This is a genomic window from Nocardioides ganghwensis (assembly GCF_014779655.1).
Lineage (GTDB): Bacteria > Actinomycetota > Actinomycetes > Propionibacteriales > Nocardioidaceae > Nocardioides > Nocardioides ganghwensis.
The window spans coordinates 1-51457 of the sequence record NZ_JACXYX010000024.1 but is presented as its reverse complement, the minus strand read 5'-3'; the positions used below and the strand labels follow the sequence as shown (position 1 = coordinate 51457).

Below are 51457 nucleotides of genomic sequence, written 5' to 3'. Positions count from 1 at the left end.
GAAACGCGACAGCACCGGGGAGGTGAGGGTCAAACGATCCAGCGCGCCGCAACGGCGTCCTAGAGTGACAGCGAGTGTCACCGATCAACCGACATAGATCTGTCACCCATCACCCGAAGGTCTTCAGGCCTACGGCACATCGACCCTCGACACCCTGGAGGCCTTGTGGCGACCGTCCTTCCCTTCGGTGAGCACGCTCCCGTCCTCGCGCCGACCAGCTGGCTGGCCCCCACCGCGACCGTGATCGGTGATGCGGTCGTCGAGGACGACGTCAGCATCTGGTTCGGGGCCGTCGTCCGGGCCGACGGCGCCCGCATCACCGTCGGCGCCCGCAGCAACGTCCAGGACAACTGCGTCTTCCACGCCGACCCGGGCTTCCCCCTCACCCTCGTCTCCGACGTGGCGGTGGGGCACGGCGCGGTGCTGCACGGCTGCACGATCGAGCCCGGCGTGCTGGTCGGCATGGGTGCGGTGGTGATGAACGGCGCGCACATCGGCTCCGGATCGGTCATCGCCGCCGGCGCGGTCGTGCTGGAGGGCATGCAGGTGCCCGAGCGCTCGCTCGTCGCGGGCGTCCCGGCCAAGGTTCGCCGCGAGACGACCGACGAGGAGGTCGCGGCCATCGCCCGCAACGTCGCGGGCTACCGCGAGCGGGCGCAGGCGTACGCCCGACAGGACTGACACACCCGCCGATGCCTCAGGCGTCGGCGACGTCCACCAGCACCTTGCCGACGGCACCGGCCTCGACCGCCGCGTGCGCGTCTGCCGTCTGCTCGAGCGGATAGTGGTGCAGGGGCAGCCCGTGGTCCTCGCCGACCCCGTACGCCCCGGCCGCGACGGCTGCCGTGACGTCCTCGGCCGCTGCCCGCAGCGCCTCGTGGCCGACGGTGTAGAGCAGCACCCACTGGAAGCGCGCGTTGGTGGAGAACGTCTCGCGGACGCTCAGGGTGACCTCGTCGCCACCGTTGTTGGCGTAGATCGCGATCGTCCCGCGGGGCCTGATCAGCGCGACGTCCTTGCGCAGGTTCTGCGCGGGCGACACCTCCACGACGAGGTCGACCCCGTCCGGCGCCAGCTCGCGGACCTCCTCGACGAGGTCGGCCTGCCGGTAGTCGACGACGTGGTGCGCGCCGGCCGCGGTCGCGAGCGCGCCCTTCTCGTCGCTGCTCACCGAGCTGATGACCGTGGCACCGGCCCAGCGGGCGAGCTGGATGGCCGCGTTGCCGACGGCTCCGGCACCACCGGCGACGAGCACGGTGCGCCCGGCGAGGGCGCCGGGAGCGAGCCGCGTCGGACCGCCCTCGGACGTGGTCAGGGCACGATGGGCGGTCACCGCCGGGACGCCGAGCGAGGCACCGAGGTCGTACGACGCGGCGTCGGGCAGCACCGCCACGTTGCCGACCGGCAGGACGACCTGCTCCTGGGCCGTGCCACCGGGACGGGTGTGCTGGGCCAGCATCGTCCAGACCCGGTCGCCCACGGCGAGATCCGTGACGTCGGGTCCGACGGCGTCGACCACGCCCGCGCCGTCCTGGCCCGGCACGATCTCCGGGAAGGCGAGCTCCCCCATGCCTCCGGCGCGGAACTTCCAGTCGGTCGGGTTGACCCCGGCCCGCACGATCCGCACCCGCACCTCCCCGGGCCCGGGCTCCGCGGGCTCCCGCTCGACCAGCTCGAGAACCGATGTGTCACCGCTCTCGGTGTAGACCACAGCTCGCATCACGCCATCCTTCCTCGGGGCCCTGACGTGGACACAGGGGATCCCAGTTTGGTCCGGGCAGACAAACTTCTCTCACTGCCCTCGACCGCGCCACCGGAGCTCCATGTCCACGCCCTCCCCGCTCGACCTCGACGCGTCGGCAGGGAGGCTGTCCGGCGCGGCTCCCACGACGACCCGTCACCCCTACGCGTTCCTCGTGGCCAACGTCGCCCTGATGGGCGCGGTCACCTTCGTCGCCAGCGTGGCCCTCGACCGCCCGGTGGCCGACCCCGAGGGCAGCTTCCTCGGTCCCTCGTGGGTGCGCCTGCCGGTGCTGTGCGCCGCCGCCATCGTCCTCGACCTCCTGCCGCGCGCGCTGTGGCAGGGACGCCTGCACCCGGGCCGTACGGCTGCCGCCGTGCGCGAGCGCGTCCGCACGCACTGGACCCGCGCCCGGCTCCAGCTCGTCCTGATCGGCATCTCGGGCTTCTACGTGGTCTACGTCGCCTACCGCAACCTCAAGTCGCTCCTGCCGCTCGTGCGCGACGACAAGTACGACGCCGAGCTGCGGCTGCTCGACCGGACGCTGCTGCTGGGCAACGACCCGGCGACCCTCCTGCAGGACCTGCTCGGCACCGGAGCGGCGGCGCACGTGCTGTCCGCGGTCTACCTCGCCTACATCCCGCTCGTCGCGATCCTCGTCACCGTCTGGCTCGTGTGGTCGAGGAACATCGGCTACGGCTGGTGGTTCGTGACCGCTCAGGGGATCGCCTGGACGCTCGGCACCGTCTCCTACTACCTGCTGCCCACGCTCGGCCCGGGACTCATGTACCCGTGGCTGACCAGCGACCTGACGCCCACCGGCACCTCCGAGCTGATGGACTCGCTGGTCTACTCACGGCAGGGCTTCCTCTGGGGCGAGGGCGACTACCAGGGCGTGGCCGGCTTCGCGAGCCTGCACACCGCGATCGCGCTGCTGTGGGCGTTGATGGCCCAGCACACCGTGCGCAGCGTGCTCGTGCGGCGGATCTTCTGGCTCAACTTCGCGCTCACCGTCGTGGCCACGCTCTACTTCGGGTGGCACCACATCGCCGACGACGTGGCCGGCGCCGCGATCGCATGGGTGGCGTTCTGGCTGGGTGCCCGGGTGACGGGCCACCGGCTGGGGCGCGCCGTACCACCCGTCGCCCGGTCCGGGACATAACCTCTGCGCGTGACCGCCTCCGACCCCGCGACGCCCTTCAGCGTCGCCTGGGTGAGCATGTCGCTCTACCGCGACGCGACCGGTCCTGATCCCCTGGTCGCGGGCCTGGGCGACCTGGGCGACCTGGGCGACCTGGGCGACCTGGGCGACGTCACGGCCCTGCTGGACGAGCTGGGTGGCACCCGGGTCGAGGTGGACGGCTGGGACGAGGCGCTCGACCTCGCCTGGCAGGAGATCGTCGCCTCACCCGCGGTGCGACCGTGGGTGTCCGACTACGTCGCGGCGCGAGGCGACGAAGGCCTCACGGTGACCTTCAGGGACACCGCGCGCGTGGTCGGTCGACGCGGCTACGGCGACTTCGGCGTCAGCTACCCCGCCGACCTGCTGCTCGCCGGCGCCGACGACAAGGTCGCTGCCATGCGTACGGCCGTCCTGACCGTCCTCGACCGGCACGTGGACCGTCGCTCGCTCGGCGTCCCGCTGCTCAGCGAGGTGTACGCCGGCGCGTGACCGGCCCGCGGCGAGCGGCGCCCGGAGCCACGCCCGGAGGCGACGTCAGCGCTCGGCCGGCACGCCCCGTACGCCGGAGTCGGTGAGCTCCGCCTCGCGCTCGGCGGCGGCCTCGAGCTCCTGACGGCGCGTCTCCTCCATCATGGCGCGCGTCGCGTCGTAGATGCCGGGGTCCGACACGAGGTCGGCGGCACCACGTCGCAGCCGGGCGAGCGCGGCGCGGGCGAAGATCTGCTGCTCGGTCGTGGTGCGCTCGGAACGGGTGTTGCTGATGAAGGTGATCGCCCACCGCATCAGCGCCGAGACCTGGTTCTTGAAGCCGGTGAGGTAGACGAGGTGGACGCCGAGCCACATCAGCCAGGCGACGATGCCGGTGAGGCGGAGCTTGCCGACCATCGCGACGGCCCGGAAGCGGCTGATGATGGCCATCGAGCCCTTGTCGAAGTACTTGAAGGGCTGCTGCGGCGCCTTGCCCTCGAGCCGGTTGGTGATCTCCTTGGCGGCGTACTTCGCGCCCTGGATGGCGACCTGAGCGACGCCGGGCAGGTTGTCGAGGGCGATCATGTCGCCGACCACGAAGACCTCGGGGTGCCCGGGCAGGGTGAGGTCGGGGTTGACCGCGATGCGGCCGGCCCGGTCGAGGGGGGCGCCGGTCTGCTCGGACAGCGTCTTGCCGAGGGGGTTGGCCTGCACGCCGGCGGCCCAGATCTTGGCGACGGAGTTGATCCGCTCGACACGGCCGTCCTTGAACTTCACCTCGAGGCCGCGCTCGTCGACCTCGGTGACCATGCCGCCGAGCATGACCTCGACGCCGAGCTTCTCGAGCTCGCGCTGGGCCTTCTCGCCGAGCTTCGCCCCGAAGGGCGGCAGCACCTGGGGCGCGGCGTCGACGAGCACGACGCGAGCGTGACGCGTGTTGATCGCCCGGAAGTCCTTGCGCAGGGTGTGGTGCGCGAGCTCGGCGATCTGACCGGCCATCTCCACGCCGGTGGGCCCGGCGCCCACGACGACGAAGGTGAGCAGGTGGTCCACGTCGTCGCCACGGGTCGCCCCGAGCTCGGCCATCTCGAAGGCGCCGAAGATGCGACCGCGCAGCTCGAGCGCGTCGTCGATGCTCTTCATGCCGGGGGCGAACTCGGCGAAGTGGTCGTTGCCGAAGTAGGACTGGCTGGCCCCGGCGGCCACGAGGAGGGAGTCGTACGACGTCACGGTCTCGCGGCCGAGCACGCGCGAGGTGACCGTCTTGGCCGTCAGGTCGATCCCGATGACCTCGCCCAGGATCACGCGGGCGTTGTCCTGGCCGCTGAGGACCTCACGGGTCGGCGGAGCGATCTCGCCCTCGGACAGGATGCCGGTCGCGACCTGGTAGAGCAGCGGCTGGAAGAGGTGGTGGGTGGTCTTGGCGATCACCGTGACGTCCACGTCGGCGCGGCGCAGCGCCTTGGTGCCGAACAGGCCGCCGAAGCCGGACCCGATCACGACGACCTTGTGACGGGCTGCCTGCGTCGACGTCATGGATGCTCCTGAGGGTCGTAGGTGCGTCGTGCTCCGCTCAGGCCATTGTCCTCCGGCCCGGAGCGCGGCGCGAAACGCCGGTGGCGTCTGCTTGCTCACACCACTACCCAGACTCCCGAGAAACTATGGTGGTTGTCGAGGTTTGAACCACCTGTGCATGGGCAATGATCGCCCCACTGGACTGTCCACCCCCCTCGAAAAGAGTCCCAGTGCCGCTGAGCTCCGAGTTGACGCTTGCGTCGTCGCCGCGCGCTGCGGCCGACGCGCGGCGTTGGGTCGGCGAGATCTGCCGGCGGCTGGAACGCCCTGACCTCATCGAGTGCGCCGAGCTGGGGGTCTCCGAGCTGGTCGCCAACGCGCTCCTCCACGCCTCCGCCCCCTACAAGGTCCGGGTCCGCGGCACCGCGTCGCACCCGCGCATCGAGGTCGTCGACGGGTCGACCCGGCCGCCGGAGCCGCCCAACCACGTCGACACCGACGAGCTCGACGTGCTGCTCACCTTCGGTCGCGGGCTGTCGATGGTCGCCCAGTGCGCCCAGGCGTGGGGAGCCACGATCGAGTCCGACGGCAAGATCGTCTGGTTCGAGCCGGCGCCCGAGATGAGCGACGCCGGCTCGGTCGAGTGGGTGATCGACCGTCTCGACCCCGCCGCGCCGCCCCCGTCGTCGCCGACCAGCGACGGGACCGTCGAGGTCCACCTGGCAGGGATCGACGTCCCCCTCTTTGTCTCGCTCGACCGCCAGTACAACGAGCTGCGCCGCGAGCTGCGCCTGCTGTCGCTCTCGCACCAGTCCGACTACCCCCTCGCCGGCGACCTCACGGCGATGTTCGCCAACTTCGAGCGTCAGTTCCCCGAGTCGTTCCGCGACCAGATCAACGACGCGGAGGCACGGGGCCTGCCCCGCGTCGACGTCACCGTCCCGATGTCGCGCGAGGCGGGCCCGATCTTCGTGACGATGACGGAGATGTTCGACGTCGCCGACGCGTTCTGCAAGGCCGAGCGGCTGCTGTCGCTCGCCCGTACGCCGCGGCAGCGCGCGCTCCACAACTGGCTGCTCGGCGAGCTCGTCCACCAGCTCGACGGCTCGGGCTCCCGGCCGTGGACCGGCAGCCCGCGGTCGGCGGCGCCGTCCAGGAGCCAGTGGGCCGAGCAGGCCGGCCGCGCGGGGACCGGCGGCTAGCCCCAGCCCAGCTCGTGCAGCCGGCGGTCGTCGAGGCCGAAGTGGTGGGCCACCTCGTGCACGACGGTGATCCGCACCTCGTCCTCGAGGTCCTCGACCGTGTCGGCCATGTCGAGGAGCGGCCCCCGGAAGAGCAGGATGCGGTCGGGCAGCATGCCTGCGTGGTTCGCCGGGCGCTCGGTCAGCGCCAGCCCGTCGTAGAGGCCGAGCAGGTCCGGGTCGTCCTCGGGGGCCTCGGCCTCGACCAGCACGACGACGTTGTCCACCAGCCTGGCCAGCTCGTCCGGCAGCCCGTCGAGCGCGCGCCCGACCATCGCGTCGAACTCGGCGGGGTCCAGGTCGATCGGCATGGCGCCAGCCTAGGAGCGACCGCGAAGCCCCTGGTTCTCCAGCCGAAATGACAGCAGGGCGAGCCTGGTGGCTCGCCCTGCTGTTGTCATGACTCTGCGACCCCGACGGGACTCGAACCCGCGGCCTCCGCCGTGACAGGGCGGCGCGCTAACCAACTGCGCTACGGGGCCAGATGTGTGGTGCTGGGTGTTGCTGGTGAAGCGGGTGGAACTCTAACCCATGGCCTCTGGTGACACCCAATCGGCGTCGACCCCGGGCTGGATCGCACCCCCAACCGGATTCGAACCGGCGCTACCGCCGTGAAAGGGCGGGGTCCTGGGCCGCTAGACGATGGGGGCCAGCTCGTCCCGGGCAGGCCCGGAGGAGCAGCGCCCAGCATAGGGCCAGCGAGCGCCCGCCTCCCAACCCGACGGCGGCGCGCCACGCCCGGGACGTACGCAACGGGAGCCCCGCTGGAATGCGAAACACGCTCACCGGCAGGGCAATTCTGCAAGACCGCAGCGAGTTGCCACCCTCTTTGACTAACCTTGCCTACGTGAGCAGCGAAGGGCGTCACCTGCGCTTCCTCGTCGTCGACGACAACGAGGACATCCGTGATGTCTTCTGCCGTCTCATCGAGCGGGCCGGCCACGACGCCGAGACCGCCGTGGACGGGCAGGAGGCGGTCGAGACGCTGCAGGGCGAGAAGTACGACGTGATGCTCCTCGACCTGACGATGCCGCGCATGACGGGCGTGGACGTGGTGCGGTGGCTGCGCGCGCACCCCGACGTCGCCCCGGAGCTGCGGATCGTGGTCATCTCCGCCTGGGCCGGCGAGCACCGCGCGGTCCTCCAAGAGCTCGGCATCACGACGGTCATGCAGAAGCCGCTGCGTATCCAGCAACTGACCGATCTCATAGCCGAGACACTCCGCGACATGGAGTCCTGAGCCCTTCCCTGAACGCAACACCGGGTGCAGAACTCCGCGGCGTGTCCCTTGTGCGTCTACCTGGCGCACGAACCAACCCACCCTGGAGAACACCATGATGAACCGCATCTTCACCGCCATCGAGCGCAAGCGCGCCGTCAACCACATGCCGTACTCCTGGCGTCCGGCGCCGCCGCGTCGCTGACGCATCGGACGGACCACGACACGTGACCACTCCCCTGTGAGTCACATGGACAGCGTCGAGTCGGCCGGCGGCCAGCTCGGCGCTGTCCTCTCGGCACCGCGGGACGGCGCGGCTGCACTGGGACCCGGGGGGCCGTGGCTGGCCACCAGCCAGGCGCAGGCGCGCCAGGTCCTCACCGACCCGGCGACGTTCGACTTCCCCGGCAACGTCAACCGGACCGGCGACCTGTCGGGCAGCCGCGGCGAGACCCGTTCGGGCCACACCGTCTTCGACCCGGTCCCCCCGGACCAGGTCGCCCGGGGTGTGGCGGTCTTCGACGCCGAGTGGGCCGCCGCCCTCCGAGAGCACGCCCGGAGCGCGCGCGACGAGCCGTACGACGCCATGTCGCTGCTGCGCCGGCCGGTGGCGCGCTCGACCACCGCTGCCGTCCTCCCCGCGCTCGACGACGCGCGCCGGGACATGGTCGCCGACCACGTGCTCGCGTGGATCGACGCCCTCGGTCCCGTCATCGCCGCCCACCGTCGCCCCCGGCGCTGGAGCCGGGTCCGACGGGCGGAGCACGACACCCGCGTCGCGCTGGAGGGCGTCCTCGACGACGCGCTCGCGTGCCTCCCGGGTGAGGACCGCACCTCCCAGCAGGTCGCCACCATGCTGGCCGCCGGCATCCAGGTCCCGATCGCGGCCGGCTCCTTCCTCCTGGCCTGGCTGGCCCAGCACCCGGCACCGGCGACGGACCCGCTCCACGTCGTGTGGGAGACGCTGCGCCTGACCCCGCCCACCTGGCTCACCGCCCGGGTGACGACGAAACCGGTCGAGCTCGGCGGGGCCAGCATCCCCGCCGGCCGGGTGGTGTTCGTCAGCCCCCTGCTCCTCGGGCGGCTGGCCGAGCTGGTGCCGGGCGCCCCCGACACGCTCGCCGACTTCGATCCCGAGCGATGGGAGGACGGGACCCGGCGCCCGGGGGCCTGGCTGCCGTTCGGCGCCGGTCCGCACGCCTGCCCGGGGCGTAGTCTCGGCCTGGCGGTGCTGGTGCGCCTCGCCTCCTGGGGCGCGGACCACGAAATGACGTTGAGCGAGGACGTTCGGATCGACCAGAGTCGGGGCATATACCCCGTGCCGTGCCGGTTCACCGCCACCGCCAGATCGGAGACCTCGCCGTGATCGACCATCCCGCGCTGCAGGACGCGTCGGCCACGGGCCCCACGTCGCCCGCCGCAACCGGGTTGGCGATCTCCCTCCTGGCCGGTGCCATCGGTGTCGACGAAGCCGTCGACCTCGTGGCCCGGCACCTGCTGACCTACGAGCGGGTCGACGTGGTCACTTCGGTGCTCACCAGGTTCCAGCCGGAGGACACCCGCGAGTGGAAGGGCTTGGGCGGTCGCGCCTGGATCCGCGAGTGGGCGGCGCCCGGCGCCGAGGTGAGCGTCGTCCCGCCGCCCGAGGCCGGCCCGGAGGCGGCGCTGACCATGCCGTGGCTCTCGCGCCTCGCGCGCACCGGCCAAGTCGTGGTCATGGTGGACCGCGAGCTCCTGCCCGACGACGCCGCACAGGACCGCACCGAGCTCGCCCGCATCGACATCCGCAGCTTTCTCACCGCGTCCCTCCTCACCCGCGGTGACATGTACGGCAGCCTGTCTGCTGCCAGCAGCGAGGCCGGCCCCTGGCCGGACGCCCTCGTACAGGACTTCAAGCTGCTCAGCGCGGCGATCATCTCCCGCCTCGCCCTGGAGCAGTCCCGCCGCTCGCTCGCCGAGGCGATCGAGGCGGGCACCGAGGCCCAGGTGGCCTACCAGCACTTCTTCGGCTCCGTCGGCCACGAGCTGCGTACGCCGCTGTCGGCGATCCTGGGCTACACCGAGGTGCTCGTCGACGAGGCCGGCCAGACCCCCGAGGACCCCGTCTCCTCCGGGGTGCTCCGCGACGGGCCCGTCATGATGCGCGCCTGCGAGCGGGTGCTCGACGTGGTCGACAGCCTGCTCGGAGCCGGGCGGACCCTCTCGAGCGACGACGAGCGGCAGGACGTCCTGGTCGGGGACGCCGTCGCCGACGTCGCGCACTGGCACCGCACCCCCGCGCAGACGGCGGCCGTCGAGCTGTACATCGACGTCGATCCCGCCGCCACGGTGCGCGCCCACCCGTCGGGCGTACGCCAGGTGCTGACGAGCCTCGTCGGCAACGCCATCGCCCACCACCACCCGCACGGCGGCACCGTGGACCTCTCGACCCAGCGCCTGCTCGGCGAGAGCGGCCAGGAGATGGTGCGGATCATCGTCCGGGACAACGGCCCGGGCCTCACGCCCGAGCAGCTCGAGCACGTCTTCGAGCCGTTCGTCCGTTACGCCGGTCCCGAGGTCCCGGGCAGCGGCCTGGGCCTGTCGATGGCGCGCACGATCGCCGAGCGCGACGGCGGGGCGGTCCGCGGCGAGTCCACGCCCGGAGCGGGCTCGTCGTTCTGGGTGGAGCTCCCCGTGCGCGACCCGTCCTGAGCCGATTCCACCCCTGCCGCCGGGCTCATGTATTCTCGACCCCGCTTGGGCAGGTAGCTCAGTTGGTACGAGCGATCGCCTGAAAAGTGATAGGTCGGCGGTTCGACCCCGCCCCTGCCCACAAGCACAGAAGGGCCCCGATCACGTCCCGATCGGGGCCCTTCTGCTGGTCCACCGCCGACGGCGCCCCCGGCGACCGGGAGGATGGTGCGGTGCTCCCCCGCCTCGAGATCGTCCGCCGGCTGCATCCGGTCGACCTCGTCGCGCCCGGGTCGGTCCACGTCGAGGGGACCACGGGCGGCGTCATCGCGATGCCCGCCGCCGCGCCGTACGTCGCCGCCACCACCGATGCACGCGAACCGACCGGGCTCGCGCTGCACCTGGCCGGCCACCGCATCGGCGCGACCCTCGACGACGGCTCGGTCTTCCTGACGCTCGACGACGGTCAGACGACGACCGAGCTGCGGAGCCGGCGCTTCCACCGCGCCGTCGCTCCGAGCGGGCTCGGGCTGACCCTCACCGGGACCCACGTGACCGCGTGGAGCCACGAAGCGGACGGCTGGGTGGCGCGCGCCCGGCACGACCTGCGCGACGTGGTCGACACCCGGGACGAGCAGGCGCTCGCCGACCTCCGCGTCGAGGTGCCGTCCGGGGGCGGGGTCGGCGGTGGCTTCGGGCAGCTCGGCCTGCGCGACGTACGGTTCGTCACCGCCGAGGACGGTACCCCGCTGCGCACGGACGGCGTGCTGTGGCTGACGGCCACGTCGGCCGGGCCCGGGTTCTTCGACACCGCACACACGAGCGTGTGGCGCCTCGACCCGGCCGCCCTCGAGGTCGAGCACACCGGCGACCTGTTCTTCCGGCGACCCGACCGTCCTGGCGTCTTCGGCGACCACGCCACCCACCTGGTCCGCACCGACGACGGCTGGCTCGTCGCGACGAGCACGTGGGGCGACTTCGAGCAGCCGACCACCCGCGCGGGGCGGCGGGAGCCGGCGGGGCTGCGGGTGACGCTCGCCGAGCAACCGGCCACCGCCGACCTGCTGCGCGGCACCCACGTCCTCGACACGAGGGAGCTCCCGCTGCCGACCGACGGCCTCGCCTCCATCGCCACGTGGGACCCCCACCTGGTGCGCCGCGACGGGCAGTGGCTCGTCGGCTTCGTCAGCGCGCGCCGCTTCTTCGACTTCCACCCCGCGCTCGCGGGAGGCACCCACCTCGACGACCTGCGGTTGCTGGGCGCGGCGACCGACCGCCGCTCGACCGAGGGCACGACCCTCGTCGAGGTCGACGGCCGGATGGTCGTGCTGGCGAGCGACGGCCGCGACTCCCGACGCGGACAGCGCGCCCGCTTCCCGGCGTACGACCTGACGATGGCCGAGATCGGCACGCTCGACGCGCCCTACCCCACCAACCTGCCGTGGCCGACGCTCGCGCGGCTCGACGACGGCTGGCTGATGGTCACCTTCAACGGCCGGCGGACGGGCGGCAAGCTGCTCGGCTACGGCACGCACGGTGCCCTCGTGGTGATGCGGCCAGCGTGATGCGGCGTGCGCGCGCGGGCCGGACTACGCTGAGCGTGACGGCGGTCACCACCCCTCGACCGCGCTGACAAGGTCCGCACACCCCGCGGCCGCACCCACCAGAAAAGGATCAACGAGCATGTCTGGACACCTTGCCCCGTCTGGAGCAGCCAGTTCCGGCGTCGACGTCTTCGAGCTCGGCAGCGAGCACGAGCAGGTCGTCTTCTGCAACGACAGCGCGACCGGCCTCAAGGCCATCGTCGCGATCCACTCCACGGCCCTGGGCCCGGCCCTCGGCGGGACGCGGTTCTACCCCTACGCCTGCACCGACGACGCGATCGTCGACGTCCTCAACCTCTCGCGCGGCATGTCCTACAAGAACGCGCTCGCCGGCCTCGACCTCGGCGGCGGCAAGGCCGTCATCATCGGCGACCCGGCCGAGCTGAAGTCCGAGGCGCTGCTGCGCGCCTACGGCCGCTTCGTCCAGTCGCTCAACGGGCGCTACTTCACCGCGTGCGACGTCGGCACCTTCAGCGAGGACATGGACCACATCGCCCGCGAGTGCGACTTCGTCACCGGCCGCACCGTCGCCCACGGCGGCGCCGGCGACAGCTCGGTGCTGACGGCGTACGGCACCTTCCAGGGCATGCGCGCCGCGGCCGAGCAGGTCTGGGGCGAGCCCACCCTCGCCGGTCGCACCGTCGGCGTCGCCGGCGTCGGCAAGGTCGGTCGCCACCTCGTGCGCCACCTCGTCGAGGACGGCGCCCAGGTCGTCGTGACCGACGTGCACGCCCCGTCGGTCGAGGCGATCCGCGCCCAGTTCCCGCAGGTGCGGGCCGTGGCCTCCACCGACGAGCTGGTCGCGAGCGAGATCGACGTCTACGCCCCGTGCGCGATGGGCGGTGCCATCAGCGACGAGGTCCTCGAGGTGCTGCGCGCCAAGATCATCTGCGGTGCGGCCAACAACCAGCTCGCCCACCCGGGCATCGAGAAGCAGGTCGACGAGCGCGGCATCCTCTACGCCCCCGACTACTGCGTGAACTCCGGCGGCGTCATCCAGGTCGCCGACGAGCTCGAGGGCTTCTCCTTCGAGCGCGCGCAGCAGCGTGCGACGGGGATCTTCGAGACCACCCGCAAGGTGTTCGAGCTCGCCGACGCCGACGGCGTCACCACCGCGGAGGCCGCCGACCGCCTCGCGGAGCGCCGGATGCGCGAGGTCGGCCGCCTGCGCGGCATCCACCTGCGCTGACCGGGCGCTTCCTCACCCTCTCACCACGCCGACCGGGCAGTTCCTCTGCAGGAACTGCCCGGTCGGTGCGTCTGAGCCGGAGGAACTGCCCGGTCGGCGCGCCTGGGCCGCACCCGCGTGCCCCGTCGGCGCGCGTCAGGGCGCGCCGGTAGGCGACGTCACCCGGTGGACCGGGCGGGTGATCGGGTGCGATCAGTCAGTCTGCGCGCCGACGGGGGTCGGCATAGTCCGACCACTCGTCCTCGCTGGGATCGACCTCACTCGTGGAGTGAGAGTCCTCTCCGTGCAGCTCCTTCGCCAGCGCGCCGAAGTCCGTCTCGTGAGTACGGTACTTCAGGTCGCGGGCAACCTTCGTCTGCTTCGCCTTCGCTCGGCCGCGCCCCATAGGGTCGACCCCCTCGCACACTTGGCCGGGGCTGTCGGAGAGCCGCCCGACGCGCCCGGTCTGATCGGTTACATATCGTGGGGACAACGCTACCTGAGCGGTGGGTGTTCCCGCACACCAAGACCCGGCATTTCGCTGGCGAAGTGCCGAAACTCATCACCAACCGGGGTGCTGGCCCTCCAGCAGGACCCGACCGCCCTGGTCGGCGTCGGCCCGCACCTCGCCCGCGACCCAGGCCCGGATGCCGTGGCCCGCGAGCACGGACACGGCGGTGTCGACGGACTCGGGCGCCGTGAGCGAGACCATGCCGACCCCGCAGTTGAGGGTCGCCTCCAGGTCTGCCTGCGAGACGTCGCCGACGCGGCGTACGACGTCGAAGACCGGCTGCGGCGTCCACGTCGAGCGGTCGATGCGCACCGACAGCTCCTCGGGGAGCACCCGCTCGAGGTTGGCCGCGAGGCCGCCGCCGGTGATGTGCGACATGGCGTGGGTCTCGGTGCGGTCGGCGAGGTCGAGGCACGCCTTGGCATAGATGCGGGTCGGCTCGAGCAGCTCCTCGCCGAGGGTGCGACCGAAGTCGTCGACCTGCCGGTCGACGGTCCAGCCGGCCCGCTCGAGGAGGACGTGGCGCACCAGGGAGTAGCCGTTGGAGTGCAGGCCGCTGGCCTCCATCGCGATCACGACGTCGCCGGGGCGTACGCGACCGGGACCGAGCAGCTTGCTGGCCTCCACGACCCCGGTGGTGGCGCCGGCGACGTCGTAGTCGTCGGGGTCGAGCAGGCCGGGGTGCTCGGCGGTCTCGCCGCCGATGAGCGCACAGCCGGCGACGACGCACGCCTCGGCGATGCCCTTGACGATCGCCGCGATGCGCTCGGGGACGACCCGGCCGCACGCGATGTAGTCGGTCATGAAGAGCGGCTCGGCGCCGCACACGACGAGGTCGTCGACGACCATGCCGACCAGGTCGAAGCCGATGGTGTCGTGGACGTCCATCAGCTGCGCGATGGCGACCTTGGTGCCGACCCCGTCGGTCGAGGTCGCGAGCAGCGGTCGCTCGTAGCGAGTGAGGGCCGAGGCGTCGAAGAGCCCCGCGAAGCCGCCCAGCCCGCCGATCATCTCGGGGCGGCGGGCCTTCTCGACCCAGCCCTTCATCAGGTCGATGGCGCGGTCGGCCGCCTCGATCGAGACCCCGGCGGCGGCGTAGGCCCCCTCGGTGCGGGCACTGTGGTCGGTCACGGAGCTCCTCGGAGTGCGTGCGGATCAGGGGTTGTTGAGGACCGGCAGGGCGCGGCCCATCGTCGGCGACTGGAGCGTCGCCTCGAGCAGGTGCTTGCCGAGCAGGCTCTCGTCGGGCAGCTCGACGGGGTACGCGCCGGTGAAGCAGGCCGTGCACAGCCGCTCGGCGGTCTGGCTCGTCGCCTCGATCATGCCCTCGAGCGAGATGTAGCCGAGGGTGTCGGCGCCGACGCTCGCGGCGATCTCCTCGGGCGTGAGCCCGTTGGCGATGAGCTCGGCGCGGGTGGCGAAGTCGATGCCGTAGAAGCACGGCCACTTCACCGGCGGGCTGGAGATGCGTACGTGCACCTCGAGCGCGCCTGCCTCGCGGAGCATCCGGACCTGGGCGCGCTGGGTGTTGCCGCGCACGATCGAGTCGTCGACCACGACGATGCGCTTGCCGCGGATCATGTGCTCGAGCGCGTTGAGCTTGAGCCGGATGCCGAGCTGGCGCAGCGTCTGGCTGGGCTGGATGAACGTGCGGCCGACGTAGGCGTTCTTGACGAAGCCCTGACCGAACGGGATGCCGGACTCGGCGGCGTAGCCGGACGCCGCGGGCGTGCCGGACTCCGGCACCGGCATGACCAGGTCGGCGTCGACGGGGAACTCGCGGGCCAGGCGACGGCCCATCTCGACGCGCGCCTCGTGGACGTTGCGGCCGCTGATGGTGGCGTCGGGACGGGCGAGGTAGACGTACTCGAAGACGCAGCCCTTGCGGTCGGGCTCGGCGAAGGTGTGCGAGCGGAGACCGTTCTCGTCGATGACGATCATCTCGCCGGGCTCGACCTCGCGCACCACGCTCGCGCCGATGGTGGCCAGCGCGGCGTCCTCGCTGGCCACGACCCAGCCACGGTCGAGCCGGCCGAGGACGAGCGGGCGGATGCCCTGGGGGTCGCGCGCGGCGTAGAGGGTGTGCTCGTTCATCCAGACGAAGCAGAAGGCCCCTCGCAGCAGCGGCAGGACCTCCAGCGCACGCTGCTCGAGCGTGGTGTCCGGGTGGTGCGCCAGCAGAGCGGTGACGAGGCCGGTGTCGTTGGTGGAGGTCTCGACGTCGCGGGCCTGCAGGGGCAGCTCGCCGTCGGGGTCGGGGAGCGCCGCGACCATCTCGCGCAGCTCGTGGGTGTTGATCAGGTTGCCGTTGTGGCCCAGCGCGATCGACCCGTCGACGGTGGGCCGGAAGGTCGGCTGGGCGTTCTGCCACGTGCTCGCGCCGGTGGTCGAGTAGCGCGAGTGGCCGATGGCGAGGTGGCCCTTGAGCGAGTCGAGGGTCGACTCGTCGAAGACCTGCGAGACCAGGCCCATGTCCTTGTAGACCAGGATCTGCCGGCCGTTGCTGACCGCTATGCCGGCGGACTCCTGGCCGCGGTGCTGCAGCGCGTAGAGGCCGAAGTAGGTCAGCTTGGCGACGTCCTCGCCCGGGGCCCAGACACCGAAGACGCCGCAGGCGTCCTGCGGGCCCTGGTCCTGGGGGTCGAGTGCCGTGGTCAGACGGCCGTCGCCGCCCGTCCGCCTGCTCGTCTGGTAGGGCACGACCCGCAGTCTACGGGCGGTCGGCGTGATCGCCGTACTCGCGCCCAGCGGCCGATATCTGAGGACGAGGTGGACGGTTCGCCACCCGATCCACGTCCGTCACGTCCCCAGATACCGGCTCAGGCGCCGGGGAGGAGCGTTCGTACGCGGTGGAGCGCGAGACGGGCGGCCGTCCTGCCCGCGGCCGGCAGGGGGAGGACGTCGAGCAGCGGGTTGCCGCGCGCCCAGGCGGGGTCGGACGGCAGGGCACCCTCGGGGCCGGCGTACAGGGGGGTGAGCGCACGGCGTACGGCCTCCTCGACGCCGACGAGCGGACCGCCGGAGCGCGGCTGCCACGTGTGCCCGGGCCGGCACACCATGTCGTGGTGGAGGGACTCGATCAGGGCCGTCACGGTGTGGAACGGCGCCGTCGTCGCCAGGGCGGTCGCGAGCCCGACCAGTCCGGTCGGCGCGACCGGCGCGGGGACCCGGAGCCGGGACAGGCCCGCCTCGCCGCCCACCACCTGCATCAGGTCGGGGTAGGCGACGACGTCGGGGCCGCCGACGTCGACCGCTCCGCGCGGACCGTCCTCGGCGAGCGCGTCGTCGATCGCGCGCAGCACGTCGGAGACTGCCACCGGCTGCACGCTGCTGCGCATCCAGGTCGGCACGGGCTGCACGAGGAACAGGGTCGCGACCTGCCGGATGATCTCGAAGGACGTCGACCCGGCGCCGATCACGACCCCCGCCCGCAACGCCACGGCCTCGTCGGTGGATCCCAGGAGGATGCGCTCCACCTCGAGCCGCGAGGAGATGTGGGCCGACAGGTCGGTCTCGGGGACGTCGGGGACCAGCCCGGAGAGATAGACGACGCGGCGTACGCCGGACTCCCGCACCACGGCCGCCACCGTCTCGGCACCCACGCGGTCACGGTCGGAGAAGTCGCTGCGGTCGAGGGAGTGCACGAGGTAGACGACGGCGTCGACGCCGTCGACCGCCGCGAGGACGGCGGCGGGGTCGGTCACGTCGCACCGGATCGCGTGGACGCGTTCGTCCCAGCCGAAGCGGTCCGGGCGCGGCTCGGACGACGAGGCGGCCACCACGTCGTGGCCGTGCTCGAGGAGGTGCGGCACCAGCCGGGAGCCGACGTAGCCCGTGGCTCCCAGGACGAGGACCCGCATCACGCCTCGCCGAGGTGCTTGAGGAGGTTGCGCGAGAACACCGCGCCCATGTGCTTGACCACGCCGGCCATCACCCGCTCGACCGCCGGGCGGGCGAGCCCGGGCAGCGGCAGCCGGGCGCTGATCTCCAGGTCGATGCTCACGTCGGTGCCGCCACCGGGGTGGTCCGCCAGCTCGTAGGTGCCCTCGACGGCCGTCATCTCGTCGGAGCGCGCGGGGTCGTGGTGGAACCTGATCCGCTCCTCCGGCTCGAACTCCATCACCTCGGTGAAGTGGGGCGCGACCGAGACGTGCAGCACGGGGATGGTGCCCATCCGCCACGTCCAGCGGTCGCCGTCCACGTCGATCGAGGTGACGTACGGAGTGATCTTCGCGATCAGGTCCGCGTCGGTCAGGGCCGCCCAGACCTCGCTGCGCGGCGAGCGGAGCACCGCCGAGGAACGGTCGCGGGCACGGAAGGTCGCCATGCCCGCCACGCTACCGACGGTCCCCAGCAGACGGGCTCACCCGCCTGAGCGGCTCAGCCCCGGGCCAGCTCACCCAGGTTGCGCAGCAGCAACGCCTCGGCCTTGACGACCTTCTCGAACTCTGCGAGGTGCAGGCCCTCGTTGGCGCCGTGGGCGCGGGTGTCGGGGTCCTCCACGCCGGTCACCAGGACGCTCGCCTGGGGGAAGGCCTCGAGGAACTCGGCGATGAACGGGATCGACCCGCCGACACCCATGTCGACGGGCGCGGTGCCGTCCCAGGCCTCGGCGAACGCGGCGCGCGCGGCGTCGTAGGCCGGCCCGCTGGCGTCGATCTGGGTGGCCTCGCCGGTGTCGACGACCGTCGTGGTGAGGGTGGCTCCCCACGGGGTGTGCTTCTCGAGGTGGGCCTGGAGGCACTGGACCGCGTTGGCGGTGGTGTCGCCCGGGGCGATGCGCATGCTGATGCGGCAGCGCGCGGCGGGGACCAGCGTGTTGGACGCACCCTCGACCTTGGGGGCGTCGAGGCCGGTGATGCTGATCGACGGCTTGGTCCAGAGTCGCTCGACGACCGAGCCGGAGCCGATCCACTCGATGCCCTCGGCGGCGCCGGACTCGGCGCGCAGGCGGGCCTCGGGGTACTCGACGTCGGCGGCGGGCCCCGAGTGCAGGCCCTCGACGGCGACGTTGCCGGCGTCGTCGTTGAGGCTGGCGATGAGACGGCTCAGCGTCATGATCGAGTCGGGGACGAGGCCGCCCCACATGCCGCTGTGCACGGCGTGGGTGAGCGTACGGACCTCGACGTCCATCCGGACGAGGCCGCGCAGGCTCGTGGTGAGGGCCGGCTCGCCGATGTCCCAGTTGCCGGAGTCGGCGATGACGATGACGTCGGCCTCGAGGCGGTCCTTGTAGGTCTGGAGCAGCTCGACGAGGGTGTCGGAGCCGACCTCCTCCTCCCCCTCGATGAACATCACCAGGTTCACCGGCAGCTCGTCGCCGAAGATCCGGACCGCGCCGAGGTGGGCGGCGATGCCGGCCTTGTCGTCGGCGGCGCCGCGGCCGTAGAGGCGGTCGCCACGCTCGGTGGGCTCCCACGGCGGGGAGTCCCAGTCGGCGTGGTCGTTCTCGGGCTGGACGTCGTGGTGGGCGTAGAGCAGGACCGTCGGCGCCCCCTCGGGCCCGGCCTTCTTCGCGATCACGGCGGGCGGGGCGCCGTCGTACGCGCGGACGATCTCGCACTCGAAGCCCTCCGCAGCGAACAGGTCGCGGGTGGCCTCGGCGCTGCGCTCGACCTCGCCGGCGCGGGCGGGGTCGGCGGAGACGGACTCGATGCGGACGAGGTCCTCGAGGTCGCGGCGGATGCCGGGCATGACCTCGGCGAGACGAGCGGCGATGTCGACAGTCATGGCCGACACCCTAGGACTCGGGTCTCAGCCGCCCGACGACGCCCACTCCCCGCTCCGCATCTCCATCATCAGCTGCTGCTCGTGCTCGGCGAACCCGAGTCGGCGGTAGACCCCGATCGCCTCGCCGTCGGTGTCGGCGACGATCACGAGCGTGCGGACGCCGAGCCTGTCGAGGGCGTACCGGCCGGCGGCGTGCACCACGGCGGCCGCGAGCCCCTGGCGGCGGTGCTCGGGGTGGGTCTCGACGCTCTGGAAGCGGGCGACGCCGTCCTCGGTGACGAAGACCCCGGCCGTCGAGACGACGGCGCCGTCGACGAAGGCGCCGAAGCGCTGGCCGCGGCCGCCATCGACGAGGCGGCGCTCCTGGGCGTTCTTCTGGCGTGCGAACCTCATGAACACCTCCTCGGTCGGCCGGGCGTCGACGTGGCGGCTGAGCCGGGCGCGGGCCTCCCAGTCCTCGTCGCTGTCGAGCGCGCGGACCTCGGCCTCGACTTCGCGGGGCGGCTGCAGGCTCGCGGCGGTCAGGACGGTAGCGACGTCGACGGCCAGGCCGGCGGCCTCGAACGCCGCGCGGGCCTCGTCCGTCAGCTCGGGGCTGTCGATGCCGATGCTGACGTGGTCGGCCAGCGGGAACTCGGTGCGGAACGCCCCCACGACCTCCTTCTCGCCGCCGGGCACGGGCGGCGAGGCGAGGAGGAGGAAGTTGCCCCAGAAGTAGGACGGGTTGTCCGGCGACCGCACGACGAGGTGGGTGCCCCGGTCCTCCACGATGCTGCCGGAGGCGGTCAGCAGCGCCAGGTCGGTGCGGAAGCCGAGGGAGCTCACGTTCATGTGGCGGAGAGTAACGGCAGGTACGGCGACAGGTCCGTGCGCTCCCCGCTCGCGACCACCGCACCCGAGTCGATCGCCTCGGCCCACGTCGTACGCCCGGTGGCGAGCGCCAGCCAGGTGTCGGCGTCGGTCTCGACGACGGCCGGCGGGGTCCCGCGGGTGTGGCGCACGCCGGGCACCACCTGGACGGCCGCGTGGGGCGGCACCCGGACCTCGACCGAGCGGCCGGGGGCGCGCTGCTCCAGGACCGCGAGGTAGTGCTTGACCAGCGCCCTGGCGTCGCCCTCGTCGTGGGCGGTGGCGAGCTGGGCGGAGGTGAGGACCTTGAGGCGTGCTGGCACGTCACGAGGCTAGACCGACACCGTGCAGGCAGTTCGCGTCAGGGCGGCGACCGCTGAGCGTGGGGCCGCGGGCGCGGAGGGCGAACTGCCTGCATGGTGCTCACCCGATGGCGTCGAGGACCTCGAGCTGCGCCGCCCAGGCGTCGCTGTCGGGGTCGATGACGCCGAAGTGGCCCCCGGTGACCTCGACGAGCGTGGCCTCGGCGCCGGCGGCCGTGGCGGCGTCGACGTAGGCCTCCGCCTGGGCGAACGGCACCGTGTCGTCGTCGGGCGCGTGGACCGCCCACACAGGCACGTCGAGCGGGATCTGCTGCTGGGGGTCCCACTGGGCGTCCCCGGCCCCGGCCGGGTGGCCCAGGAGCGCGGCCGCCGCACCGCCGCCGAGTCCGGCCCGGTCGGAGGCGACGAGGTCGAGGACCCCCGCCTGCGAGATCGCGTGGGTGACGCGTACTCCGGGGTCGGGGCGCCCGGCCGCCCAGACCGCGAGGTGGCCGCCCGCGGAGTGGCCCAGGGTGACGACGGTGGACAGGTCGAGGCCGTCGACGTCGGCCAGCGCGTCGATGGCCGCGGCGACGTCGTCGAAGGTCTCCGGGGTCCCGCCGCCGTTGCCGACCCGGCGGTACTCGATGTTCCACGCGGTCCAGCCCCGCTCGGCCAGCGCGCGCGCCAGGGGCGTGCCCAGGGTGTGGTCGTAGGCGGACTTCCAGAAGCCGCCGTGGATGACGACGACCACGCCGCGCGAGGCGGTGGAGGGTCGGTGGAGCTCGACGAGCTGGGACGGGTCGTCGCCGTAGGTGATCCGCACGGCACCATCCTGCCCGGCACCTTGGCTCACCCCGTGAGCCCGGCCCGGAGTCGGCGCCCGGGAGCACGCGCTCAACACCGCGCACGGGACCAGTCCGAGGGCGGGCAGCGCGAGGAACGTACGGCGGCGCACGCCGGTGGTTCGGAGCCGAGGGGAGGACGGCTCGGTGACCGGCACCAGACTCACTCCCCCGTGGCGTCCCCCTCCTCGTGCCGCTAGCTGGCGGCCCGTCCGACGCGCGAGAACCGGGCGCCGACCTCGGCGACCTTCTCGGCCAGCTCGGGCGGCGACTCGACGACGAGCTCCGCGCCCGAGCCGGCCAGCACCATGACGGGCCAGTCGAGGTCGTCGACGTTCATCTCGAGCACGCACCCCTCGCCGTCCTCGGTGACGGTCCCCCAGCGACCGACGCCGGCGGCCAGGTCGTCGGCCGCCATCGCCACGCGGACGCGTACGGCGTAGCGCTGGGGCATGCGGCGGATGCCCTGCTGCACGAAGGCGAGGGCGTCCTCGGCGGGCAGGTCGCGCGCCCGGAACCGCTGGCCGGTGGGCTCCGGGGCGGTGATCCGGTCGAGGCGGAAGCTGCGCCAGTCGGCCCGGTCGCGGTCGTACGCCACGAGGTACCACCGGCGGCCGAGCGAGACCAGGCGCAGCGGCTCGACCCGGCGGTGGGTGACCTCGGCCTCGCGCGCGGTGTAGTCGAAGCGGAGCACCTCGCTGTCGCGGCAGGCCTGGGCGAGGGTGGTGAGGACCGCGGCGTCGACGACCGGTGCGCCCTCCCACGGCCCCGGGGAGTCGGTCTGGCTGGCGACGGCGTCCATCTGGCGCCGCAACCGCGGCGGCATGAGGGAGAGGACCTTGGAGAGGGCCTGGACCGACCAGTCGTCGGTGCCCGAGACCGCCGACGTGGCCGCCGTCCGCAGCCCGACGGCGATCGCGACGGCCTCCTCGTCCTCGAGGAGCAGCGGCGGCAGCGAGCCCCCGGCCCGCAGCTGGTAGCCGCCGGCCGCACCGCGTACGGCGTCGACGGTGTAGCCGAGCTCGCGCAGCCGGTCCACGTCGCGGCGCAGCGTCCGCGCGCTCACCTCGAGCCGCTCGGACAGCTCCGGGCCCGGCCAGTAGCGGTGGGTCTGGAGCAGGGACAGCAGCCGCAGCATCCGCTCGCTCGTGCTCATGCCGTCCAGAATAGTTCTCCATGCGGTCAGGAACTGACCTGATTGCTTCCTAGCGTCTGTTCCATGACCCATCACCAGCACTCAGGACCGGCGATCGTGACCCGTGGCCTCACCCGCCACTTCACCTCGCGCAAGCAGACCGTCGAGGCCGTCCAGGGCCTCGACCTCGAGATCGGGCAGGGCGAGCTCGTCGCCTTCCTCGGACCCAACGGGGCCGGCAAGTCGACGACGCTGCGCATGCTCACCACCCTCATCCCGCCCACGTCCGGCTCGGCGAGCGTCGCCGGGCACGACGTGGTCACCGGCCAGCGGGACGTACGCCACGCGATCGGCTTCGTCGGCCAGGGCAACGGCGCGGGCCACCGCCAGCTCGGCCGGGACGAGCTGGTCAGCCAGGGGCGGGCGCACGGCCTGTCCCGCGCCGACGCGCACCGACGGGCGGCGCAGCTGGTCGAGGACCTCGACCTCGCCGCGGTCGCCGACCGCAAGGTGTCCTCGCTCTCCGGCGGCCAGCGCCGACGGCTCGACATCGCGATGGGGCTCGTGCACCTGCCGCGCGTGCTGTTCCTCGACGAGCCGTCGACCGGGCTCGACCCGCAGAACCGGGCCAACCTGCAGCAGCTCATCCAGCGGCTGCACGCCGAAAGCGGCAGCACGGTCGTGCTGACCACCCACTACCTCGAGGAGGCCGACGCCCTCGCCGGCCGTGTGATCGTGGTCGACCACGGCAGGGTGATCGCCGACGACACCGCGGCCCGACTCAAGAGCGGGCTCGGCGACCTCGTGCGACTGGGCTTCGGCTCGGCGGCCGACGCCGCGCGCGCCGCCGCCCGGCTGGAGCGCGTGCCCGACTCGCGCGTCGACGTGGACGAGACCTCGGTCGACCTGCGGGTCAAGGACGGGTCCACCCTCGTCGGCGAGGTGCTTGCCGACCTGGCTGCGGACGGCGTACCTCCGACCCGGGTGGAGGTCGCCCGGCCGACGCTCGACGACGTCTTCCTCGACCTGACCGGTCGCAGCCTGCGCGAGGCGCAGTCCACCGAGTCCCCCACCGACGAGTCCACCCGCACCGAGAGCGAGGTCGCAGCATGAGCACCTTCGTGTCAGACACCCTGAACGTGATGAACCGCGAGCTCAAGCCCGTGTGGCGCGAGCCGATGGCGGTGGTGTTCGCGATGATCCAGCCGCTGGTCTTCCTCGGCCTCTTCGCGCCCCTGCTGCCGGAGATGGCCACCGGCGGCGGCTCCGCGCTCCAGTGGTTCGTGCCCGGCATCGTCGCGATGACCGCGCTGATGGGGGCGTCGTTCACCGGCGCGAACCTGATGGAGGAGATGCAGTCCGGCTCGCACGAGCGGCAGCTGGTCTCCCCGCTCGGCCGCCCGGCCCTGCTCGTCGGCCGCGCCCTCAAGGAGGTCGTACCGATGCTGATGCAGGTCGCGATCATCGTCGCGGTCGTGACGCCCTTCAGCTTCGACCTGCACCTCGGCGGCGTCCTGGCCGCGGCGGCGCTGCTGTCGGTGTTCAGCGTCGGCGTCGGTGCCCTGTCCTTCGCGCTGGCGCTCGCATCGAAGGGCGAGGACTGGATGTTCTGGACCATCCAGCAGACGCTGCTCTTCCCGGCCCTGCTGACCGCCGGCGTGCTGCTCCCGATCGACGGCGCGCCCCGCTGGCTCGAGGTCGTGTCGATGCTCAACCCGATGACCTACGTCGTCGATGCGGCTCGCGCGCTGTTCGCCGGCACCTGGCCCGCCGACGTGATCCTCCAGGGCGCCGCCGGAGCGGCGATCGTGGCGGCCGTCGGCCTGCTCGTCGGCGTACGCGCGATGCGGCGCTCGAGCTGAGGCGCTGACCCCCGCTGGTCGAGCGGGGCGCCCTGGCGCCCGTGCCGAAGCCGAGGTCACGGTCGTGGCCTCGGCTTCGACACGCTCGCTTCGCTCGCTGCTCGACCAGCGGCGGGTGTCAGGAGCCGAGGACCGCGGGCATGGTCGCGCGCCAGGCCGCCTTGGCCTCGGCGACGGGGAGGTCGAAGGCGCCCTCGACGGAGATGGTGCCGCCGCCGGTGCGCCCGAGGGGCGTCACCGGTACGCCGTGGCGCTGGGCGAGCGCGACCAGCGCGTCGGCGTGCTCGTCGGTCACCGTCACCAGGGCGCGGGCGGTGGACTCGGAGAAGAGCGCGACGAAGGCGTCGTCCGCGACCGCGTCGAGGGACACCGAGACACCGATGTCGCGGGTGAAGGTCGACTCGGTGAGCGCCTGGGCGAGGCCGCCGTCGGAGAGGTCGTGGGCGCTGGTGAGCACGCCGTCGCGGGCGGCGTCCTGCAGCAGCGACGCGAGCGCCTGCTCGGCGGCGAGGTCGAGCCTCGGCGGCAGGCCGCCGAGGTGGCCGTGCACGACGTGGGCCCACTCGGAGCCGGAGAGCTCCTCGCGGGTCTCGCCGAGCAGGAAGACCCGCTCGTCCTCGGCGACGAAGCCGGTGGGCGTACGCCGGGTGACGTCGTCGATCACGCCGAGGACGGCGACCACGGGGGTCGGCAGGATCGCCGTCTCGCCGGTCTGGTTGTAGAGGCTGACGTTGCCGCCGGTGACCGGGATGCCGAGCTCGAGGCAGGCGTCCTTGAGGCCGCGGCACGCCTCGGCGAACTGCCACATCACGTCCGGGTCCTCGGGCGAGCCGAAGTTGAGGCAGTCGGAGACCGCCAGCGGGCGGGCGCCACCGGTGGCGACGTTGCGGAACGACTCGGCCAGCGCGAGCTGGGCCCCGGCGTAGGGGTCGAGCTTGGCGAAGCGACCGTTGCAGTCGGTGGAGACCGAGACGCCGAGGTTGGTCGCGGGGTCGACGCGGACCATGCCGGAGTCGGACGGCTGCGCGAGGACGGTGTTGCCCTGGACGTAGCGGTCGTACTGGTCGGTGATCCACGACTTGTCGCACAGGTTGGGCGAGGCGACGAGGCGCAGCAGGGTCTCGCGCAGCTCCTCGCCGGACGCCGGCCGGGCCAGGGCCTCGGCGCCGTCGGCCTGCAGCGCGTCCTGCCAGTCCGGGCGGGCGTACGGGCGCTGGTAGGTCGGGCCGTCGTGGGCCACGGAACGCGGCGGCACGTCGACGACGCGCTCGCCGTGCCAGTCGATGTGGAGGCGACCGGAGTCGGTGACCTCGCCGATGACCACGGCCTCGACGTCCCACTTCTCGCAGATGGCCATGAAGGCCTCGACGTCGGCGGGCTCGACGACGGCCATCATCCGCTCCTGCGACTCGCTCATGAGGATCTCCTCGGGAGCGAGCGTGGAGTCGCGCAAGGGCACCCGGTCGAGCTCGACGTGCATGCCGCCGTCACCGGCCGAGGCCAGCTCGGAGGTCGCGCAGGAGAGCCCGGCACCGCCGAGGTCCTGGATGCCGGCGATCACGCCGGCGGCGAAGAGCTCGAGGGTGCACTCGATGAGCAGCTTCTCCATGAACGGGTCGCCGACCTGCACGCTCGGCCGCTTGGCGGGGCCCGTCTCGTCGAAGGTCTCCGAGGCCAGCACCGAGACGCCGCCGATGCCGTCGCCGCCCGTACGCGCGCCGTAGAGCACCACCTGGTTGCCGGCGCCGGAGGCCTTGGCGAGGTGGAGGTCCTCGTGGCGGAGCACGCCGACGCACAGCGCGTTGACGAGCGGGTTGCCGGCGTAGGTCTCGTCGAAGACGGCCTCGCCGCCGATGTTGGGCAGGCCGAGGCAGTTGCCGTAGCCGCCGACGCCGGCCACGATCCCGGGCAGCACGCGCGCGGTGTCAGCGGCCTCGAGCGGGCCGAAGCGCAGCGGGTCCATCACCGCGACCGGGCGGGCACCCATCGCGAGGATGTCGCGGACGATGCCGCCGACTCCCGTGGCCGCGCCCTGGTAGGGCTCGACGAAGGACGGGTGGTTGTGGCTCTCGACCTTGAAGGTCACCGCGTAGCCCTGGCCGATGTCGAGCACGCCGGCGTTCTCACCGATGCCCGCGAGCATCTTGCCGACCGGCGTCTCCTGCGGGATCTCGCCGAACTGCTTGAGGTGCACCTTGGTGGACTTGTAGGAGCAGTGCTCGCTCCACATGACCGAGTACATCGCCAGCTCCGAGCTCGTCGGTCGACGGCCGAGGATCTCGCGGATCCGGGCGTACTCGTCGGCTTTCAGCCCGAGGTCGGCCCACGGCTGCTCCCGCTCGGCGTCGGCGGCTGCGAGTGCCACCGTGTCGAGGGTGCCGGTCGCGCCGGAGGTCGTCAGGGAGGCGGTCTGCGGGGCGCTCGTCTCGGGCACGACGCCAATCTACCGGCGACCGCCCCCGTGGTCCGCGTCGGGCGCCGGCTCGTGGACGACCTCGATCAGCGGCCGGCGCGCAGCGGGGTCACCGCCGTCGACCTCCTCACCCGGGTCGACAGGCTCCGCGTCGGATTCCGGGTCGTCGCGATGCGGCGACGTGTCCCGCTCTGCCTCGCGCTCGGCCTCTCGCTCGGCCCTGCGCTCGGCCCTGCGGGCCGCACGCTCGGCACGCTTCTCCTCGAGCGCGGCGCGCTTCGCCTCCCTGGCCGTCTCCTTGGCCGCATCCTTGTCGCGGGCGGCTCGGGCGGCGGCCTCCTCCGACGAGGTGCGCTCGAGTCGGGGCGTGGGCATCCGGGACCCTCCGCCGCGGCCGCTCGCCATGCCGCGCGACATCGTGCCGGCGCGAGCCGCCATGGCCCCGGCACCCATGCCGCCGATGGGCGGGGCGGTCTGGCCCGACGACCGCCGGGCCGCCGCGCCTCGCAGGGCCGCGGCCGCCGCGGCCCCGGCGAGCGGGTCGACGCCGCTCGTCGAGATCCCGGTCAGGTCGGGCATCGATACCGAGATGGGAGCGATCGGCGGTAGGGCGGACACCCCCGCCTGGGAGGCGCCGCGCACCGAGGTGGACTCCGGCGGCACCGAGCCGACACCCGAGACCTCGTGGGCGGGGCCGAGGGTCCCGGGGAACCGGCTGCCGGTCAGCGTCATCAGCTCGGTGCGCACCGTGACGAGCTCGGTGCGGGCCGCGCGGAGCCGGGTGGCCTCCTGGTCGAGCGCGAGGGTGAGGCGTCGGCGGATCTCCTCGGCCTCGGCCTGGCCGCGCGCGACCTTGCCGCGGTCGTCGTCCTCGGACGGCTTGAAGACGAGGTGGCGCGACTCGCCGACCTTCTCGTGCGGGACCATCGCCACGGTGGTCCACGCCTGGTCGAGGTCCTTCTGCGAGGAGGTGAGGACCGCGCTGACGGCCCGCAGCGAGCCCGCGACCTGTGCCGCGAGGGTGGTGAACCGGTCGAGGTTGGCGAGGACCTCGCGGCGGTGCTCCGCGAAGCTCTCGGCGGCGGCGGCGTCCCATCCCTCCGTGGCCCGGCGGGCGGCCTCGACGAGGTCGTCGCCACGGCGTGCCATCAGGGCCCCGAGCTCGTCCCAGCGCTGCGTGGCGGCCTCCAGCGGACGCACGTCGGCGCACAGCTCCCACGGGTTGGCCGGCACGGTCAGCGCCCCCCGCACCCGGGAGTCGACCAGAACGGTCCCTCGTCCAGCGCACGGGACGCCCGGTCGAGCTCGGCAGCCACGGTGTCGTCGGCGCGTACGGCGTCCTGCGCGGCGTCGACGAGGCCGGCGATGCCCATCTCGAGGGCGTCGGCGAGCGAGGTGACGACCTCGCCGGCGTCGGCCAGCGCATCGGCGTAGGACGCGGAGAGGTTGACCGTGCCGGGATTGTCGCCGAGCGCGCCGCAGGCACCCGACAGCTCGTCGAGGGCGAGGGACCAGTCGCTGCGCATGGCGTCGAGGACGTGCTCGGACGAGGCCGCCAGCTCGACCAGCCTGGCCGGCTCGACCTGCATCAGGGACCGCTTCGCGTTTCCGCCCACGTCAGCGGGATACCCGCACGCGCGCGGGCCAAACACGGCAGTGCACGACCTGTGGGCAAATGGATCGGCGCGGGGGTTTCGCCCGTCGCCGATCGGGGAAGTCAGCCAGCAACGCCCCGCCTCTCGGACCCCCAGGAGCCGCGATGAACGCCGTGATGACCGTCGACCTCTCCGAGCTGGACGCGTGGTCCGCCCAGGTCCAGCGCGCCAGCGACGACCTGACGGGCATCGCCCGCAACGGCGGCAACAGCCTCGTGCAGACCGACTTCGGCCCCATCCTCGAGACGATGATGGGCGCCTACAACTCGCTGCTCCCGTCGGTGAACCAGTCGCTCGAGGACAACGGCACCGGCATGGGCGACCACGCGGAGGCGCTGCGCGCCACGGCCCGCGACTTCATGCTCACCGAGGACGGCATCGTCCGCCGCCACAACGCCCGCGGCTTCGACGGGCGCGACGGCTCGACCGGCTTCTGGGACGTCGCGGACACCACGATCCGACGCGCTGCCCCGACCGAGTCGAGCCTCCCGCAGATCAGCTTCGGCTTCCCCTACGACACCGTGTGCGACCTCGTCCGCATGCTCACCGGCTTCGACATCCGCGCCGAGCTCGCCGAGAAGATCGGCGGCGACGTCGTCAGCGCCTCCACGCAGGGCTCGTCGTTCGGCGCCCTCGGCACCTCGATGAGGGGTGTGGCGGCCAACCTCCAGAGCGGCGGCCAGACCATCAGCGCCACCTGGCAGGGCTCCACCGCCGACGCCGCGATCAGGCAGATCGGCACCTGGGTGGGCTCGCTCGACACGCAGGCCGGGCAGCTCATCCAGATGGGGCAGAACATCGTCCAGATCTGCCGTGACGCCTGGCAGACCGCGCTCTCGGTGGTCCAGTGCGTCAAGTCGGCCGTGCAGACCGTGTCCTCGGCGCTCGCCACGATGAGCATCCCCGGCGTCGGCTGGGCCAGGGTCGTGCAGGCCGTCTTCCAGGCCTTCCAGGCCGTGATGAAGGCCTACAAGGCGATCATGAAGCTCATCGACATCCTCAAGCAGGTGAAGGCCTTCATCGAGACCGTGAAGAACTTCTTCGACGGTGACAAGGCCCCGGTGTCGACGCCCACGGCGCCGACCGCGACCGGCGCGCCGAGCAGCATCACGCGCGACCCGAGCTCGATCACCACGCCGACCGTCGGGCAGCGGTCCGCTCCCGTGGCTCCCGTGGCGCCGGCCGTCGCCACGGCCTAGCATCCGCCGACATGACCGACCCCCGCAGCCAGGCCGAGATCCTGGCCGCCATCAGCGCGGCGCGCGAGGACCTGACCGCCAGCCTCGCCGACCTCAAGGCGACCGTCGACCAGATGAACGCCCGCCCCCTGCTCACCGAGGAGGAGAAGGAGGCCCTCGAGGAGCAGGCTGCGTCCGGCGAGCTCGGTGACGACATGTTGACCCTGGTCGAGAAGATCCGGGGAGGCGAGGACACCTGGGAGAACGTCTTCTCCGGTGAGTCGCCCCACGGCGCCCTCCTCCAGGGCCACCTGACCAAGATGTTCGAGGAGCACCAGGACGACCTGGCGCTCGCCTTCGAGGAGCTCATCGAGGAGGAGGAGGCCAAGGGCAACTTCCTCTTCGACGAGGTGCCCACCGGCGACGCCTGACCGGGCTCCAGCAGCGGCCCCCGGCTAACTACACGGCTGTAGTTCGCGCGAAGCTCTGTGACTCGTGTGACTGGTGTGGTTCTCTGGGGTCTGCTCACCTGCGCACCGCTCTTCCCCGCCTGCTGCCCGTCCCGCTTGGAGCCACCCATGCGTCGCCTCGTCCTCGCTGCCCTCTCGCTCGTCCTCGTGGTGCCGGCGTACGCCTCGTCACCCGCCGCCGCCGACGACGAGGCGGTCGCGACCAGCGCCACCAGCGCCCGCGCGCTCGCCTCGCAGCGCCAGGTCGCGCTGGCCACCCCGGGCGACTTCACCGGCTACGGGTTCGACCAGTGCCTGGCCCCGACCCAGGCGGCGATGGACCGGTGGTGGAAGAAGTCGCCGTTCTCGGCCGTCGGCATCTACATCTCCGGCGACTCGCGCGCGTGCCGGTCGCAGCCCAACCTCAGCCCCACCTGGGTCGCCGCCCAGGTCGCGCGCGGCTGGCGGCTGCTGCCGATCGCCCTGGGGCCGCAGGCCTCCTGCCAGCCGCGGTTCCCGCGCTACAAGGACGACTTCAGGATCAGCCCCAAGCCCGCCAACGGCTACGCCGTGGCCGCGGCGCAGGGGGCGACGGAGGCCGACAAGAACGCCGCGGACGCGACGGCGTACGGCATCGGGCCGGGCAGCACGATCTGGTACGACCTCGAGGGCTTCAACCTCGGCGACACCCACTGCCGCGAGTCGGCGCTGGTGTTCACGAGCAGCTGGGTGACGCGGATCAAGGAGCTGGGCTACGTGGCCGGCTTCTACTCCAGCGCCAGCTCGGGCATCAAGATGCTCGACGACGCGCGTCGCCTGCGTCCGGGCCAGTTCGCCCTCCCGGACCGGATCTGGATCGCCCGCTGGGACGGCGTCGCCAACACCTCGACGACCTACATCCCCGAGGACGGCTGGCGCCCGGGCGGTCGGATGAAGCAGTACCGCGGCGGCCACAACGAGACGTGGGGCGGGGTGACGATCAACATCGACAGCAACTTCATCGACCTCGGCGCCGGGTCTGTCCCCCGGCCGGAGGGCCGCTGCCCCGGCACGAGGCTCGGTTTCTGGAAGTACCCCGCGCTGTCCCCTGGCTCCGCGAAGACCACCCGGGTGAAGGTCCTGCAGTGCCTGCTCACCGAGCAGGGCACCTACTCCGGGCCGATCAGCGGGGCGTACGACGCCGCGACGATCGCCGGGGCGCGGGCCTGGCAGGCGGCGCGGAGGTTCACGCCGACCGACACCTTCGCCAAGCGTCACTGGGTCGCGCTGCTGTCGGCCGGACCGCGTACGACGATCAAGCGCGGGTCCGTCGACGAGTCGGTGCACCGCCTGCAGCGGGCGCTCAACGCGGCCGGCGCGGGACGCTTCCGGGCGACCGGCGTCTTCGACGCCAAGACCGAGAAGGCCGTGCGGACCTACCAGTCACGCCTGCGCATCGGGGTGTCCGGTGTGGCCACGCGGCAGACCTGGAACAAGCTGCAGCAGGGCCGCTGAGTCACACGGGCGGGCCGACGACCAGCGCCACGCCGGTCAGGCCGAGCACGGCGACGAGCCCGACCAGCGCACCCTGCGCGGGCCGGCGGAGGAGCCAGGCGGCGATCTTCTCGAGGAGTCCGGTCGGCGACCCGGTCCGCAGCCGCCAGCTGTCGCCCAGCAGCCCCGAGCGCTCGGCGTACCGCTCGAAGGGCACGGTCGCGAACGGCGGCACCGCGGCGAACAGGCCGAGGGCGAGCCGGCTGACCGGCCACCGCTGGTCGACCCAGAGCAGCCCCGTGGCCAGGCAGTAGGCGATGAAGACGACGCCGTGCACCATGCCGAAGACCTGCACACCGAGCTCGGTGGTCTCGGTGACGTACTTGAGGAACATCCCGGTCAGCAGCAGCGCCCAGGTGATCGCCTCGGCGACGGCGGCGCCGCGGTAGAGACGGCGAGGGCTCATGCAAAGGCCTTCTCGACGAGCGAGGTGAAGAAGCCGAGCCCGTCGGTGCCGGGGCCGGTGAGGTCCTCGACGGCGTGCTCGGGGTGCGGCATCAGGCCCACGACGTTGCCACGCTCGTTGGAGATGCCGGCGATGTCGCGGAGCGAGCCGTTGGGGTTGTCGTCGAGGTAGCGCGCGACGACGCGGCCCTCGCCCTCGAGCAGGTCGAGGGTGGGCTCGTCGGCGACGAAGCCGCCCTCACCGTTCTTGAGCACGATGGTGACCTCGGCCCCGGCGGCGTACGCCGAGGTCCACGGGGTGTCGACGCGCTCGATGCGCAGCCGCTGGTCGCGGCAGACGAACTTGCGGTGGTCGTTGCGGATGAGCGCACCGGGCAGGAGGTGCGACTCGCACAGGATCTGGAAGCCGTTGCAGATGCCGAGCACGGGCATGCCCTTGCCGGCCGCCTCGACGACCGACGTCATCACCGGCGCGAAGCGCGAGATCGCGCCGCAGCGGAGGTAGTCGCCGTAGGAGAACCCGCCGGGCAGCACCACCGCGTCGACGCCCCTGAGGTCGTCGTCGCCGTGCCAGAGCGCGACCGCCTCGTTGCCGCCGATGGTGACCGCGCGGCGCGCGTCGACGTCGTCGAGCGAGCCGGGGAAGGTGACGACGCCGACCTTCATGCGCGACCGGCCTCGTGCGCGACCTCGGCCACCGAGTGCTCCTCGACGTGGACCTCGAAGTCCTCGATCACCGGGTTGGACAGCAGCGTCCCGGCGACCTTCTCGATCTCGGCGAGCACCGCGTCGGTGATCTCGCCGTCGACCTGGAGCTCGAACCGCTTGCCCTGGCGGACGTCGGTGACGAGGTCGAAACCGAGGCGGGGCAGTGCACCGAGCACCGCCTTGCCCTGGGGGTCGAGGATCTCGGGCTTGGGCATGACGTCGACGACGACTCGGGCCACGGGGTGCTCCTGGGTGCAGGGTGGAGACGGGCGACCCCGAGTCTAGTGAGCCACGCCGCGCCTGCGCGCCCCGGGCATGAGGGTGGACGGAGCGGGTACGCGAGAGGTGCAGCCCGACGTACGGAGAGGAGCCGCCGTGGCGCACATCGGCATCTCCGGCTGGCGGTACGCCGGCTGGCGCGGGGTGTTCTACCCGCCCGGCCTGCCCCAGCGCCGCGAGCTCGCGCACGTGGGCGAGCGGCTGACGTCCGTCGAGGTCAACGGGTCGTTCTACTCCCTGCAGCGACCGTCGAGCTGGCGCGCGTGGGCCGCAGAGGTGCCCGACGAGTTCGTCTTCTCCGTCAAGGGTCCGCGCTTCGTCACCCACATGAAGAAGCTGGTCGACGTCGAGGCCCCGCTCGGCACGTTCCTGGCGAGCGGCGTGCTGTCCCTCGGCGACCGGCTCGGTCCGCTCCTGTGGCAGCTCCCGCCCAATTTCGGGTTCCACCCCGACCGGCTGGCCGCGTTCTTCGACCTGCTGCCGCGCACCACGGCCGACGCCTCGGCGTACGCCGCTGCCCACCACGACGCGTCGAAGCTCAAGGAGCCGGCCGACACCACGGCACCGGTCGACCGTCCGCTGCGCCACGTGCTCGAGGTGCGGCACTCCTCCTTCCGCACGGATGAGTTCTGCGCCCTCCTGCGCGCCCATGGGATCGGGATGGTCGTGGCCGACTCCGCCGGCACCTGGCCGATGTTCGACGAGGTGACCAGCGACGTGGCGTACGTCCGGCTCCACGGCGACACCGAGCTCTACGCCAGCGGCTACTCCGCCGCGGCGCTCGACCGGTGGGCGGAGAAGGTGCGTGGCTGGGAGTCCGACGGGCTGGACGTCTTCGTCTACTTCGACAACGACGCCAAGGTGCACGCGCCCTTCGACGCGATGGCGCTCCAGGAGCGGCTGGGGATCAGCTCTCCACCCTCATGACTTCGCTCCGCCCGCACACGAGACACCATGCAGGCAGTTCACGCTGGGAGCGGTGACGCTGAGCGTGAGAGCGACGGCGATCGACGCGAACTGCCTTCATAGTGCTCGGCCGAGCTGCGTCACTCGCGCCGGCGCGCCGCCACCAGCACCAGTGCGACCCCGAAGCCGGCGAGGATCGGGCCGAGGACCGCCCAGATCGACTGGTCTGTCATCGCGCTGCCCTCGATGTAGCCCAGGCCCTGGAAGGTCCAGATCGCGCCCATGACCACCATCAGCACCCCGAGCGCGATCCCGAGCGCGCGCATCAGGTGAGCTCGCGCTTGAGGATCTTGCCCGTCGCGGTCATCGGCATCTCGTCGACGAACTGCACGATGCGGGGGTACTTGTAGCCCGCCATCTGCTCCTTCGACCACGCGACGAGCTCGTCCTCGGTCAGGGTGGAGCCCTCCGTACGGATGACGACCGCCTTGACCTCCTCGCCGTGGCTCTCGTCCGGCACGCCGATGACGGCCGCGAGCGAGACGTCGGGGTGGGTGAGGAGGACCTCCTCGATCTCGCGGGGGTACACGTTGTAGCCGCCGCGGATGATCATGTCCTTGGACCGGTCGACGATGTAGTACCAGCCGTCGGCGTCCTTGCGGCCGAGGTCACCCGAGCGGAACCAGCCGTCGACGATCGCCTCGGCGGTGGCGTCGGGGCGGCCGTAGTAGCCCTTCATGACGTTGGGGCCCTTGATGGCGATCTCCCCCACGACGTCCTCGGCGTCCTCGAGGTCCTCGCGCACACCGGGCTCGGGGTTGATCAGCTTCATCTCCACCCCGGGGATGGGCTTGCCGATCGAGCCGACCCGCGCGGGCTCGCCCCAGACCGAGAAGCTGGCGACAGGCGAGGTCTCGGAGAGGCCGTAGCCCTCGAGGATCGTCACGCCGAAGCGCCGCTCGAACTCCTTGTGCACCTCGACCGGGAGCGCGGAGCCGCCGGCGGCCGCGACCCGCATCCTGTCGGCGAGCTTCTGCACGTCGACGCCCGAGTCGTCGAGGGCGCCGAGGAGCCCCCAGTACATCGTCGGGACGCCGGCGAAGAAGGTGACGCCCTCCTTGTCCATCAGCTGCAGCGCGGGCCCGGCCTCGAAGCGGGGCAGCAGCACCACGGTGCCGCCGAACGCGAAGCCGGCGTTCATGATCACCGTCTGGCCGAACGAGTGGAACAGCGGCAGCACGCACAGCAACGTGTCGGGGTTGTCGGCGTCGGCGCCGAACAGCTGGTCGCTGGCCATCGCGTTGGAGATCATGTTGCGGTGCATCAGCTCGGCGCCCTTGGGCTGGCCGGTGGTGCCGGAGGTGTAGAGGATGACGGCGGTGTCGTCGCCGTCGACCTCGCGCGTCTCGAAGACCGGGGCGTGCCCCACCAACGCCTGGCCCAGGGTCTGGGTGCCCTCGACCGGCGACGCGCCGGCCGGGTCGGCGGTGATCATGAAGAAGTGGTCGCAGCCCTCGGCCTGCTCGAACCCGGCGTGGCCCTCCACGCCGATCGGCAGCTCGGGGGTGCCCTGGAAGCAGAAGTAGGCCCGCGCGTCCGAGTCGTCGAGGTGGTAGGCGACCTCGCGTCCCTTGAGCAGGACGTTGAGCGGCACCACGGTCGCCCCGGCCTTGAGGATCCCGTAGTAGACGATCGGGAAGTAGGGCAGGTTGGGGCAGCTCAGCGCGACCTTGTCGCCCGGCTCGATGCCGCGCGAGACCAGCAGGTTGGCGACCTGGTTGGCCGCGCCGTTGACCTGGGCGTACGTCAGGCGCGTGTCGCCCAGCACGACCGCCGTACGGTCCGGGTGGGCCTGCGCGGTGCGTTCGAGGAGCGAGGAGAGGTTCGGCATGCCGCCAAACCTACTCAGCGGTGGTGACGGGCGTCACGGGTCGTGCCTATCGTCCGGCATGGACTTCCTGGCCAGCCTCGCGATCGTCGCCGTGTCCGCCGTCGTCGCCCTGGTCGGCGGTGGCACCGGGATCGTCGGAGCGCTGGCGAAGCGCCCGGGCCTGCGCTGGGGTGTCCTCGCAGTGGGGGTGTCGCTACTGGTGCTCGCGTACGTGCTGGCGGCCGGGCGCGCGGACGGTCAGCCGAGATTTGTCTTCGGTAGTCGATATGGCGGCAGCGACGAGCTCGCTGACAGCGATGCACCGCTCGCCGGGCTGTGGGTACGGTCGTTGCTCTTCGCGATCGCGGGTCCGATGGTCGGCGCTTGGGTGCTGGGCACCGTGGCGAGGGCCCGCAGGAAGTGACGGCGCGTCAGGCGCGCTCGGCGATCAGGCGACCGGCCTTGCGGAGGTCGGCCGCGATCGCGCGGCCGGCCAGCACGCCCGAGCTGACGGCCGCCACGGCGTACACCCCGGTCCCGGTCACCTCTCCCTCGGCCTGCACCCGGCAGCCGCTGCCGAGAGCGGTGAAGCGCAGCCGGAGGGACGCCTCGACGCCGCGCCACGTGCCGCGCTCGGCCCACGTGCGGAACGGTACGAACTCGGTGACGACGAGGTGCGGACGGACGCCGACCGCGGTGAGCTCGCTCCAGGCCTGCCCGAGGTGCGGCTCCTCGTCCGCCGGCACGTCGACCGACAGCAGGCTGGACTGCCACTGCGGCCGGTTGCGGGGGTCGACGAGGTAGGTGAACGCCTGCTCCGCCGTGTGCGGGAGCTCGACGGCCGCGGTGAAGCGGCGGGTGGTCAGAACGACTCCCCGGTCAGGAGCTCGTACGCCTCGACGTAGCGCGCGCGGGTGCGCTCCACGACGGCGTCGGGCAGCGGCGGCGGGGCCTCACCGGACGTGCGGTCCCAGCCGGACTCGCCGGTGAGCCAGTCCCGCACGATCTGCTTGTCGTAGGACGCCTGCGCGCGGCCCGGCTGCCAGTCGTCGGCCGGCCAGAAGCGGCTCGAGTCGGGGGTCAGGACCTCGTCGGCGAGGATCGTCGCGCCCCCCTCGGTCGCCGGCCGGCGACCGAACTCGAGCTTGGTGTCGGCCAGGATGATGCCGCGCTCGCGCGCCAGGGCGTGCGCCTTGTCGTAGACCTCCATGGTCAGCATCCGCAGCTCGGCGGCCGCGTCGTCGCCGACGGCCTCGACGACGGCCTCGTAGTCGACGTTCTCGTCGTGGTCGCCCAGGTCGGCCTTGGTGGCGGGGGTGAAGATCGGCTCGGGCAGCCGGCTGCCGTCCTGGAGCCCGGCGGGCAGCGCGATGCCGCAGACCTGGCCCGTACGCCGGTAGTCGAGCAGCCCGGAGCCGGTGAGGTAGCCGCGCGCCACGCACTCGACGGGGAACATCTCGAGGCGCTCGCAGATCACGGCCCGGCCTGCCACGGACGCCGGCACGTCGGTCGAGACGACGTGGTTGCCGACCAGCCCGGACAGCTGCTCGAACCACCACAGCGACATCCGGGTGAGGATCTCGCCCTTGCCGGGGATCGGGGTGTCGAGGACGAAGTCGTAGGCGGAGATGCGGTCGCTGGCGACCATCAGCAGCCGGCCCTCGTGCTCACCGGCATCGATCCGGTAGAGGTCGCGGACCTTGCCGGAGTGGAGGTGCGTGGTGCCCTCGATCGCGGGGGCTGCGGGGATGTTCAGCTCGGCTGCCACGCGCCGAGCCTACCGAGGACGTCGCCGGAGCTCAGCGGTGCAGCCACCAGGTCATCCGCCGCGTGATCCACGGCAGGAAGACGTAGGTCATCAGCGGCGTCATCACCGTGGTCACCAGCACGACCCGCGGGACGATCGACCAGTCGGCGATCGTGCGCGAGGCGACGAGGTTCGCGGCGAGGCTCAGCGGGAGGAAGACCATGAAGATGACGACCATCTGCTTCCACCGCGGCGGTGCCACCGGGGCCGCGCTCAGCGACTCCACCGAGGCCGGCTCGTCGAACCAGCCCTCGATGCCCGTACGCCGCTCCCGCCGCTTCTCCTCCACGCTGCCCTGCGCGGCCTCGAGCCACCAGGCGCGCTGCGGGGACGCCTCCCACACGGCCAGCGCGTCCGCGTCGGCGAAGCGGTAGAGCATGTGCCAGTCGGTGGAGTCCTCGCTCGGCCGCACCCAGCCGGACCCGAGGAACCCGTCGAACTTCTCCGCCAGCGACGTCCCTGCCTGCACCCACGCGAGCATCTCCGTGGTGCGCGACGGGTCGACGTGGCGGGTGACGGAGACGGTCACGGGGGCGCTCATGTCCCTCAGTGTCGGGCGCACGCCCGCGCGCAGTGAAGCCGGCGACGACGAGATCCCGGCCACGTGGGCGACCCGCTCAGCCGGTGACCTCGAACCTCGAGCTGCCCGTCACCGCGGCCTCGCGGGCGGCGACGTCGCGCACCCGGGCCGAGGGCGGCCCGTGGCGGCACCACTCCACCAGGGCGTCGACGGCGTCGTCCTCGCCCTCGGCGTGCACCAGCACGGTGCCGTCGACCTCGTTGCGTACCCATCCCGTGACGCCGAGCTGCTGCGCCCGCTCCTGGGTGTGCCAGCGGAACGCGACGCCCTGCACCTGCCCGCTCACCCGCGCCTGGATCGCCTTCATGACCCGATCATGCCCCGGGTGCAAGGCTGTCGGCGATGAGCCAGCGCGAGCACACGGACGCCGAACCCCGGGACGAGGAGGCGTACGTCCCCGACCCCCGGCGCTGGCGCGTGCTCGCGGTGTCCCTGGTGGTCGGCTTCATGTCCCTGCTCGACGTGACGATCGTGAATGTCGCCGTCCCCTCCATCCGCGCCGGCCTCGAGACGAGCACCGCGACCATCCAGTGGGTGGTGTCCGGCTACGCGCTGGCCTTCGGCATGACGCTCGTCGCCGGCGGCAGGCTCGGCGACGCCCACGGCCGGCGCCGGATGATGACCATCGGCCTCATCGGCTTCGTCGTGTCCAGCGCCGCGGTCGGGCTGGCGCCCGACGCCGCCTCGATCATCGTCGCCCGGCTGGTGCAGGGCGCGAGCGCGGGACTGCTGACGCCACAGAACTCCGGGCTCATCCAGCAGCTCTTCCGCGGGCCCGAGCGGGGCAGGGCGTTCGGGATGTTCGGCTTCACCGTGGCCGTCGCCTCCGCCGCGGGCCCCCTGATCGGCGGGGCGCTGATCGCCCTGCTGGGCGAGGAGAACGGGTGGCGGTCGCTCTTCCTGATCAACGTGCCCATCGGGCTGGTCGCGCTGGTGCTGATCCGCCGGCTCGTGCCCGACAACGACGTGGGCGCGGAGGCCGAGAAGGACCCGCGCGTCGACCTCGTCGGCGCGCTGCTGCTCGGGCTCGCGGTGCTGTCGGTCCTCTACCCGCTGATCAGCCTCGAGGGCGGCGTCGGCCTGCCGCTGGTCGGGCTGCTCGCCTTCCCGGTGCTGGCGTGGGCGTTCGTGCGGTGGGAGCGGCAGACCGTACGCCGCGAGCGGCCGCCGCTGCTCGACGTCTCGCTGCTGCGTGGCCTGCCCGGCTATGCCAACGGCCTGCTCGTGGGCACGCTCTACTTCACCGGGTTCACCGGGATCTTCCTCGTGCTCTCGGTGCACCTCCAGGAGGGCGAGGGCTTCTCGCCGCTCGGGGCGGCCCTGCTGATGACGCCCTTCGCGGTCGGTGCGGCGACCACCTCGCCGCTGGCGGGCAAGCTCGTGGCTCGGATCGGCCGCCGCGTCACGCTGGTCGCGCTCGGCGTGATGATGACGGGCACGGCCCTCGCAGCCGCCCTGGTGACCCAGCCGACCGAGCGGCTGTGGTGGACGCTGGCGCCGGCGATGCTGCTCGCCGGGATCGGAGGCGGTGGGGTCATCTCCCCCAACTTCACCCTCACCCTCGCCGAGGTCCCGCCCCAGATGGGCGGTGCGGCCGGTGGAGCGCTGCAGACCGGACAGCGGATCGGGTCCGCGCTCGGCGCCGCGCTGCTGATGACCGTCTACCAGGCGGTGGGGACGCTCGCCTCCGCGCCGGTGGCTGCGCGGGCGGCCCTGCTCGCGGCACTGGTCGTGCTGTCCGCGGCCTTCGCCGCCGCCGTACGGTCGTGGCGGCGCGGGGACTGAGGGCGGTCGCCCGGCTGTGTGGGGATCACCGGTCAACCGGTGGTTCCCGAGGTTCCCGCCCGCTGCAACGGGCGACAACCGCGCGGAAAGGACTGGGAGGTCGGCGGTCAGAGGATCGCGCCGGGGACGTACGCCGCGGCCTCGGGGTGGGCCGCACCCAGCTCCTCGACCCGGGCGACGACCGCGCGGGTCTGGGCGACGGCGGCGCCGGTGAACTCGATCGGGTCGGCGACGAGCGCGTCGATCTGCTCGCGGGTCAGGCCCAGCCGCTCGTCGGCGGCGAGCTTGACGAAGACGTCGTTGTCGGCCTGGCCGGCGCGCATGGCGAGCGCGGTGCCGACGGCGGCCTCCTTGATCGCCTCGTGCGCGGCCTCGCGGCCGACACCGTTGCGTACGGCGGCCATCAGCACCTTGGTCGTGGTGAGGAACGGCAGGTAGCGGTCGAGCTCGCGCTGGATCACCGCTGGGAACGCGCCGAACTCGTCGAGCACGGTGAGGAAGGTCTGGAAGAGGCCGTCGGTGGCGAAGAAGGCGTCCGGCAGCGCGACCCGGCGCACGACCGAGCACGACACGTCGCCCTCGTTCCACTGGTCGCCGGCGAGCTCGCTGACCATCGAGAGGTGGCCGCGCAGGATCACCGCGAGTCCGTTGACCCGCTCGCAGGAACGGGTGTTCATCTTGTGGGGCATCGCTGACGAGCCGACCTGGCCCTCCTTGAAGCCCTCGGTCACCAGCTCGTGTCCGGCCATCAGGCGTACGGTCGTGGCGAGGTTGGAAGGTCCGCTGACCAGCTGGACCAGGGCCGCCACGACGTCGAAGTCCAGCGAGCGCGGGTAGACCTGCCCGACGCTGGTGAGGGTCTGCTCGAACCCGAGGTGCGCGGCCACGCGCTGCTCGAGGTCCTCGAGCTTCTCCGCGTCGCCGTCGAGCAGGTCGAGCATGTCCTGCGCGGTGCCCATCGGGCCCTTGATGCCGCGCAGCGGGTAGCGCGCGAGCAGCTCCTCGATGCGCTGGACGCCGATGAGCATCTCGTCGGCGACGGTCGCGAAGCGCTTGCCGAGGGTGGTCGCCTGGGCGGCCACGTTGTGCGAGCGGCCGGCCATCACGGTGGCCTCGTGCTCGGCGGCGAGGCGGCCGAGGCGTACGAGCGCGGCGACTGCACGGTCGCGCACCACCTCGAGCGAGCGGCGCACCTGGAGCTGCTCGACGTTCTCGGTGAGGTCGCGCGAGGTCATGCCCTTGTGGATGTGCTCGTGGCCCGCCAGCGCCGAGAACTCCTCGATGCGCGCCTTCACGTCGTGGCGGGTGACTCGCTCACGCGCGGCGATGGAGTCGAGGTCGACCCGGTCGACGACCGACTCGTAGGCCTCGACGACGCCGTCGGGCACCTCGATGCCGAGGTCGCGCTGGGCCTTGAGCACCGCGACCCAGAGCTGGCGCTCGAGGACGATCTTGTGCTCGGGTGACCAGATCTCGGCGAGGTCGGCGCCGGCGTAGCGGGTGGCCAGCACATTGGGGACATTGGGGACGCTCACGGCTCAGATCCTCCCATCCTGCGGCGACCAGTCGTCCCACGGTGCCCACCAGCGGTCGCCGCGGTCGAGCAGCTCGGCGACGTGTGCTGCCTCGGCGAGGACGGCCAGCAGCTCGTCCTGCGTGATGCGCCCCGACGCCAGTGACGGGGCGAGGTCCTGGACGTCCTTCCACCTCCAGCCGCCGTCGGGATCGATCACGATGTCGAGCTGGAGGTCGTTGACGTCGACGCCGTCGTCGGTGCGGACGTACGGCGTCTCGAAGTTGACGTACCAGGAGAGGAAGGCGCCCTCGGCGTCGAAGAACCTCCACACGGAGTACCAGTCGCCGTCGCGCCGCAGCTTGAGCACCGTCGTGCCGCGCCAGGCGTCGAGATGGCCCCAGGGGTGCGGGACCGGGTGCTCGGGGAAGGACATCGGCGTGCCGTCGGCCTTGACGCTCACCAGGATCGCGTCGTCGCTGATCACCCGCTCGTCCCACGACGCCCACTCGGCCCCGTGCAGCACCTCGCGGACCCGGATCGAGGAGCCGGTCGCGAAGCCCTCAGCCACGCGACGCAGCGCCCTCGACGACCCCGAGCGGCTCGGCGGCGATGTCGCGGCGCCACTGGGCGCCGGGGAAGCTGATGGACGAGATGCCCTCGTACGCCTTGGCGCGGGCGTCGGCGACGTCCGAGCCGATCGCCCGGACGGCGAGCACCCGCCCGCCGGCGGTCACCAGGCCCGCGTCGGTCCGCGCCGTGCCGGCGTGGATGACGTCGACGTCGTCCTCGACCGCGAGGGTCTCGGTGCCGATGACCACGTCGCCGGTGCGGGAGCCTTCGGGATAGCCCGCGCTCGCCATCACGACCGACACCGCGGCGCCCTCGGCGAAGGTCGGCTCGGGGACGGTCGAGAGGTCGCCGTCGGCCGCCGCGCGGAGCAGCGCGCCGAGCGGGGAGGTGAGCAGCGCGAGCACGGGCTGGATGTCGGGGTCGCCGAAGCGGCAGTTGAACTCGATGACCTTGGGGCCGGCCTCGGTCAGCGCGAGACCGACGTAGAGGCAGCCGACGAAGGGAGCGCCGCGCTGCTGCATCTCGGCGAGCGTGGGCGCGACGACGGCGGTCATCACGGTGTCGACGACACCCTCGGGCAGCCAGGTGAGGGGGGCGTACGAGCCCATACCGCCCGTGTTGGGGCCGCGGCCGCCGTCGAAGATGCGCTTGAAGTCCTGCGCCGGCAGCAGCGGCCGGCCGACGATGCCGTCGCAGACGACGAAGACGGAGAACTCGGGCCCGTCGAGGAACTCCTCGACGACCACCCGCTCGCACCCGGCCGCGTGGGCCAGCGCCGCGTCGCGGTCGGTCGTCACGACCACGCCCTTGCCCGCGGCGAGGGCGTCGTCCTTGACGACGTACGGCGCACCGAAGGCGTCGAGCGCGGCCGCCACCTCCTCGGGAGTCGTGCAGGTCCGGGACCCGGCGGTCGGGACCCCGGCGCTGGCCATGACGTCCTTGGAGAAGGCCTTCGACCCCTCGAGCCGGGCGGCAGCACGCGACGGCCCGAAGACCGCGATGCCCGCCTCGCGCACCGGGTCCGCCACGCCGGCGACCAGCGGGGCCTCGGGACCCACGACCACCAGGTCCGCGCCGATCGACGTCGCGAGGGCGGCGACGGCGGCCCCGTCCATCAGGTCGACGGGGTGGAGCGTGGCGACCTCGCCGATGCCGGGGTTCCCGGGGGCGGCGTGCACCTCGGTCACCGCGGGGTCCAGCGAGAGGGCGAGGGCCAGGGCGTGCTCACGGCCGCCGGTGCCGATCACGAGGGTCTTCACCCGGGCACCACCAGGGTCTGCTCGCGGCCGGGGCCGACGCCGACGCCCCAGATCTTCGCCCCCGACATCTCCTCCAGCGCCCGGACGTAGGCCTGGGCGTTGTCGGGCAGATCGTCGAACGAGCGGCAGCCGGAGATGTCGCTCTGCCAGCCGTCGAAGAACTCGTAGACCGGCTTGGCGTGGTGGAACTCGGTCTGAGTCATCGGCATCTCGTCGACCCGCTGGCCGTCGATCTCGTAGGCCACGCAGACCGGGATCCGCTCCCACGCGCCGAGGATGTCGAGCTTGGTCAGGAAGAGCTCGGTGAGGCCGTTGACCCGGCTGGCGTAGCGCGCGACCACCGCGTCGTACCAGCCGCAGCGACGCGTACGGCCCGTCGAGACGCCGATCTCGCCGCCGAGCTGCTGGAGCTGCACGCCGTCCTCGTCGAAGAGCTCGGTCGGGAACGGACCGGAGCCGACGCGGGTCGTGTAGGCCTTGATCACGCCGACCACCCGGTCGATGCGGGTCGGTCCGACGCCGGCGCCGACGCACACGCCGCCGGCCACCGGGTTGCTGCTCGTGACGAACGGGTAGGTGCCGTGGTCGACGTCGAGCATGGTCGCCTGCGCGCCCTCGAAGAGCACGGTCTGGCCGGCGTCGAGCGCCCGGTTGAGCAGCAGCGAGGTGTCGCACACCATCGGCTGCAGCCGGTCCGCGTAGGACAGCAGCTCCTCGACGACCGCGTCGACCTCGATGGCGCGGCGGTTGTAGACCTTGGTGAGCAGGTGGTTGCGGACGTCGAGGGCGGCCTCGACCTTCTGGGTGAGGATCTTCTCGTCGAAGAGGTCGGCGATGCGGACGCCGACGCGATTGATCTTGTCGGCGTACGCCGGGCCGATGCCGCGACCCGTGGTGCCGATCTGGTTCTTGCCGAGGAAGCGCTCGGTGACCTTGTCGATCGTCGCGTGGTAGCTCGCGATCACGTGCGCGTTGGCGCTGACCTTGAGGTCGGCCACCTCCACGCCGCGGGCGACCAGGCCGTCGAGCTCGCGGAAGAGCGCCTCCGGGGAGACCACCACGCCGTTGGCGATCACCGAGGTGGCGCCGGGCGTGAGGATGCCGCTGGGCAGTAGGTGGGTGGCGTACTTCTCGCCGTTGACGACGATGGTGTGGCCGGCGTTGTGGCCGCCGCTGGTGCGGACGACGTAGTCGATGGGGTCGGTGGTGGCCAGCAGGTCGGTGGCCTTGCCCTTGCCCTCGTCGCCCCACTGGGCGCCGAGCACGACGATCGCGGGCATCTCAGCCCTCCTCTGTCTTCTTCGGCAGGTGAACCAGGAAATGCGACAGCCCCGGCACAAGGCACCGGGGCTCTTGCGGCGCCACGCTACCGCACCGGCACCGTACGACCGCTGGCGCGCGTCCTCAGGGGTGGGACGCTCCTGTGGGCCGGTGGGCTAGCGTTCGGCCCGTGCGCTCCCTGCTGGTCATCACCAACGCCGAGGCCGGCACCTCGGACGAGGAGCGCCTGGCCGAGGCGCTCGCCGTGCTCCGCGAGCAGGCGTCCGTCGAGGTCGCCAAGACGTCCAACCCTGGCGAGCTCGACGGCGTGCTGCACCGCGCTGGCGGGCGTACGGTCGTGGTGGCCGGCGGCGACGGCAGCCTGCACGCGGTCGTCACGGCGCTCCACAAGCGCCACGAGCTCGCCGACACCACCCTCGGCCTCCTGCCGATGGGCACCGGCAACGACTTCGCCCGCGGCAACGACATCCCGCTCGAGGTCGCCGACGCGGCGCGCCTCGTCCTCGACGGGGAGCCGCGCGGTGTCGACCTGCTCGTCGACGAGGTCGGCAACGTGGTGGTCAACAACGTCCACGTCGGGGTCGGCGCGCAGGCCAGCCGCAAGGGCGCGAAGTGGAAGGGCCTGCTCGGCTCGGTCGGGGTCGGCAGGCTCAACCTCGGCAAGCTCGGCTATCCCATCGGCGCCGCGTTGTCCGCCTTCCACCCCCCGAGCTGGCGACTGCGCGTCGAGATCGACGGAAGGGTGGTCAACGACGTCGACCGGCCCGTCCTGATGGTCGCGATCGGCAACGGCGGCAACGTGGGCGGCGGCACCGAGCTCAACCCCGACGCCGACACCGAGGACGGGCTGCTCGACGTGATGATCAGTCGCGCCGTGAGGCCGGTGGCCAAGCTCGGCTACGTGGCCCGGCTCCGCAAGGGCGAGCACGAGGAGCGCGACGACGTCGTGAGCATGCGTGGCACGTCGGTGAAGGTGAGCGGCGACGAGTTCTGGCTGTCGGCGGACGGGGAGGTCTCCGGCCCCGAGCGCAGCCGCAGCTGGCGCCTCGAGCGTGCGGCGTACTCGATGATCCTGCCCTGAGCGATCCTGCCCTGGGCGCTGCCTGACCCCGGGGCTCCTCAGAGCCAGCCGCGGCGGACCGCCTCCACGCCTGCCTGGAAGCGGGTGTCGACGCCCAGCTCGGTCATGAGGGTGGCGACCCGGCGGCGTACGGTGCGCAGGCTGATGCCCAGCTTGCGCGCGATCACCTCGTCGGTCGCGCCCGCCATGAGCTGCTCGAGGAGGAACTGGCGACCGTCCGGGTCCTCCCCCGCCTCGAGGTCGGGCACCGGGGCGGCCCGCGTCCACAGCGACTCGAACCACAAGGTCAGGGCGGCGACGATGGAGCGCTGCCGGACGTGGACCCGGGGCTCGTCGCGGAAGCCGAGCGGCTCGGGCAGGACGGCGTGGGTCTCGCCCAGGATGAACATGCGGGTGGGCACCTCGGAGATCACCCGCACCTGCTCGCCGAGGCGGGCGCGCGTGCGCAGCGCGTCCGGCGCCTCGGTGAGCGCACGCACGGGGTAGATCGCCCGGGACCGTCGTCCGGTCGCGATCGCCTCCGCCAGGACCTCGCTCACGAGGGACTCGCGCGGCATGGCCCAGGCGTCGGGCCGCAGCCACAGCATGTCGCCCCGGCTGGTGCGCAGCATGAGGCGCAGCAGCTCCAACGGGTTCCCACCGGAGCTCAGCTCACCGTCGAGGGGCTGGACCTCGCTCAGGTCGTGCCTGGCCGGACGGGTCGCGGCGGCGACGAGGTGCGGCACGGCGCTGGACAGCCCGGCCAGGACGGTGGCCGAGGTGGCCGCCGAGCGGGCCTCGCGCAGCACGAGCTCGGAGACTGCCTCCGCGAGCGGCGGCACCCGGAGCCGGTCGTCGCTGACGACCACGAGGCCCCGCTCGAGGAGGGGGGCCATGTCGCGCAGGAGCTGCTCGGGTCGGGTCTGCACGAGCTGGGCCGCCCCCGCCACCGTGTGCCCGGAGACCGGGGCGAGCTGGAAGTAGAGGCGCTCGGCCCGGCGATCGAGGCCGAGGGCCGTGAGCACGGAGGAGGGGTCGCCCGACATGGTGGCAGTTTAGTGTCACCGGCACTCATGACCCGCGTGGCAGCGAGCGGCCAGCGGATACTGGGGCGCCATGGCCGCCGCGGGGGTGTGCGGCCGGGCAGCTCCACTGGAGCACAGGCGTCGGAGCCGCCACGGGGGACGGCTCCGGCGCCGACCACCGGCATCGGCGAACCCACCGATAGCCTTGCGCGCATGGCACGAGGTGGACGACAGGGACAGGGCGAGCCGGTCGACTGGGTGACGCGCGCGGCGGACGACGCCGTACGCCACGCGGGCGAGGGCAACCTCGTGACCGTCGCGTCCGGGGCCTCCCCCAGCGGCCCGATCCACCTCGGCAACCTCCGCGAGTTCATCACGCCCCACTTCGTGGCCGAGGAGCTGCGGCGCCGCGGCGTGCCGGTCCGCCACCTGCACTCGTGGGACGACTTCGACCGGTTCCGCAAGGTGCCGGCCGGGGTGCCGGCCGAGTGGGCCGACCACATCGGTCGCCCCCTGACCGCCGTGCCCGACCCGTGGGAGTGCCACGTCAGCTGGGCCGAGCACTTCAAGGCGCCCCTGCAGGAGTCGCTGCGCGAGCTCGGCGTGGAGATGGAGGAGATCTCCCAGACCGAGATGTACACCTCCGGCGCCTACCGCGACCAGGTGCTGCTCGCGGTCTCGCGCCGCGACGAGATCGAGGCCGTGCTCGCCAAGCACCGCACCAAGAAGGTCACGGCCGGCGAGGACGCCTCCGCCCAGGAGGCCGCCGACCTCGCCGACTCGGTCGCCAACGAGGACGACGAGGAGGGCGACCCGACCGCGGCCTCGTCCGCCGACGCGATCGCCCGCTTCCCCTACCGCCCCTACTGCCGCGAGTGCGGGCGCGACACCGTCACCACCACGGCGTACGACGACGCCACGACGACGCTGGGCTACACCTGTTCCTCGTGCGGCTTCGAGGGCACGACCGACCTGTCCACCGACACCGACGGCAAGCTCGTGTGGAAGGTCGACTGGCCGATGCGCTGGGCCTACGAGTCGGTCAACTTCGAGCCCGCGGGCCGCGACCACATGACGCCGGGCTCGTCCTACACCGTCGGCACCGAGATCGTGTCGTCGATCTTCGACTGGCGCGCACCGGCGCGGGTGATCTACGCGTTCGTGGGGTTCGCCGGGGTGCAGAAGATGTCCTCCTCGGCCGGCGGCGTGCCGACCGCCACCGACGCGCTGCGCATCCTCGAGTCGCCGATGCTGCGCTGGCTCTACGTCCGGCGCGCGCCGACGCAGGCCTTCGACATCGACTTCGGCCCCTCCGTGGTCCGCCTCTACGACGAGTGGGACGCGCTGGGCCGCAAGGCCGCGGACCCCGCCAAGTCCGACGTCGCCACGCTCGCCTGGCACCGCTCCTCGGAGACGGCGTCCGCCGGCCGGCTCCCCACCCCGGCGGTGCCGGTCCCCTTCCGCGCCCTGTCCTCCGTCGCCGACGTGACGGCCGGCTCGGCCGAGCTCATCTCCCGGATCATCGAGTCGTCCGGCTTCCCGCACGACTCGGTCGCCGACCTCGAGCCGCGGCTGTCCAAGGCCATGCAGTGGACGGCCGAGCACGTGCCCGCCGCCGAGCGCACCACGGTGCGCGAGACGCCCGACGCCGAGCGGCTGTCCTCGCTGAGCGAGGACGAGGAGCTGTGGTTGCGCATCTTCCTCGACCGCCTGCCCGACGACGGCGACCTCGACGCCGTGACGTCGGTCGTCTACGGCGTGCCCAAGGTCGCCCGGGGCCTCGGCTTCGACGACGCCCCGACCGACCAGGTCAAGGCCGACCAGAAGGACTTCTTCCGACTGCTCTACAACCTGCTGGTGGACGCCGACCGCGGCCCGCGACTGCCGACGCTCGTGCTGGCGCTCGGGCCGGACAGGGTGCGCCGCCTCCTCACCCCGCCCGCCGGCGGGTCCTGAGCCACCGCTCCGCTCAGCGGCGGAAGGCCACCGGGTCCCCCGCGTACTGCTCGAGGTCGGCGCGCACGGCCTCGCTGATGGTCCACGCCGCCTGGGCGCCGTGGTCCCACAGGACGTTGACGCACTCCCAGACCGCGGCCGGGCAGCCGCCCGCCTCGACGCGGAGCTCGGCCGCGACGGTGAACGACGACCGGCCGACCCGCGACACCCACAGCGAGGCGAGGAACGGCTGGTAGGGCACGAACCGCATCTCCGCGTGGTACTCGATCGTCTGCGAGGCGACGAGCTCGGACACGCCCGCGGCCGTCCCGTGCAGCAGGCCGGTCGCCCCGTCGGGCAGGCCCGGCAGCCGCGCGAACCGCAGGAACTCGTACCGGGCCTCGTCGAGCACCCGTACGGCCTCGACGTTGTCGACGTGCCCGGCGAGGTTGATGTCGCGGTAGCGCGCCTGGATCTCGGTGGTGAAGGTCTGGGCCATGACCGAAGTGTGGCGGACCCCCACCTAGGGTTGGCCCATGACCTCCGGACCCTTCGGCGGCGACCTGATGGCCGGTCCCCCGCCCACCCACCTCCCCGCCGACCCCGCCGACGCCGAGCTCGCCGGTGGCGACTCCCCCGCAGCGGTCGTACGCCGCCACCCGGAGTCGCCCGCCGCCTGGGCCGCGATGGCCGCCCAGGCGCAGGAGGCCGGCGCGGACGACGTGACCGTCTACGCCTACGCCCGCGTCGGCTACCACCGCTCGCTCGACCAGCTGCGTCGCAACGGCTGGAAGGGCCACGGCCCGGTGCCGTGGGAGCACGAGCCCAACCGCGGCTTCCTGCGCTCGCTCGCCCTCCTCGCGCTGGCCGCACGCGCGATCGGCGAGACCGCGGAGTGGGAGCGCTGCTCGACCTTCCTGCGCGACTCGAGCGCGAGCGCGGCGGACGAGCTGCTCGGCTGACCGCTCGTCTCGCCAGACCGACCGCTCGTCGTACGCCACCCGCTCGCGCCCACCCGCACGGCGGTGACCACCGTCACCGCGCCGGTAGGGTCTCGCGGGTGAATTCCGGGAACACACCTCCACAGTCGCGCCCTGAAGACCCGGGCGTCCCCCCGACCGACAAGGGCAAGATGGCGCTCGCCGCCGTCCTGCTCCTCATCCCCATCGTCGTGCTCCTCTGGGTGCCGCACTACACGAGGGTCGAGCCGACGCTCCTCGGCTTCCCGTTCTTCTTCTGGTACCAGTTCCTGTGGGTCTTCATCTGCTCGGCGCTGACGTGGACGGCCTACAAGCTGACCCTGTCGGCCCGCGGCAAGACCACCCACAAGGTGGGTGAGGACCGATGACCCCCACCGTCCCTCCCGCTGTCGCGCCCACCGTGCTCGCGGCCGACACCGGCATCAACGGCGTCGCGCTGTCGGTGCTCATCGCGCTGTTCGCACTCGTGACCGTCGCCGGCTTCATGGCCACCCGCTTCAAGCGCGCCGAGTCGCTGGAGTCCCTCGAGGAGTGGGGTCTGGGCGGCCGGAAGTTCGGCACCTGGATCACGTGGTTCCTGCTCGGCGGCGACCTCTACACCGCGTACACGTTCGTCGCGGTGCCGGCGGCGATGTTCGCGACCGGCGCCGTGGCGGGGTTCTTCGCCGTGCCCTACACGATCGTGCTCTACCCGATCATCTTCATCTTCATGGCGCGGCTGTGGTCGGTGAGCCACCGCCACGGCTACGTCACGACGGCCGACTTCGTGCGCGGCCGCTACGACGACCGCGGGCTGTCTCTCGCCGTCGCGGTCACCGGGTTCGTCGCGACGATGCCCTACATCGCGCTCCAGCTCGTCGGCATCCAGGCGGTGCTCGAGGTCGCCGGCCTCGGCGGCGGCGACAACATCGTCGCCAAGGACGCACCGCTGTTCATCGCCTTCGCGCTGCTCGCGGCCTACACCTACTCCAGCGGCCTGCGCGCGCCCGCGGTGATCGCGTTCGTCAAGGACATCCTCATCTACCTCGTGATCATCGTCGCGATCGTCTACCTGCCCGGCCAGGTCGGCGGCTGGGACGCGATCTTCGGTGCGGCCGAGGACAAGATGGCGGCCACCAACGAGGCGACCGGCGGTCCCACCGGGTCGTTCATCCCCGGCGCCGGCCAGGGCTGGGCGTACGCCACGTTGGCCCTGGGCTCCGCGCTCGCGCTGTTCATGTACCCGCACTCGATCACCGCGTCGCTGTCGTCGAACTCGCGCAACACCATCCGGCGCAACGCCGCGATCCTGCCGGCGTACTCCTTCGTGCTCGGCCTGCTGGCGCTGCTCGGCTGGGTCGCGATCGCCGCGGGGACGCAGCCGATCGGCCTGGACGGCGAGCCCAACGCGCAGCTGGTGATCCCACAGCTGTTCGAGGACATGTTCCCTGCGTGGTTCGCCGGCGTGGCCTTCGCCGCGATCGCGATCGGCGCGCTCGTGCCGGCCGCGATCATGTCCATCGCCGCGGCCAACACGTTCAGCCGCAACATCTACAAGGAGTGGCTCAAGAAGGACGCGACCCCGGCGCAGGAGGCCAAGGTCTCCAAGCTGATGTCGCTGCTGGTGAAGGCGTTCGCGCTGGTCTTCGTGCTGACGCTCGACAAGCAGAACGCGATCAACTTCCAGCTCCTCGGCGGCATCTGGATGCTCCAGACGTTCCCGGTGATCGTGTTCAGCCTGTTCACCCGCTGGTTCCACCGCTACGGGCTGCTCGTCGGCTGGGCGGTCGGCATGGTCTACGGGACCGTCGGGGCCTACAACGTCAAGAACCCGGTCACCGGCAAGGCGTTCGGCGGCTCGCTGGACAACATCCCGGGCATCGGCGAGATGGGCTACATCGCGATGACGGCGTTCGTCATCAACGTGGTCGTCGCGACCGTGCTGACCCTCGCCCTGCGGGCGGCGAACGTGTCCAACGGTCGCGACGAGACGATCCCGTTCGACTACTTCGCCGACGCCGACGACCCGCGGGTGCAGAAGGACCTCTCGGAGCACGCCTCGCACACGTCTCCGTACGGCGACCCGGACGACATCCCGGGCAACGCGCCGGCGCGCTAGACGGTATGGAGTGACCGCTCAGGACTACTGGGGGTTGCAGGCCGGGGCCCCACTCACAAATGGTCGTGGGTTACCGAGTAGGGCTGGCCTGCTCGGCCTATCCAACAGTTGTGGGAGGCCCC

Annotated in this window: 53 protein-coding genes and 3 tRNA genes; 23 read left to right on the top strand and 33 right to left on the bottom strand. The window is 72.3% G+C overall.

Annotated elements, in window-relative coordinates; genetic code table 11:
- Positions 1–165: 165 nt before the first annotated feature.
- The gene (locus IEZ24_RS20430; RefSeq protein ID WP_129456853.1) at positions 166–681 is read left to right on the top strand and encodes a gamma carbonic anhydrase family protein; all 516 of its coding nucleotides are present in this window, start codon (positions 166–168) and stop codon (positions 679–681) included.
- Positions 682–697: 16 nt separating this feature from the next.
- Here IEZ24_RS20430 and IEZ24_RS20425 read toward each other — a convergent pair whose 3' ends face one another.
- A complete protein-coding gene (locus tag IEZ24_RS20425; protein WP_129456854.1) occupies positions 698–1720 on the bottom strand; it encodes an NADPH:quinone reductase in 1023 nt (340 codons plus the stop codon).
- A gap of 103 nt (positions 1721–1823) precedes the next feature.
- On the opposite strand from IEZ24_RS20425, the gene IEZ24_RS20420 reads away from it, so the two are divergent.
- Together IEZ24_RS20420 and IEZ24_RS20415 are read left to right on the top strand one after the other, a co-directional pair.
- A complete protein-coding gene (locus IEZ24_RS20420; protein ID WP_129456855.1) occupies positions 1824–2903 on the top strand; it encodes a phosphatase PAP2 family protein in 1080 nt (359 codons plus the stop codon).
- Between the two features lie 9 nt (positions 2904–2912).
- Complete coding sequence (locus IEZ24_RS20415; protein ID WP_165356204.1) at positions 2913–3413, top strand: hypothetical protein; 501 nt, start codon at positions 2913–2915, stop codon at positions 3411–3413.
- A gap of 45 nt (positions 3414–3458) precedes the next feature.
- Here the strand turns inward: IEZ24_RS20415 and IEZ24_RS20410 are convergent, their stop codons facing one another.
- Positions 3459–4928 (bottom strand): NAD(P)/FAD-dependent oxidoreductase, encoded by a 1470-nt coding sequence (locus tag IEZ24_RS20410; RefSeq protein ID WP_129456856.1) that lies wholly within the window; start codon positions 4926–4928, stop codon positions 3459–3461.
- A gap of 209 nt (positions 4929–5137) precedes the next feature.
- Between IEZ24_RS20410 and IEZ24_RS20405 the strand changes: the two genes are divergently transcribed.
- Positions 5138–6109: an ATP-binding protein gene (locus tag IEZ24_RS20405; RefSeq protein WP_129456857.1), complete on the top strand. Its 972-nt coding sequence runs from the start codon at positions 5138–5140 to the stop codon at positions 6107–6109.
- Here IEZ24_RS20405 and IEZ24_RS20400 read toward each other — a convergent pair.
- From IEZ24_RS20400 to IEZ24_RS20390, 3 genes are all read right to left on the bottom strand, one after another.
- On the bottom strand, positions 6106–6459 hold the full coding sequence (locus tag IEZ24_RS20400) for a metallopeptidase family protein (protein WP_129456858.1): 354 nt from the start codon (positions 6457–6459) through the stop codon (positions 6106–6108). The two genes, IEZ24_RS20405 and IEZ24_RS20400, sit on opposite strands and share 4 nt — an antisense overlap.
- 97 nt (positions 6460–6556) lie before the next feature.
- A tRNA-Asp gene (locus tag IEZ24_RS20395) sits at positions 6557–6630 on the bottom strand.
- A 95-nt stretch (positions 6631–6725) separates the two neighbouring features.
- Positions 6726–6798, bottom strand: a tRNA-Glu gene (locus tag IEZ24_RS20390).
- Positions 6799–6995: 197 nt separating this feature from the next.
- Here IEZ24_RS20390 and IEZ24_RS20385 point away from each other — a divergent pair.
- The 6 genes from IEZ24_RS20385 (at position 6996) to IEZ24_RS20360 (ending at position 12830) form a co-directional block, all read left to right on the top strand.
- A complete protein-coding gene (locus IEZ24_RS20385) occupies positions 6996–7388 on the top strand; it encodes a response regulator (protein ID WP_165356205.1) in 393 nt (130 codons plus the stop codon).
- Between the two features lie 229 nt (positions 7389–7617).
- Complete coding sequence (locus IEZ24_RS20380) at positions 7618–8733, top strand: cytochrome P450 (protein WP_129456860.1); 1116 nt, start codon at positions 7618–7620, stop codon at positions 8731–8733.
- A complete protein-coding gene (locus IEZ24_RS22490) occupies positions 8691–10058 on the top strand; it encodes a sensor histidine kinase (protein WP_129456861.1) in 1368 nt (455 codons plus the stop codon). Before IEZ24_RS20380 ends, IEZ24_RS22490 begins: the two co-directional genes overlap by 43 nt.
- Before the next feature lie 47 nt (positions 10059–10105).
- Positions 10106–10179: transfer RNA gene (locus IEZ24_RS20370), tRNA-Phe, on the top strand.
- Positions 10180–10270: 91 nt separating this feature from the next.
- Positions 10271–11602, top strand: coding sequence for a hypothetical protein (locus tag IEZ24_RS20365; protein WP_129456862.1), 1332 nt, complete (start codon positions 10271–10273; stop codon positions 11600–11602).
- Positions 11603–11720: 118 nt separating this feature from the next.
- Complete coding sequence (locus IEZ24_RS20360) at positions 11721–12830, top strand: Glu/Leu/Phe/Val family dehydrogenase (protein WP_129456863.1); 1110 nt, start codon at positions 11721–11723, stop codon at positions 12828–12830.
- Positions 12831–13026: 196 nt separating this feature from the next.
- Here the strand turns inward: IEZ24_RS20360 and IEZ24_RS20355 are convergent, their stop codons facing one another.
- The 10 genes from IEZ24_RS20355 to IEZ24_RS20310 all read right to left on the bottom strand — a co-directional run bounded on the left by IEZ24_RS20355 (position 13027) and on the right by IEZ24_RS20310 (position 22202).
- Complete coding sequence (locus IEZ24_RS20355) at positions 13027–13215, bottom strand: DUF3073 domain-containing protein (RefSeq protein ID WP_129456864.1); 189 nt, start codon at positions 13213–13215, stop codon at positions 13027–13029.
- Between the two features lie 156 nt (positions 13216–13371).
- A complete protein-coding gene (purM, locus tag IEZ24_RS20350; RefSeq protein ID WP_129456865.1) occupies positions 13372–14451 on the bottom strand; it encodes a phosphoribosylformylglycinamidine cyclo-ligase in 1080 nt (359 codons plus the stop codon).
- A 24-nt stretch (positions 14452–14475) separates the two neighbouring features.
- The gene (purF, locus tag IEZ24_RS20345; protein WP_129456866.1) at positions 14476–16020 is read right to left on the bottom strand and encodes an amidophosphoribosyltransferase; all 1545 of its coding nucleotides are present in this window, start codon (positions 16018–16020) and stop codon (positions 14476–14478) included.
- A gap of 119 nt (positions 16021–16139) precedes the next feature.
- Positions 16140–17180, bottom strand: a complete 1041-nt coding sequence (locus IEZ24_RS20340) for an NAD-dependent epimerase/dehydratase family protein (RefSeq protein WP_129456867.1) — start codon at positions 17178–17180, stop codon at positions 16140–16142.
- Entirely contained in the window at positions 17180–17647 is a 468-nt protein-coding gene (locus IEZ24_RS20335; RefSeq protein WP_129456868.1) for an SRPBCC family protein, read from the bottom strand. Before IEZ24_RS20335 ends, IEZ24_RS20340 begins: the two co-directional genes overlap by 1 nt.
- 53 nt (positions 17648–17700) lie before the next feature.
- Positions 17701–19050, bottom strand: a complete 1350-nt coding sequence (locus IEZ24_RS20330) for a dipeptidase (RefSeq protein WP_129456869.1) — start codon at positions 19048–19050, stop codon at positions 17701–17703.
- A gap of 24 nt (positions 19051–19074) precedes the next feature.
- Positions 19075–19881, bottom strand: coding sequence for a GNAT family N-acetyltransferase (locus IEZ24_RS20325; protein ID WP_129456870.1), 807 nt, complete (start codon positions 19879–19881; stop codon positions 19075–19077).
- Complete coding sequence (locus IEZ24_RS20320) at positions 19878–20222, bottom strand: sterol carrier family protein (protein ID WP_129456871.1); 345 nt, start codon at positions 20220–20222, stop codon at positions 19878–19880. Before IEZ24_RS20320 ends, IEZ24_RS20325 begins: the two co-directional genes overlap by 4 nt.
- A 100-nt stretch (positions 20223–20322) precedes the next feature.
- Positions 20323–21027 (bottom strand): alpha/beta hydrolase family protein, encoded by a 705-nt coding sequence (locus IEZ24_RS20315; RefSeq protein ID WP_242498604.1) that lies wholly within the window; start codon positions 21025–21027, stop codon positions 20323–20325.
- Between the two features lie 215 nt (positions 21028–21242).
- Complete coding sequence (locus tag IEZ24_RS20310; RefSeq protein ID WP_207206932.1) at positions 21243–22202, bottom strand: helix-turn-helix transcriptional regulator; 960 nt, start codon at positions 22200–22202, stop codon at positions 21243–21245.
- Positions 22203–22265: 63 nt separating this feature from the next.
- On the opposite strand from IEZ24_RS20310, the gene IEZ24_RS20305 reads away from it, so the two are divergent.
- Together IEZ24_RS20305 and IEZ24_RS20300 are read left to right on the top strand one after the other, a co-directional pair.
- A complete protein-coding gene (locus tag IEZ24_RS20305) occupies positions 22266–23294 on the top strand; it encodes an ABC transporter ATP-binding protein (RefSeq protein WP_129456872.1) in 1029 nt (342 codons plus the stop codon).
- An 8-nt stretch (positions 23295–23302) separates the two neighbouring features.
- Positions 23303–24043: an ABC transporter permease gene (locus IEZ24_RS20300; protein WP_242498605.1), complete on the top strand. Its 741-nt coding sequence runs from the start codon at positions 23303–23305 to the stop codon at positions 24041–24043.
- A gap of 118 nt (positions 24044–24161) precedes the next feature.
- On the opposite strand, the gene purL is transcribed toward IEZ24_RS20300, so the two are convergent.
- From purL to IEZ24_RS20285, 3 genes are read right to left on the bottom strand one after another with little or no spacing between them, the layout of a single operon-like run.
- Positions 24162–26477, bottom strand: coding sequence for a phosphoribosylformylglycinamidine synthase subunit PurL (gene purL, locus IEZ24_RS20295; RefSeq protein ID WP_242498606.1), 2316 nt, complete (start codon positions 26475–26477; stop codon positions 24162–24164).
- A 9-nt stretch (positions 26478–26486) separates the two neighbouring features.
- Positions 26487–27689 carry a hypothetical protein gene (locus IEZ24_RS20290; protein ID WP_129456874.1) on the bottom strand — a complete coding sequence of 401 codons (1203 nt, stop codon included), beginning with the start codon at positions 27687–27689 and terminating at the stop codon, positions 26487–26489.
- Positions 27690–27691: 2 nt separating this feature from the next.
- Positions 27692–28045, bottom strand: coding sequence for a hypothetical protein (locus tag IEZ24_RS20285; RefSeq protein WP_129456875.1), 354 nt, complete (start codon positions 28043–28045; stop codon positions 27692–27694).
- A 170-nt stretch (positions 28046–28215) separates the two neighbouring features.
- On the opposite strand from IEZ24_RS20285, the gene IEZ24_RS20280 reads away from it, so the two are divergent.
- The 3 genes from IEZ24_RS20280 (at position 28216) to IEZ24_RS20270 (ending at position 31232) form a co-directional block, all read left to right on the top strand.
- Positions 28216–29310, top strand: a complete 1095-nt coding sequence (locus tag IEZ24_RS20280; protein ID WP_129456876.1) for a hypothetical protein — start codon at positions 28216–28218, stop codon at positions 29308–29310.
- Positions 29311–29321: 11 nt separating this feature from the next.
- Complete coding sequence (locus tag IEZ24_RS20275; RefSeq protein WP_129456877.1) at positions 29322–29720, top strand: hypothetical protein; 399 nt, start codon at positions 29322–29324, stop codon at positions 29718–29720.
- Between the two features lie 147 nt (positions 29721–29867).
- Entirely contained in the window at positions 29868–31232 is a 1365-nt protein-coding gene (locus tag IEZ24_RS20270; protein WP_129456878.1) for a glycoside hydrolase domain-containing protein, read from the top strand.
- Between the two features lies 1 nt (position 31233).
- Here IEZ24_RS20270 and IEZ24_RS20265 read toward each other — a convergent pair whose 3' ends face one another.
- From IEZ24_RS20265 to purS, 3 genes are read right to left on the bottom strand one after another with little or no spacing between them, the layout of a single operon-like run.
- On the bottom strand, positions 31234–31677 hold the full coding sequence (locus tag IEZ24_RS20265; RefSeq protein WP_129456879.1) for a DUF3817 domain-containing protein: 444 nt from the start codon (positions 31675–31677) through the stop codon (positions 31234–31236).
- Positions 31674–32342, bottom strand: coding sequence for a phosphoribosylformylglycinamidine synthase subunit PurQ (purQ, locus tag IEZ24_RS20260; protein WP_129456880.1), 669 nt, complete (start codon positions 32340–32342; stop codon positions 31674–31676). Before purQ ends, IEZ24_RS20265 begins: the two co-directional genes overlap by 4 nt.
- Positions 32339–32623, bottom strand: a complete 285-nt coding sequence (gene purS / locus IEZ24_RS20255) for a phosphoribosylformylglycinamidine synthase subunit PurS (RefSeq protein ID WP_129456881.1) — start codon at positions 32621–32623, stop codon at positions 32339–32341. Before purS ends, purQ begins: the two co-directional genes overlap by 4 nt.
- Before the next feature lie 136 nt (positions 32624–32759).
- Between purS and IEZ24_RS20250 the strand changes: the two genes are divergently transcribed.
- Entirely contained in the window at positions 32760–33590 is an 831-nt protein-coding gene (locus IEZ24_RS20250; RefSeq protein ID WP_242498607.1) for a DUF72 domain-containing protein, read from the top strand.
- 119 nt (positions 33591–33709) lie between these two features.
- Here the strand turns inward: IEZ24_RS20250 and IEZ24_RS20245 are convergent, their stop codons facing one another.
- Together IEZ24_RS20245 and IEZ24_RS20240 are read right to left on the bottom strand one after the other, a co-directional pair.
- A complete protein-coding gene (locus IEZ24_RS20245; protein WP_129456883.1) occupies positions 33710–33895 on the bottom strand; it encodes a hypothetical protein in 186 nt (61 codons plus the stop codon).
- Positions 33895–35460: a long-chain-fatty-acid--CoA ligase gene (locus tag IEZ24_RS20240; protein WP_129456884.1), complete on the bottom strand. Its 1566-nt coding sequence runs from the start codon at positions 35458–35460 to the stop codon at positions 33895–33897. Before IEZ24_RS20240 ends, IEZ24_RS20245 begins: the two co-directional genes overlap by 1 nt.
- 58 nt (positions 35461–35518) lie before the next feature.
- Here IEZ24_RS20240 and IEZ24_RS20235 point away from each other — a divergent pair, with 58 nt between their 5' ends.
- A complete protein-coding gene (locus tag IEZ24_RS20235) occupies positions 35519–35863 on the top strand; it encodes a hypothetical protein (protein WP_129456885.1) in 345 nt (114 codons plus the stop codon).
- Positions 35864–35870: 7 nt separating this feature from the next.
- On the opposite strand, the gene IEZ24_RS20230 is transcribed toward IEZ24_RS20235, so the two are convergent.
- The 4 genes from IEZ24_RS20230 to IEZ24_RS20215 all read right to left on the bottom strand — a co-directional run bounded on the left by IEZ24_RS20230 (position 35871) and on the right by IEZ24_RS20215 (position 38133).
- Positions 35871–36305 carry an SRPBCC family protein gene (locus tag IEZ24_RS20230; RefSeq protein WP_129456886.1) on the bottom strand — a complete coding sequence of 145 codons (435 nt, stop codon included), beginning with the start codon at positions 36303–36305 and terminating at the stop codon, positions 35871–35873.
- Positions 36302–37207, bottom strand: a complete 906-nt coding sequence (locus IEZ24_RS20225; protein ID WP_129456887.1) for a phosphoribosylaminoimidazolesuccinocarboxamide synthase — start codon at positions 37205–37207, stop codon at positions 36302–36304. Before IEZ24_RS20225 ends, IEZ24_RS20230 begins: the two co-directional genes overlap by 4 nt.
- Positions 37208–37238: 31 nt before the next feature.
- Positions 37239–37787, bottom strand: a complete 549-nt coding sequence (locus tag IEZ24_RS20220) for an antibiotic biosynthesis monooxygenase (protein WP_129456888.1) — start codon at positions 37785–37787, stop codon at positions 37239–37241.
- A gap of 76 nt (positions 37788–37863) precedes the next feature.
- Positions 37864–38133: an acylphosphatase gene (locus IEZ24_RS20215; protein ID WP_129456889.1), complete on the bottom strand. Its 270-nt coding sequence runs from the start codon at positions 38131–38133 to the stop codon at positions 37864–37866.
- 35 nt (positions 38134–38168) lie between these two features.
- Here IEZ24_RS20215 and IEZ24_RS20210 point away from each other — a divergent pair, with 35 nt between their 5' ends.
- Positions 38169–39611, top strand: a complete 1443-nt coding sequence (locus IEZ24_RS20210) for an MFS transporter (protein WP_129456890.1) — start codon at positions 38169–38171, stop codon at positions 39609–39611.
- A gap of 107 nt (positions 39612–39718) precedes the next feature.
- Here IEZ24_RS20210 and purB read toward each other — a convergent pair whose 3' ends face one another.
- The 4 genes from purB to IEZ24_RS20190 are packed head-to-tail and all read right to left on the bottom strand — an operon-like array spanning position 39719 to position 44236.
- Positions 39719–41146 (bottom strand): adenylosuccinate lyase, encoded by a 1428-nt coding sequence (purB, locus tag IEZ24_RS20205; protein ID WP_129456891.1) that lies wholly within the window; start codon positions 41144–41146, stop codon positions 39719–39721.
- Between the two features lie 3 nt (positions 41147–41149).
- Entirely contained in the window at positions 41150–41695 is a 546-nt protein-coding gene (locus tag IEZ24_RS20200; protein WP_129456892.1) for a DUF402 domain-containing protein, read from the bottom strand.
- Complete coding sequence (purD, locus tag IEZ24_RS20195) at positions 41688–42956, bottom strand: phosphoribosylamine--glycine ligase (protein WP_129456893.1); 1269 nt, start codon at positions 42954–42956, stop codon at positions 41688–41690. Before purD ends, IEZ24_RS20200 begins: the two co-directional genes overlap by 8 nt.
- On the bottom strand, positions 42953–44236 hold the full coding sequence (locus tag IEZ24_RS20190) for an adenylosuccinate synthase (RefSeq protein ID WP_129456894.1): 1284 nt from the start codon (positions 44234–44236) through the stop codon (positions 42953–42955). The genes purD and IEZ24_RS20190 overlap by 4 nt, the downstream gene beginning before the upstream one ends.
- Positions 44237–44406: 170 nt before the next feature.
- On the opposite strand from IEZ24_RS20190, the gene IEZ24_RS20185 reads away from it, so the two are divergent.
- Positions 44407–45318, top strand: a complete 912-nt coding sequence (locus IEZ24_RS20185; RefSeq protein ID WP_129456895.1) for a diacylglycerol/lipid kinase family protein — start codon at positions 44407–44409, stop codon at positions 45316–45318.
- Between the two features lie 38 nt (positions 45319–45356).
- Here the strand turns inward: IEZ24_RS20185 and IEZ24_RS20180 are convergent, their stop codons facing one another.
- Entirely contained in the window at positions 45357–46343 is a 987-nt protein-coding gene (locus tag IEZ24_RS20180; protein ID WP_129456896.1) for a helix-turn-helix transcriptional regulator, read from the bottom strand.
- A 192-nt stretch (positions 46344–46535) separates the two neighbouring features.
- Between IEZ24_RS20180 and lysS the strand changes: the two genes are divergently transcribed.
- Positions 46536–48278, top strand: coding sequence for a lysine--tRNA ligase (lysS, locus tag IEZ24_RS20175; RefSeq protein WP_129456897.1), 1743 nt, complete (start codon positions 46536–46538; stop codon positions 48276–48278).
- Positions 48279–48291: 13 nt separating this feature from the next.
- Here lysS and IEZ24_RS20170 read toward each other — a convergent pair whose 3' ends face one another.
- Positions 48292–48756: an acyl-CoA thioesterase gene (locus IEZ24_RS20170; protein WP_129456898.1), complete on the bottom strand. Its 465-nt coding sequence runs from the start codon at positions 48754–48756 to the stop codon at positions 48292–48294.
- Positions 48757–48793: 37 nt separating this feature from the next.
- Between IEZ24_RS20170 and IEZ24_RS20165 the strand changes: the two genes are divergently transcribed.
- The 3 genes from IEZ24_RS20165 (at position 48794) to mctP (ending at position 51335) form a co-directional block, all read left to right on the top strand.
- Complete coding sequence (locus IEZ24_RS20165) at positions 48794–49219, top strand: DUF3151 domain-containing protein (protein ID WP_129456899.1); 426 nt, start codon at positions 48794–48796, stop codon at positions 49217–49219.
- Between the two features lie 98 nt (positions 49220–49317).
- Positions 49318–49605 carry a DUF3311 domain-containing protein gene (locus tag IEZ24_RS20160; RefSeq protein ID WP_242498608.1) on the top strand — a complete coding sequence of 96 codons (288 nt, stop codon included), beginning with the start codon at positions 49318–49320 and terminating at the stop codon, positions 49603–49605.
- A complete protein-coding gene (gene mctP / locus IEZ24_RS20155) occupies positions 49602–51335 on the top strand; it encodes a monocarboxylate uptake permease MctP (protein ID WP_129456900.1) in 1734 nt (577 codons plus the stop codon). Before IEZ24_RS20160 ends, mctP begins: the two co-directional genes overlap by 4 nt.
- Positions 51336–51457 lie beyond the last annotated feature (122 nt).

Excerpts from the sequence above, each read along its gene's own strand:
- IEZ24_RS20355 (WP_129456864.1), bottom strand. The coding sequence starts at position 13,215 with ATGGGGCGCGGCCGAGCGAAGGCGAAGCAGACGAAGGTTGCCCGCGAC.
- IEZ24_RS20380 (WP_129456860.1), top strand. The coding sequence starts at position 7,618 with ATGGACAGCGTCGAGTCGGCCGGCGGCCAGCTCGGCGCTGTCCTCTCG.
- IEZ24_RS20325 (WP_129456870.1), bottom strand. The coding sequence starts at position 19,881 with ATGAACGTGAGCTCCCTCGGCTTCCGCACCGACCTGGCGCTGCTGACC.
- IEZ24_RS20240 (WP_129456884.1), bottom strand. The coding sequence starts at position 35,460 with ATGCCGAACCTCTCCTCGCTCCTCGAACGCACCGCGCAGGCCCACCCG.
- IEZ24_RS20330 (WP_129456869.1), bottom strand. The coding sequence starts at position 19,050 with ATGACTGTCGACATCGCCGCTCGTCTCGCCGAGGTCATGCCCGGCATC.
- IEZ24_RS20305 (WP_129456872.1), top strand. The coding sequence starts at position 22,266 with ATGACCCATCACCAGCACTCAGGACCGGCGATCGTGACCCGTGGCCTC.
- IEZ24_RS20265 (WP_129456879.1), bottom strand. The coding sequence starts at position 31,677 with ATGAGCCCTCGCCGTCTCTACCGCGGCGCCGCCGTCGCCGAGGCGATC.
- IEZ24_RS20215 (WP_129456889.1), bottom strand. The coding sequence starts at position 38,133 with ATGAAGGCGATCCAGGCGCGGGTGAGCGGGCAGGTGCAGGGCGTCGCG.
- IEZ24_RS20235 (WP_129456885.1), top strand. The coding sequence starts at position 35,519 with ATGGACTTCCTGGCCAGCCTCGCGATCGTCGCCGTGTCCGCCGTCGTC.
- IEZ24_RS20180 (WP_129456896.1), bottom strand. The coding sequence starts at position 46,343 with ATGTCGGGCGACCCCTCCTCCGTGCTCACGGCCCTCGGCCTCGATCGC.
- mctP (WP_129456900.1), top strand. The coding sequence starts at position 49,602 with ATGACCCCCACCGTCCCTCCCGCTGTCGCGCCCACCGTGCTCGCGGCC.
- IEZ24_RS20420 (WP_129456855.1), top strand. The coding sequence starts at position 1,824 with ATGTCCACGCCCTCCCCGCTCGACCTCGACGCGTCGGCAGGGAGGCTG.
- IEZ24_RS20425 (WP_129456854.1), bottom strand. The coding sequence starts at position 1,720 with ATGCGAGCTGTGGTCTACACCGAGAGCGGTGACACATCGGTTCTCGAG.
- IEZ24_RS20410 (WP_129456856.1), bottom strand. The coding sequence starts at position 4,928 with ATGACGTCGACGCAGGCAGCCCGTCACAAGGTCGTCGTGATCGGGTCC.
- IEZ24_RS20310 (WP_207206932.1), bottom strand. The coding sequence starts at position 22,202 with ATGAGCACGAGCGAGCGGATGCTGCGGCTGCTGTCCCTGCTCCAGACC.
- IEZ24_RS20340 (WP_129456867.1), bottom strand. The coding sequence starts at position 17,180 with ATGCGGGTCCTCGTCCTGGGAGCCACGGGCTACGTCGGCTCCCGGCTG.
- lysS (WP_129456897.1), top strand. The coding sequence starts at position 46,536 with ATGGCACGAGGTGGACGACAGGGACAGGGCGAGCCGGTCGACTGGGTG.
- IEZ24_RS20165 (WP_129456899.1), top strand. The coding sequence starts at position 48,794 with ATGACCTCCGGACCCTTCGGCGGCGACCTGATGGCCGGTCCCCCGCCC.
- IEZ24_RS20210 (WP_129456890.1), top strand. The coding sequence starts at position 38,169 with ATGAGCCAGCGCGAGCACACGGACGCCGAACCCCGGGACGAGGAGGCG.
- IEZ24_RS20170 (WP_129456898.1), bottom strand. The coding sequence starts at position 48,756 with ATGGCCCAGACCTTCACCACCGAGATCCAGGCGCGCTACCGCGACATC.
- purQ (WP_129456880.1), bottom strand. The coding sequence starts at position 32,342 with ATGAAGGTCGGCGTCGTCACCTTCCCCGGCTCGCTCGACGACGTCGAC.
- IEZ24_RS20280 (WP_129456876.1), top strand. The coding sequence starts at position 28,216 with ATGAACGCCGTGATGACCGTCGACCTCTCCGAGCTGGACGCGTGGTCC.
- IEZ24_RS20190 (WP_129456894.1), bottom strand. The coding sequence starts at position 44,236 with ATGCCCGCGATCGTCGTGCTCGGCGCCCAGTGGGGCGACGAGGGCAAG.
- IEZ24_RS20400 (WP_129456858.1), bottom strand. The coding sequence starts at position 6,459 with ATGCCGATCGACCTGGACCCCGCCGAGTTCGACGCGATGGTCGGGCGC.
- IEZ24_RS20245 (WP_129456883.1), bottom strand. The coding sequence starts at position 33,895 with ATGCGCGCGCTCGGGATCGCGCTCGGGGTGCTGATGGTGGTCATGGGC.
- IEZ24_RS20220 (WP_129456888.1), bottom strand. The coding sequence starts at position 37,787 with ATGAGCGCCCCCGTGACCGTCTCCGTCACCCGCCACGTCGACCCGTCG.
- IEZ24_RS20275 (WP_129456877.1), top strand. The coding sequence starts at position 29,322 with ATGACCGACCCCCGCAGCCAGGCCGAGATCCTGGCCGCCATCAGCGCG.
- IEZ24_RS20360 (WP_129456863.1), top strand. The coding sequence starts at position 11,721 with ATGTCTGGACACCTTGCCCCGTCTGGAGCAGCCAGTTCCGGCGTCGAC.
- IEZ24_RS20270 (WP_129456878.1), top strand. The coding sequence starts at position 29,868 with ATGCGTCGCCTCGTCCTCGCTGCCCTCTCGCTCGTCCTCGTGGTGCCG.
- IEZ24_RS20335 (WP_129456868.1), bottom strand. The coding sequence starts at position 17,647 with ATGGCGACCTTCCGTGCCCGCGACCGTTCCTCGGCGGTGCTCCGCTCG.
- IEZ24_RS20285 (WP_129456875.1), bottom strand. The coding sequence starts at position 28,045 with ATGCAGGTCGAGCCGGCCAGGCTGGTCGAGCTGGCGGCCTCGTCCGAG.